At 68.2% G+C, this 45,964-nt stretch carries 47 protein-coding genes, 1 tRNA gene and 2 pseudogenes (1 of these 50 running past the window's edge); 11 read left to right on the top strand and 39 right to left on the bottom strand.

Features of this window, described 5'->3' with window-relative positions; genetic code table 11:
- Positions 1-473 precede the first annotated feature (473 nt).
- From ACT86A_RS23595 to ACT86A_RS23575, 5 genes are all read right to left on the bottom strand, one after another.
- Positions 474-549, bottom strand: a tRNA-Thr gene (locus ACT86A_RS23595).
- Between the two features lie 62 nt (positions 550-611).
- Positions 612-1,817, bottom strand: a complete 1,206-nt coding sequence (locus tag ACT86A_RS23590) for a DNA polymerase III subunit delta' (protein WP_445094378.1) — start codon at positions 1,815-1,817, stop codon at positions 612-614.
- A 64-nt stretch (positions 1,818-1,881) separates the two neighbouring features.
- The gene (locus ACT86A_RS23585) at positions 1,882-2,388 is read right to left on the bottom strand and encodes a DinB family protein (RefSeq protein ID WP_445094377.1); all 507 of its coding nucleotides are present in this window, start codon (positions 2,386-2,388) and stop codon (positions 1,882-1,884) included.
- 30 nt (positions 2,389-2,418) lie between these two features.
- Positions 2,419-5,334: a type I DNA topoisomerase gene (gene topA / locus ACT86A_RS23580; protein ID WP_445094376.1), complete on the bottom strand. Its 2,916-nt coding sequence runs from the start codon at positions 5,332-5,334 to the stop codon at positions 2,419-2,421.
- 322 nt (positions 5,335-5,656) lie between these two features.
- Complete coding sequence (locus tag ACT86A_RS23575) at positions 5,657-5,863, bottom strand: cold-shock protein (RefSeq protein WP_011206895.1); 207 nt, start codon at positions 5,861-5,863, stop codon at positions 5,657-5,659.
- 436 nt (positions 5,864-6,299) lie between these two features.
- Between ACT86A_RS23575 and sftH the strand changes: the two genes are divergently transcribed.
- Entirely contained in the window at positions 6,300-8,663 is a 2,364-nt protein-coding gene (sftH, locus tag ACT86A_RS23570) for a DEAD/DEAH box helicase (RefSeq protein WP_445094375.1), read from the top strand.
- A 307-nt stretch (positions 8,664-8,970) separates the two neighbouring features.
- Here sftH and ACT86A_RS23565 read toward each other — a convergent pair whose 3' ends face one another.
- The 6 genes and pseudogenes from ACT86A_RS23565 to ACT86A_RS23540 all read right to left on the bottom strand — a co-directional run.
- Positions 8,971-9,408, bottom strand: a complete 438-nt coding sequence (locus tag ACT86A_RS23565; RefSeq protein ID WP_445094374.1) for an Rv3654c family TadE-like protein — start codon at positions 9,406-9,408, stop codon at positions 8,971-8,973.
- Between the two features lie 347 nt (positions 9,409-9,755).
- On the bottom strand, positions 9,756-10,070 hold the full coding sequence (locus ACT86A_RS23560; protein ID WP_445094373.1) for a TadE family type IV pilus minor pilin: 315 nt from the start codon (positions 10,068-10,070) through the stop codon (positions 9,756-9,758).
- Positions 10,071-10,132: 62 nt separating this feature from the next.
- Complete coding sequence (locus tag ACT86A_RS23555) at positions 10,133-10,318, bottom strand: DUF4244 domain-containing protein (protein ID WP_445094372.1); 186 nt, start codon at positions 10,316-10,318, stop codon at positions 10,133-10,135.
- 237 nt (positions 10,319-10,555) lie between these two features.
- Entirely contained in the window at positions 10,556-11,179 is a 624-nt protein-coding gene (locus ACT86A_RS23550; RefSeq protein ID WP_445094371.1) for a type II secretion system F family protein, read from the bottom strand.
- 429 nt (positions 11,180-11,608) lie between these two features.
- Positions 11,609-12,403, bottom strand: coding sequence for a type II secretion system F family protein (locus tag ACT86A_RS23545; RefSeq protein ID WP_445094370.1), 795 nt, complete (start codon positions 12,401-12,403; stop codon positions 11,609-11,611).
- A pseudogene (locus ACT86A_RS23540) lies at positions 12,400-12,969 on the bottom strand (TadA family conjugal transfer-associated ATPase); the annotation flags it as partial. The gene ACT86A_RS23545 and the pseudogene ACT86A_RS23540, both read right to left, overlap by 4 nt.
- Before the next feature lie 37 nt (positions 12,970-13,006).
- Here ACT86A_RS23540 and ACT86A_RS23535 point away from each other — a divergent pair.
- Complete coding sequence (locus ACT86A_RS23535; RefSeq protein ID WP_445094369.1) at positions 13,007-14,470, top strand: recombinase family protein; 1,464 nt, start codon at positions 13,007-13,009, stop codon at positions 14,468-14,470.
- Between the two features lie 13 nt (positions 14,471-14,483).
- Here ACT86A_RS23535 and ACT86A_RS23530 read toward each other — a convergent pair whose 3' ends face one another.
- The 3 genes from ACT86A_RS23530 to ACT86A_RS23520 are packed head-to-tail and all read right to left on the bottom strand — an operon-like array spanning position 14,484 to position 16,167.
- Positions 14,484-15,323 (bottom strand): helix-turn-helix domain-containing protein, encoded by an 840-nt coding sequence (locus tag ACT86A_RS23530; protein WP_445094368.1) that lies wholly within the window; start codon positions 15,321-15,323, stop codon positions 14,484-14,486.
- Entirely contained in the window at positions 15,320-15,871 is a 552-nt protein-coding gene (locus ACT86A_RS23525) for a DUF6879 family protein (protein ID WP_445094367.1), read from the bottom strand. Before ACT86A_RS23525 ends, ACT86A_RS23530 begins: the two co-directional genes overlap by 4 nt.
- On the bottom strand, positions 15,871-16,167 hold the full coding sequence (locus ACT86A_RS23520) for a hypothetical protein (protein ID WP_445094366.1): 297 nt from the start codon (positions 16,165-16,167) through the stop codon (positions 15,871-15,873). The genes ACT86A_RS23525 and ACT86A_RS23520 overlap by 1 nt, the downstream gene beginning before the upstream one ends.
- Before the next feature lie 134 nt (positions 16,168-16,301).
- On the opposite strand from ACT86A_RS23520, the gene ACT86A_RS23515 reads away from it, so the two are divergent.
- Positions 16,302-16,586 carry a hypothetical protein gene (locus tag ACT86A_RS23515; protein WP_445094365.1) on the top strand — a complete coding sequence of 95 codons (285 nt, stop codon included), beginning with the start codon at positions 16,302-16,304 and terminating at the stop codon, positions 16,584-16,586.
- Positions 16,587-16,669: 83 nt separating this feature from the next.
- On the opposite strand, the gene ACT86A_RS23510 is transcribed toward ACT86A_RS23515, so the two are convergent.
- The 13 genes and pseudogenes from ACT86A_RS23510 to ssd all read right to left on the bottom strand — a co-directional run bounded on the left by ACT86A_RS23510 (position 16,670) and on the right by ssd (position 25,275).
- Positions 16,670-17,371, bottom strand: a complete 702-nt coding sequence (locus ACT86A_RS23510) for a recombinase family protein (RefSeq protein ID WP_445094364.1) — start codon at positions 17,369-17,371, stop codon at positions 16,670-16,672.
- Positions 17,372-17,402: 31 nt separating this feature from the next.
- Positions 17,403-17,609, bottom strand: a complete 207-nt coding sequence (locus tag ACT86A_RS23505; protein WP_445094363.1) for a hypothetical protein — start codon at positions 17,607-17,609, stop codon at positions 17,403-17,405.
- A gap of 132 nt (positions 17,610-17,741) precedes the next feature.
- The gene (locus ACT86A_RS23500) at positions 17,742-18,251 is read right to left on the bottom strand and encodes a M50 family metallopeptidase (RefSeq protein ID WP_445094362.1); all 510 of its coding nucleotides are present in this window, start codon (positions 18,249-18,251) and stop codon (positions 17,742-17,744) included.
- Positions 18,252-18,539: 288 nt separating this feature from the next.
- Entirely contained in the window at positions 18,540-19,067 is a 528-nt protein-coding gene (locus tag ACT86A_RS23495) for a hypothetical protein (protein ID WP_445094361.1), read from the bottom strand.
- Entirely contained in the window at positions 19,064-19,294 is a 231-nt protein-coding gene (locus tag ACT86A_RS23490; protein ID WP_445094360.1) for a hypothetical protein, read from the bottom strand. The genes ACT86A_RS23495 and ACT86A_RS23490 overlap by 4 nt, the downstream gene beginning before the upstream one ends.
- Before the next feature lie 83 nt (positions 19,295-19,377).
- Positions 19,378-19,848 (bottom strand): hypothetical protein, encoded by a 471-nt coding sequence (locus ACT86A_RS23485; RefSeq protein ID WP_445094359.1) that lies wholly within the window; start codon positions 19,846-19,848, stop codon positions 19,378-19,380.
- A 43-nt stretch (positions 19,849-19,891) separates the two neighbouring features.
- Complete coding sequence (locus ACT86A_RS23480; protein WP_445094358.1) at positions 19,892-20,122, bottom strand: hypothetical protein; 231 nt, start codon at positions 20,120-20,122, stop codon at positions 19,892-19,894.
- Between the two features lie 89 nt (positions 20,123-20,211).
- The gene (locus tag ACT86A_RS23475; protein ID WP_445094357.1) at positions 20,212-20,376 is read right to left on the bottom strand and encodes a hypothetical protein; all 165 of its coding nucleotides are present in this window, start codon (positions 20,374-20,376) and stop codon (positions 20,212-20,214) included.
- Entirely contained in the window at positions 20,373-20,759 is a 387-nt protein-coding gene (locus tag ACT86A_RS23470) for a hypothetical protein (RefSeq protein ID WP_445094356.1), read from the bottom strand. Before ACT86A_RS23470 ends, ACT86A_RS23475 begins: the two co-directional genes overlap by 4 nt.
- Before the next feature lie 330 nt (positions 20,760-21,089).
- A complete protein-coding gene (locus ACT86A_RS23465) occupies positions 21,090-22,883 on the bottom strand; it encodes an AAA family ATPase (protein WP_445094355.1) in 1,794 nt (597 codons plus the stop codon).
- 27 nt (positions 22,884-22,910) lie between these two features.
- Positions 22,911-23,273 carry an excisionase family DNA-binding protein gene (locus tag ACT86A_RS23460; protein ID WP_445094354.1) on the bottom strand — a complete coding sequence of 121 codons (363 nt, stop codon included), beginning with the start codon at positions 23,271-23,273 and terminating at the stop codon, positions 22,911-22,913.
- A 169-nt stretch (positions 23,274-23,442) separates the two neighbouring features.
- Positions 23,443-24,075, bottom strand: a pseudogene (locus ACT86A_RS23455) (ATPase, T2SS/T4P/T4SS family); the annotation flags it as partial.
- 90 nt (positions 24,076-24,165) lie between these two features.
- The gene (gene ssd, locus ACT86A_RS23450) at positions 24,166-25,275 is read right to left on the bottom strand and encodes a septum site-determining protein Ssd (protein WP_445094353.1); all 1,110 of its coding nucleotides are present in this window, start codon (positions 25,273-25,275) and stop codon (positions 24,166-24,168) included.
- A gap of 382 nt (positions 25,276-25,657) precedes the next feature.
- Between ssd and ACT86A_RS23445 the strand changes: the two genes are divergently transcribed.
- The gene (locus ACT86A_RS23445) at positions 25,658-26,518 is read left to right on the top strand and encodes an HAD-IB family hydrolase (protein ID WP_445094352.1); all 861 of its coding nucleotides are present in this window, start codon (positions 25,658-25,660) and stop codon (positions 26,516-26,518) included.
- A gap of 524 nt (positions 26,519-27,042) precedes the next feature.
- On the opposite strand, the gene ACT86A_RS23440 is transcribed toward ACT86A_RS23445, so the two are convergent.
- The 5 genes from ACT86A_RS23440 to ACT86A_RS23420 are packed head-to-tail and all read right to left on the bottom strand — an operon-like array spanning position 27,043 to position 33,012.
- On the bottom strand, positions 27,043-27,789 hold the full coding sequence (locus ACT86A_RS23440; protein ID WP_445094351.1) for an oxidoreductase: 747 nt from the start codon (positions 27,787-27,789) through the stop codon (positions 27,043-27,045).
- A 53-nt stretch (positions 27,790-27,842) separates the two neighbouring features.
- Positions 27,843-29,525, bottom strand: coding sequence for a dipeptide ABC transporter ATP-binding protein (locus ACT86A_RS23435; RefSeq protein ID WP_445094350.1), 1,683 nt, complete (start codon positions 29,523-29,525; stop codon positions 27,843-27,845).
- Positions 29,522-30,481 (bottom strand): ABC transporter permease, encoded by a 960-nt coding sequence (locus ACT86A_RS23430; RefSeq protein WP_445094349.1) that lies wholly within the window; start codon positions 30,479-30,481, stop codon positions 29,522-29,524. Before ACT86A_RS23430 ends, ACT86A_RS23435 begins: the two co-directional genes overlap by 4 nt.
- A complete protein-coding gene (locus ACT86A_RS23425) occupies positions 30,474-31,400 on the bottom strand; it encodes an ABC transporter permease (protein WP_445094348.1) in 927 nt (308 codons plus the stop codon). The genes ACT86A_RS23430 and ACT86A_RS23425 overlap by 8 nt, the downstream gene beginning before the upstream one ends.
- Before the next feature lie 22 nt (positions 31,401-31,422).
- Positions 31,423-33,012 (bottom strand): peptide ABC transporter substrate-binding protein, encoded by a 1,590-nt coding sequence (locus ACT86A_RS23420; RefSeq protein WP_445094382.1) that lies wholly within the window; start codon positions 33,010-33,012, stop codon positions 31,423-31,425.
- A 397-nt stretch (positions 33,013-33,409) separates the two neighbouring features.
- Here ACT86A_RS23420 and acs point away from each other — a divergent pair, with 397 nt between their 5' ends.
- The 4 genes from acs (at position 33,410) to ACT86A_RS23400 (ending at position 38,340) form a co-directional block, all read left to right on the top strand.
- A complete protein-coding gene (gene acs / locus ACT86A_RS23415; RefSeq protein WP_445094347.1) occupies positions 33,410-35,356 on the top strand; it encodes an acetate--CoA ligase in 1,947 nt (648 codons plus the stop codon).
- Positions 35,357-35,525: 169 nt separating this feature from the next.
- Positions 35,526-36,743, top strand: a complete 1,218-nt coding sequence (gene nhaA, locus ACT86A_RS23410; protein WP_445094381.1) for a Na+/H+ antiporter NhaA — start codon at positions 35,526-35,528, stop codon at positions 36,741-36,743.
- Positions 36,744-36,858: 115 nt separating this feature from the next.
- Complete coding sequence (locus ACT86A_RS23405) at positions 36,859-37,359, top strand: phage holin family protein (RefSeq protein ID WP_445094346.1); 501 nt, start codon at positions 36,859-36,861, stop codon at positions 37,357-37,359.
- Between the two features lie 45 nt (positions 37,360-37,404).
- Positions 37,405-38,340 carry an alpha/beta fold hydrolase gene (locus ACT86A_RS23400; RefSeq protein WP_445094345.1) on the top strand — a complete coding sequence of 312 codons (936 nt, stop codon included), beginning with the start codon at positions 37,405-37,407 and terminating at the stop codon, positions 38,338-38,340.
- Between the two features lie 129 nt (positions 38,341-38,469).
- Here the strand turns inward: ACT86A_RS23400 and ACT86A_RS23395 are convergent, their stop codons facing one another.
- Genes ACT86A_RS23395 through nth form a run of 4 tightly spaced genes read right to left on the bottom strand, consistent with a single transcriptional unit; the run spans position 38,470 to position 41,740 of the window.
- A complete protein-coding gene (locus ACT86A_RS23395; protein ID WP_445094344.1) occupies positions 38,470-39,663 on the bottom strand; it encodes a MarP family serine protease in 1,194 nt (397 codons plus the stop codon).
- Complete coding sequence (locus ACT86A_RS23390) at positions 39,660-40,376, bottom strand: NUDIX hydrolase (RefSeq protein WP_445094343.1); 717 nt, start codon at positions 40,374-40,376, stop codon at positions 39,660-39,662. Before ACT86A_RS23390 ends, ACT86A_RS23395 begins: the two co-directional genes overlap by 4 nt.
- Positions 40,377-40,418: 42 nt before the next feature.
- On the bottom strand, positions 40,419-41,033 hold the full coding sequence (locus tag ACT86A_RS23385) for a TlpA family protein disulfide reductase (RefSeq protein ID WP_445094380.1): 615 nt from the start codon (positions 41,031-41,033) through the stop codon (positions 40,419-40,421).
- A gap of 26 nt (positions 41,034-41,059) precedes the next feature.
- Positions 41,060-41,740 carry an endonuclease III gene (gene nth / locus ACT86A_RS23380; RefSeq protein WP_445094379.1) on the bottom strand — a complete coding sequence of 227 codons (681 nt, stop codon included), beginning with the start codon at positions 41,738-41,740 and terminating at the stop codon, positions 41,060-41,062.
- Between the two features lie 244 nt (positions 41,741-41,984).
- Between nth and ACT86A_RS23375 the strand changes: the two genes are divergently transcribed.
- Positions 41,985-42,227, top strand: a complete 243-nt coding sequence (locus ACT86A_RS23375; RefSeq protein ID WP_445094342.1) for a hypothetical protein — start codon at positions 41,985-41,987, stop codon at positions 42,225-42,227.
- 205 nt (positions 42,228-42,432) lie between these two features.
- Positions 42,433-43,107 carry a Crp/Fnr family transcriptional regulator gene (locus ACT86A_RS23370; protein WP_039794544.1) on the top strand — a complete coding sequence of 225 codons (675 nt, stop codon included), beginning with the start codon at positions 42,433-42,435 and terminating at the stop codon, positions 43,105-43,107.
- 121 nt (positions 43,108-43,228) lie between these two features.
- Here ACT86A_RS23370 and ACT86A_RS23365 read toward each other — a convergent pair whose 3' ends face one another.
- From ACT86A_RS23365 to sp36, 3 genes are all read right to left on the bottom strand, one after another.
- Positions 43,229-44,020, bottom strand: a complete 792-nt coding sequence (locus ACT86A_RS23365; RefSeq protein WP_445094341.1) for an MBL fold metallo-hydrolase — start codon at positions 44,018-44,020, stop codon at positions 43,229-43,231.
- A 69-nt stretch (positions 44,021-44,089) separates the two neighbouring features.
- Positions 44,090-44,548, bottom strand: coding sequence for a RidA family protein (locus ACT86A_RS23360; RefSeq protein ID WP_445094340.1), 459 nt, complete (start codon positions 44,546-44,548; stop codon positions 44,090-44,092).
- Positions 44,549-44,566: 18 nt separating this feature from the next.
- Complete coding sequence (sp36, locus tag ACT86A_RS23355; protein ID WP_085994820.1) at positions 44,567-44,728, bottom strand: Sp36 family protein; 162 nt, start codon at positions 44,726-44,728, stop codon at positions 44,567-44,569.
- A 209-nt stretch (positions 44,729-44,937) separates the two neighbouring features.
- Here sp36 and bagA point away from each other — a divergent pair, with 209 nt between their 5' ends.
- On the top strand, positions 44,938-45,964 hold the 5' portion of the coding sequence (gene bagA, locus ACT86A_RS23350) for an ATPase BagA (RefSeq protein WP_445094339.1). It continues 11 nt past the right edge of the window; only the first 1,027 of its 1,038 coding nucleotides appear in the window; the start codon lies at positions 44,938-44,940; the stop codon falls past the right edge of the window.

The raw sequence follows: 45,964 nt of genomic DNA, 5'->3' as shown, positions 1-45,964 counted from the left end.
CATCCCACTGGTCAGCTCGGTTTCGAACTTCGTATATCCGGACCACAGCCAAGCCCCACGTGCGTAGCCGGCGGATTGGGTGGGCAACTGCGGGAGAGCAAGTCGGGGACGGCTGACGTAGTGCCCGGCACTGCTCGGTGAACGAAAAAGCAGCCCGCGCCGAGGAGTCCGCGTGCTGCCGCGTCGCCGAAGCGGATGCCAGAACACGCGAACTGGATCAAAATGCGCTCCAGCGGTCAAGCGCTGCCGGTGCGCTCTTGAGGGGTGCCGATCGCGGTGATAGCCGAGTGGCTCGGGCACGCAGACAACGCGTTCACGATGCGCACCTACGTGCACTCGCAAAGCGATGCGCCGGCGTCAGCGGCGAGCACGTTGGAGGCTCTTGTGACAAACCGTGACAGAACGGGGTGATCCGGCATCTCGCCGGAACAACGGGGACGGCGGAGATCGGCTGGTTAGATCCGGTTTCCATGTGGAGCCGCCTGGGGGAATCGAACCCCCGACCTTTTCATTACGAGTGAAGCGCTCTACCGACTGAGCTAAGGCGGCGTGCCTTGCGGCCAAGCGAGTCTATCGTCTCTGGGCCGGATCGCGAAAACCGGTGGTCACGGTCACTGTGACTGGGCTGCGATCAGGGCTGCTGCCATGGCGGCGAGAGCGAAGCGGGGTTTGACGTTCAGGTCGAGGGCGCTGCGGCAGGCGAGGACGGCCTCGATGGACCGGAGCAGGCCCTCGGGGTGCACGCGGGCGGCCAGGTTGTGGATCTGGTCGGTCAGGTCGGGGTGGGTGAGCGCGACGCCGCGATCTCGCTGGGCGGCGCCGAAGCGGACGGCCAGCGCGTCGCGGTACACGCCTGCCACGTCGATCAAGGCGCGATCGAGGGCGTCGCGGCCGGTGCGGGTGGCGCGGGATTTCTGCCGTCGTTCCAGGTCCTTCAACACGCCCGCGGAGCCGCGGGTGGCACTCGCCGCGCCCTTTCCGGTGCCGCCCGCGCCCATCGCGGTGGCGAGCTCCGCACGTTCGCGCTCGTCGCGGGCCGCACTCATCTGTTTGGCCTCGTCGTCAGCGGCGCGCACCAGCTCGTCGGCCGCGGAGTAGGCCGTTTCGGGCTTACCGACCGCGGTGACCAACGCCAGCGCACGCTTACGGCGGGCCCGCGCCTGCTCGTCGGTGGCGAGCCTGCGGGCTCGCCCGACGTGCCCGCCACTGATGGCGGCCGCCCAGGCCGCGGTCTGCTCGTCGAGCTTGTCGCGTTCGATGAGCACCCGCGTGATAGCGGATACCGACGGTGTCACCAGGTGAACATGCCGGCACCGGGAGCGCAACGTGACCGAGATGTCCTCCGGATCCACCGACGGCGCGCACAGCAGGAACACCGTCCGGTCCGGCGGCTCCTCGACCACCTTGAGCAGCACGTTGCCCGCGGCTTCGGTCAATCGGTCGGCATCCTCGATGACCACCACCTGCCAGCGGCCCGTGCTCGGCCTGCGCGAGGCGATCTGCACGATCTCACGCATCTCCTTGGTGCTGATGCTCAATCCCTCGGGCACTACCCGGCGCACATCGCCGTGCGTGCCCGCCATGGTCGTGGTGCAGGCGTGGCACCGGCCGCACCCGGGAGCCTGCGGGTCGGTGCACTGCAATGCGGCGGCGAAGCACAGCGCCGCGATGGATCTGCCCGATCCCGGCGGGCCGGTGAACAACCACGAATGCGTCATCGCCCCCTCGACCACGCCCGCGCGCGCGGCTACGGCGGCAGCCGTCAACTCGGACTCGACCGCCTCCTGGCCGACCAATCGATCGAAGACACCCGCCACGCTGTCCACCCTAATGGCTCGCACCGACACCTCCGGCCGGGCGTCGACCGCCGATATCGCGCCGCTAGGAGGCGCGCTGCTGCGTAGTGTTCGCCCCGTCCAATGCCTCGCGGATGATATCCGCGTGCCCGGAATGGTGCGCGATCTCCCGCAGGATGTGCAGCACCGTGTAGCGCACCGACTGCCAGATCCGCTCCGGCGTCCACGGCGTCGTCGGAGTGGGGATCGAGGTGTCGAGGCTGTCCACCGAGCGGATCAAATCGGCCGTCGCCGCGGCGACGTCGTCCCAGCCGGCCAGCAGGCCGGCTACGGTCTCCTCGGCCGCCATGACGTATTCGCCACCGAACTTCGAGACGTCCAGTTCGGCGTTCTCGTCGCGCCGCACGATCACCGAAGTCCAGTGCCGTTCGCAGTTGATCACGTGGTGCAGCAAGCCGCCGAGGGTCAGCTCGCTCACGGTGGTCCGCCGCCGCGCCTGCTCCTCGTCGATACCGCGCAGGGCGATACGAAAAAGCGCGCGCTGATCGGCGAGCATCGCGATCAGATCCTCGCGTTCCTGTTCGGTAGTCATGACGCTCAGGCTACGGCCGAGGCCGTGAACTCACGACTTCCCGACGCCGGTCTTCTTGGCCGCCGTTTTCTGCGCGGCGGTCTTCTTGGCGACCGTCTTGGTGGTCGTCGCCTTCTTGGCGGGCACCTTCTTGGCAGCGGTCTTCGTGGCGGCAGCCTTCTTGGCGGGGGCCTTCTTGGCCGCCGTCTTCTTCGCCGCCTTCTTCACCGGGCCGCGCGCCCGCCGATCGGCGAGCAGCTCCATAGCCCGCTCCGGGGTGATCGACTCGATCTCATCGCCCTTACGGAGCGTTGCGTTGGTCTCGCCATCGGTGACGTACGGCCCGAAGCGACCGTCCTTGATCACCATCGGCTTGCCGGTGGCCGAGTCGGCGCCGAGCTCACGCAGCGGTGCCGTACTCGAGGCTTGCCGTCCCCGCCGCTTCGGCTCCGAGTAGATCTTCAGCGCCTCTTCCAGCGTCACGGTGAAGATCTGGTCCTCGGTATTCAGCGACCGCGAATCGGTGCCCTTCTTCAGATACGGCCCGTACCGGCCGTTCTGTGCCGTGATCTCCTCGCCGGTGGCCGGGTCGGCACCGACCACCCGCGGCAGCGACAGCAGCTTCAGCGCGTCATCGAGGGTGATGGTGGCCAGATCCATGGACTTGAACAGCGAACCGGTGCGCGGCTTCGGCGCGGCAGCCTTCTTCGCGGTCTTCTTGACCGGCTCCTGCGCCACCTCGGCCTGCGGCGCGGGCAAGATCTCGGTGACGTACGGACCGAAACGCCCTTCCTTGGCGACGATCTCGTGCCCGGTCTCGGGGTCGACGCCGAGCGCACGCCCTTCCTGCGGAGTCGCGAACAACTTCTCGGCGACCTCGGGGGTCAGCTCGTCCGGCGGAAGGTCATCCGGCAGGTTGGCCCGCTGCGAAACCGAATTCCCTTCGGGATCATCGGGATTCGTGACCATCCGCTCCAGGTACGGCCCGTATCTCCCGACCCGGACGACGACGTCACGTCCATCGGCGTCACCGAACAGCTTGATGGAGTTGATCTCTCGGGCGTCGATGTCGTCGAGCCGGTCGCCGACCATCTTCTTCAACCCGCCCGAGCGCGCGACCGAGCCCTCGACACCGTGATCGCCGCCGAAGTAGAAACTGGACAACCAGTTTCCGCGTTGCTCGCGGCCGCCCGCGATGGCGTCGAGATCATCCTCCATTGCGGCGGTGAAGTCGAAGTCGACAAGTCTGCCGAAATGCTCTTCCAGCAGGCCGATGACGGCGAACGCCACCCAGGACGGCACCAGCGCGCTGCCGCGCTTGTACACGTACCCGCGGTCCAGAATCGTCTTGATGATCGACGCATACGTCGACGGACGACCGATGCCGAGTTCTTCCAGCGTCTTGATCAGCGACGCCTCGGTGTAGCGGGCGGGCGGATTCGTACTGTGGCCATCGGGATTCAGCTCGACGGCGGTGACCGCCTGTCCTTGTTCCAGGGCGGGCAGCCGGGATTCGGCGTCGTCGGACTGACCGCCCGCCTCCTCGTCCACGCTCTCCACGTAAGCCTTCAGGAAGCCCGGAAAGGTGATGGTGCGACCGGAGGCGGAGAACACGCACTCCTCGCCGCTTCCCGCGACGCCGGTGATGCGCAGGGTGAGCGTGGTGCCCTTCGCGTCGGCCATCTGCGAGGCGACGGTGCGCTGCCAGATGAGTTCGTAGAGGCGGAACTCGTCGTTGTCCAACCGCGAGTGCAGCTGGCCGGGCGTGGCGAACGTATCGCCCGCGGGGCGAATCGCCTCGTGTGCCTCCTGCGCGTTCTTCACCTTGCGGGTGTATTGCCGCGCGGTCGGGTGCACGTACTCGGCGCCGTAGAGCTGCGTTGCCTGGGCACGGGCGGCAGCGATGGCCGACTCCGACAGCGTGGTCGAGTCGGTACGCATGTAGGTGATGTAGCCGTTCTCGTACAGCCGCTGCGCGACCCGCATGGTCCGCTCAGAGCCGAAACGTAGTTTGCGGCCCGCCTCCTGCTGCAGTGTCGAGGTCATGAACGGCGGGTACGGCTTGCGGCTGTACGGCTTGGCCTCCGCCGAAGAAACCACCAGGTCGGCACCGTCCAACGCCTCGGCCAGCCGCCGCGCATAGCCTTCGTCCAGGACCATGACGCCGTTGGTGGCCTTGAGCCGGCCGTCCGAACCGAAATCCCGCCCGGTCGCCACCCTGGCGCCGTCGACGGCGACCAACCGCGCCCCGAAGGTCCTCGGGTTCGTCGCGTCGCCGTCCGCTCCGGTGCCGGCGTCCAGTTTGGCGGCGATGTCCCAGTACTCGGCCGACCGGAACGCCATCCGGTCGCGCTCGCGCTGCACTATCACCCGGGTGGCCACCGACTGCACGCGGCCCGCCGACAGCCGCGGCATGACCTTCTTCCACAGCACCGGGCTGACCTCGTAGCCGTACAGCCGGTCCAGGATGCGGCGGGTTTCCTGCGCGTCGACGAGGTCGCTGTCGAGTTCGCGGGTGTCCGCGGCGGCGGCCCTGATGGCGGGCTCGGTGATCTCATGGAACACCATCCGCCGGACCGGCACCTTCGGCTTGAGCGTCTCCAACAGGTGCCAGGCGATGGCCTCGCCCTCCCGGTCGGGGTCGGTCGCCAGGTAGAGCTCGTCGGCGTCCTTCAGCAGGCTCTTGAGCTCGGTGACCTTGGCCTTCTTGTCCGGGCTCACGACGTAGACGGGCTCGAAATCGTTGTCCACGTCCACGCCGAGACGCGCCCAGGACTGGCCTTTGTACTTGGCCGGGACGTCCGCCGCGCCACGCGGCAGATCCCGGATATGGCCGACCGACGCCTCGACCGTGTAGTTACGCCCGAGGTACGGCGCGATCTTGCGGGCCTTGGTCGGGGACTCGACGATCACGAGACGACGCAGGGGACGGCCCTGGTCGGCTGTACCGAGGTCTCGTGTTGCCACCGGCGAATACACCTTTCCTGATCGACCCGCGCTGCGTTGTTCCCGCTGTGCGCGGCTTGGGGTAAGCGGCTGCGACGGCTGTACGTCGCCACCAGACACGTTTATACCGTGACGCCGCGAGTGGTCGAGTGCTTGCGACTCGAACCACTGAGCGTACGCGCGTCAGTTCGAATCAGTATGCCCTGTCTTTTCGACACGTCCGCGCCGCGGCGTGCTCGACGGACGTACCGTCGGCTCACGCGGGTCTGTGCCTACCCCAGATATAGCTCGTCCCCCACCCCGTATACGGCGGTGGGGGACGAGCAGTGGATAGCTGCGCCGCTCAGCTGAGCGCACGCACTCCGGTGGCCTGTGGGCCCTTCGTGCCCTGGCCAACCTCGAATTCGACCTTCTGGTTCTCCTCGAGGGTGCGGAAGCCCGAACCCTGGATCTCGGAGTAGTGGACGAAGACGTCAGCGGAGCCGTCCTCGGGCGCGATGAAGCCGAACCCCTTCTCCGCGTTGAACCACTTCACAGTTCCCTGTGCCATTCTGTTCCTTCTCTTTTCTTACCGGAACGGCGGACAACTGGGTTCGTCCACCGGGTCCGTTCCGACCGCTGTACTGTTGGTTCCCCCTGCAGGAAAGCACCAAGCACACCGTTCGCAACATCGATCCTGCTGACGGTTTGGACTTTGGATCCGTCCCTCGAACACAGAAGCTTGCGACCAGGAACCAGTGAACCATGTCTTCGAGCAATTCAACAGTCGAGTTACCGACAATTTGCAAAAAAGTTGATCTTGCGAATGCGCAGGTGAGGAACACAATGGCGGAATCCGGACTCGAGGTTCGTTTGCCCTTCGATAACCGAGTCGAGGTTCAGCAATCGAGCTGTGACCCAGGTCGCTATTTGGTATCGAAATGGCAGGTGACCCTTCCCGGACGCACACGTTTCACACTTCCCGAGCGTGCCGGGCGGCGGGCCGCATGAATCCGGTGAACTCGGCGGGCCGAGCACAGCCGCAATCCAGCCTCAGCTACGGCACATCGTTGCTGAATCGTGTCCTGGCCGGGGTTCCGGACGACGACACCCGGCTGACTCATGTCGTCGAGTTGCCCGCACGTGCGGCGGAGAGCGCCGCTTGGCCGACCTGGGCTTCGCCGGAAGTGGTTGCGGCGTTGCAGGACACGGGCGTCAGCGCGCCCTGGCGTCATCAGACCGAGACCGCGGACCTAGCTTTCGCGGGTCAGCACGTGGTCGTGAGCACCGGGACCGCGTCGGGCAAGTCACTCGGATATCAGCTTCCGGTGCTCACGACGCTGCGAACAGACCCGAAATCCACCGCGCTGTACCTGGCGCCGACGAAAGCGCTCGGTGCTGATCAGCTGCGCGCGGTAGGGGAACTGACCCACGAAGGTCCGCTGCGGGACGTTCATCCGGCTACCTACGACGGCGATACTCCGGCCGAGATACGGCAGTGGGTACGCGCCAACGCGCGCTGGATCTTCACCAACCCCGACATGCTCCACTTGGGGATACTGCGCTCGCACCAGCGCTGGGCGCGGCTGTTGCGCAGACTGCGCTATGTGGTCGTCGATGAATGTCACGCCTATCGCGGGATATTCGGCTCGCATGTCGCACTGGTGCTGCGCAGATTGCGCCGGATCGCGGCCCGGTACGGCGCCGCTCCGGTGTTCGTCCTGTGCTCGGCGACCACAGCCGAACCAGCGGCGGCCGCGGCCCGGCTGATCGGCGCGCCGTGCGCGGCGGTCACCCGGGACGGCTCACCGCAGGGGCCGCGCACGGTCGCGCTCTGGGAACCGCCGCTGCTCACCGCGGTGACCGGCGAGAACGACGCTCCGGTACGCAGGGCGGCCACCGCGGAGGCGGCACGGATCATGGCGAATCTGGTCGCGGAAGGAGCGCGGACGTTGACATTCGTCCGCTCGCGCCGCGCGGCCGAGCAGACCGCGATGGATGCCAGAAGGTTGTTGACCGAAGTCGATCCGGACCTCGCCACACGGGTAGCGGCATACCGAGCGGGCTACCTCGCGGAAGATCGGCGCGACCTCGAAGCGGCATTGTCGAACGGGTCACTGCTGGGTGCGGCAACGACGAACGCCTTGGAACTCGGCGTCGATATCGCGGGGCTGGATGCCGTGATCGTCTCGGGCTTTCCAGGTACGGTCGCGTCGTTCTGGCAGCAAGCCGGGCGTGCGGGCCGGCGCACCCAGGGATCGCTGGTCCTGCTGGTGGCGCGGGACGATCCACTCGACACCTACCTGGTACATCACCCGGACGCGCTACTGGACAAGCCGGTCGAGGCCACCATCACCGATCCGCGTAATCCCTACGTGCTCGGTCCGCAACTGCTGTGCGCCGCACTGGAACTGCCGCTCACCGATACCGAGGTGGACGAACTCGGCGCCCGCGAGGTGCTGCGCGATCTGACCGCGCAGGGACTGATCAGACGGCGCGGGACGCGGGATCGTGCGCGCTGGTATGTGACCGCGGAGACGCAACCGCACGACGCCGTGGACGTCCGAGGTGGAATCGGTACGCCGGTGGCCATCGTGGACGGTGAGACCGGCAGGTTGCTCGGCACCGCCGACGCGGGGCGGGCGCAGGCAACGCTGCACGAGGGCGCCGTCCACTTGCATCAGGGTGAGACCTACGTGGTCGACGAGCTGGATCTCGAGGGCGGCGTGGCCTTCGTGCACGCAGCGGAGCCGGGATGGACCACCAGCGCACGGCAGACGACCTCGATCACCATCGACGCGATGACCGAGCACCAGCGCCACGGTCACGTGACGACAGCTCTGGCGCAGGTGCGGGTCACCAGCCAGGTGATCGGGTACCTGCGCACGCTGGCCACCGGCGAAGTGCTCGATCTCGTGGAACTCGATCTGCCACCGCGAACACTCCCCACTCGGGCCGTGATGTATACGGCGACCCCGGAGTTGTTGGCGCTGGCCGGAATCGAACCCCAGGATGTTCCGGGGGCGCTACACGCGGCCGAGCACGCGGCGATCGGCCTGTTGCCGCTGGTAGCTACCTGCGACCGTTGGGACATCGGCGGCGTTTCCACTGCCGAGCATCCGGACACCGGGCTACCCACTGTCTTCGTCTACGACGGTCAGGCCGGCGGAGCAGGCTTCGCTGAGCGCGGGTACACCCAACTGCGGCAGTGGCTCTCGGCCACGCTGGGGGCAATCGAGTCGTGCGGATGCGCGGCCGGATGTCCGTCCTGTGTCCAATCGCCCAAGTGCGGCAACGGCAACCACCCGCTGGACAAGGCGGGCGCGGCACGCCTGCTCACCGCTGTATTGGCCGCCTTGTCGGCCGGATGACGCCCTGCCGCTCGATTCGTGACGGCGCGGAGGCCGGCCCGTAACCGGGTATCCAGGTTGCCGGCGTACTCGCGGGCGACACTCAGCGACCGCCGGCCGGCCCGGCACCGCTTCGCCCCCCAGAATAAAAAGGAATAAATTCATATTAACCAGACTATTGCCACATCGTTGATTGCGAAAATATGCATTCATGTCTTTCGATATCCGCAGCAGTACGGAGAATTCCGGGGGGCCTTTTGGGCGGGCCTGAGGAATTCCCGATTTCCGCCACCTGAGCGACGCTTGGGCGGCTATGTATCGAACTCTCTCACGCTTCAGCCGGTCCTGCTCTAGCGATCGCTCGAACGCTCCGATCGCGATACAGACCAATTGGTACATTCGCTTCGACAGTTACGGACACGTCCCACTCCGCGGCAGTGCAGTCCCGGATTCGCGTCCCCATTCTCCGCGCCACTTCGCCCGCCTCGGCGCAGGCGACATTCACTCCCTGCACCAACGCACTCGCCGCCGCCAGCGCCGCCATATCCGCCGCCGCCTGCGCCCGATGTCGCGCCACCACTACCGCACCTACCTGCGCGATCAATAGCGTCACGCTGATCAGCGCCACCAGCCCCGAGCACGCGAACACCGTGGCTACCCCGTGTTCGCCTGACGTCCGAAGATCTGCCGCCACAAACCCGCGCCATGTCCTGCGTCCCGTCACGTCGACGCCGTCGTAGCCCGATCTGCTGTCGGTTCGGCTCATGATCGGTATCGCCGGCTCCCGCTGACAGTGGCATACGCCCACTCGGCGTGTGCGACGAAGGACGGCCCTCGACCGCGTGCATCCCGCTCCTGACGGGACGTGCCGGTGGCCTGGCTCCGGCGAACACTGGCGAGGCGCGTCAGGTTCAGCCGGGCAGCGCCGACCACACGGCCGAAGTGGTCGGCCATCCACTTCAGTACGTTTCGGCGTGCGCTCTGCCCGCGATTCCGTCTTGCCGGCGGGTCGCGCGACCTGATGACTCAGCTGAGCACAACTGCCACTTCTCCCCGGCGGAACACACGACACACGCTCGGCGCGCCCACCCGCCGAATCGGTGGATGCCGCAGTCACGATGCAACCCCCGGCTCGAGCGTGGCGACCGCTTCCGCGCGGAGCCTGAGCATCGGCAGCAGAGGGGTTCGCGCGGAGACGACGGCGACAGCGCGGGTGCCTTCGGTGCGCAGAGCGATGTCGGCTGACTGCGGGGCGATCCGTCGCGCCGCCGGTACCGCATTCGCGTGATCACCCCGTGCCGCCAAACGCGCCGCCTCACGGGCGGCATCGACGCAGCGGACCTGCGTCGACGCCGCCAGCAAGGCACCCAGGCACAGCACGACGGTCGCGACGAGCGCGGTCAGCGCAAGCGCGGCCTCCACTGTCACCGCCCCTCGTTCGTCACTCAGCCTCGGCCCGCCGTGGCCCGCACGGCTACCCGCGACGCCGCCTACACCGCAGTGTTGAGCGCCCGGTCGATGATCTTCGTCAACGCGTTCACGATGCTGTCGCCCGTTACCACGCCGTAGAGCACTGCGCCGAAGGCCGCTGCCGCAATCGTGCCGATTGCGTACTCCGCCGTGCTCATGCCGTCCTCTGCGACCAACGCCTGCACCGCCCGCACGCGCAGGGCCATATATACCGCCTTCGGCTTCCGGCCGATGGGCCACGTAACCCGCTCGATACGCAACAGATTCCCCTCTCACTTCGGCTCGTGCGGCCCGTCCGCACAAGCACGCTTTTCGCGACGAGCACGCTTCCCCCGGTGACATGCGCCATCCCGCGATCCCACACCACCACCACGCACCCGACTGGCCGATCCGCGCGGGGGCGCGGTACGAACACGTCGCAATCGGACCGGGAACGGGTGGCATCACAGCAGACCGCCGCCGAGCACCCTTCCGGCCAAGCCGATCACCACAGGGACGATGCCGAGGCAGACGAACGCGGGAAGGAAGCACAAGCCCAGGGGCCCGCCGATCAGCACGCCTGCACGCTCCGCTTTCGCGGCGGCGGCGTCTTCGACCGTGGCCCTGCGCTGTTCGGCCAGCTCCCCCACCGCTACCGCCAGTGCGGCACCGGACCGCGCCGAACGGCGCGCCATCCTGGCCAGTGAGTCGATCTCGTCCGCCCCCGGACGCCCGGCCGCATCTCGGGCGACCTGTTCCCAGGCGGTGGTCGCGTCCGCGCCCAGCGCGAGCAGATCCGCTGCCCGCCGCAGTGCTCCACCCAGCGGTTCCGGTGCTTCGGCCGCCACGGCCCGCGCCGCACCCGCCATCGGGAGGCCCGCCCGCAAACACGCCGCCAGAAGGTCGAAGACCGATGCTGCGGCCAAAGGATCGGCTTTCCGCTTCGCTGCGCGCGACGTCTCGATGTGCCCGCCGAACGGTTGACGCAGGGTACGCAATCGTCGGCTCACCGCAACCCGCGCCGGCAGTAACGTCACCGCGACCGCCAGCAACAGCAACGGCGCCGCCATCCCCGTGGTCAATGCCATCCCCGCCCTCCATCACCAGCGCAAACGCCGGAGAATCGTTCGCACACCGCACGACCGGCCCTCGGCCCGTGTGCGGCACCAACACCGACGACCTCGACTGGGATTGGACACCGCACCCAGCTCCCGCAAAGCCGCGTTCGGCAACAAAGCCGCGTTCGGCAACCCCGGCACCAACCGCCCCGGTCTCGAAACACGGCCGAAAGTCGCACGCCGCCAAGAACTTCCCGAGCAATAGCCACGCGCCGCACGCCACGCGCCGCAACAGCCCTGGCTTCGGCCGCCGACTGTCCTCGGAGCACTTCGCGGCGTCGATCCCCTCGATGCCGACACCCCGTCGAGAATTCGACAAATGACGGCGACAGTATGTGTCTGGTGGATGCTGATCGCCCAGCACGGCCGCCAGACGGCCGCCGATCGATGAAAGTGTGTTCATGTCAGCACCTTTCGCGTAATGACATCCGTCCACAGCAACCCCGCGCAGACCAGCCCGGCACCGAGAGGTAGCAGCACCTGTCCCGCCGATGAGGCGAACAGGACATGCAGCGGAGCAGCGCCCATCATCTGGCCGAGCGCGATGCCAAGACACGGCAGGCAGGCCAGAACCGCGGCCGTGGCGCGGGCGCCGGCCAGCGCCGCGGTGGCGCGCCCGTGAAACCGGATGCGCCCCGCGAGATCCGTGCGAGCTGCCGACAGCAACTCCGCGAGAGCCAGGCCGTGTTGCTCGGCGACCTGCCATGCGTCTGCGATTCGGGACAATTCCGCCGCGACAAGGGACTCCGGTTGTCGCAGCCCCTCTGCCGCGGAGCCGCCGAGCCGGCTGCGTGCGGCGCCGATGGCGAAGATTCGTGCCGAATCGCCGTGCACCTCGCGCGCCGCGACCTCGGCGGCACTGCTCGGATGGGCGCCGACTCGCAACTCGCCGATAACGGCCTCCAATGCCTCCAGCAGGTAGGCGCACTCGGCATTCCTTCTCCGATCGCGCGCGGACCGGCGGACCCGCAGCCCTACGGTCCCGGCGATCATGCTCGCCGCGAGGAAAGCACCCGGCCCGAGAAGGACGAACACGGCGACGACGCCCGCGCCGATTCCGGCGCGCGACACGGTATTCCACACGGGTTTTCGATGGTCGCCGCGAGCGATGAACATCCGAGTGAACCGGCGTCGTGATCCCGGCGCCGGAACTACCGCCAGCGCCAAGGCGAGGCACACAATCGCCGCACTCACCGGTCGAGCCGCTCGGCGAGCAGGCGGGACAGTTCCCCGGCGGCGGGAGCCGCGCCCGTCGCATGCCACGCGGCCGTGATCTGCACCTGACCACGGTCGGTGCGGTGCACCAGACCGATCTCGCGCAACTCGCGCGAGCCGTCGGGGCGGCGGTGCACATGGAGGACGACTCGGACCGCGGCGGCGAGTTGACTGTGCAGGGCCGCGCGATCCATCCCGCCCAGCGCCGCAAGAGCCTCCAGACGCGCGGGGACCTCCGGTGGCGAGTTGGCGTGCACGGTGCCCGCGCCCCCGTCATGACCGGTGTTCAAGGCGGTGAGCAGGTCGACCACCTCGGCCCCTCGGACCTCGCCGACCACGATTCGGTCCGGTCGCATACGCAGTGCTTGGCGGACCAGGTCGCGCACGGTCACCGCACCGACGCCCTCGACATTCGCGGTCCTGGCGACCAAGCGGACCACATGGGGATGCGGCGGTGCGAGCTCGGCGGCGTCTTCGACGCAGATTATCCGCTCGGTGGGATGCACCGTGGCCAGCAAAGCGGACAACAGCGTTGTCTTAACGGCACTTCAATTGAGACGTGGTTAGGGCATACTTCGATCCATGACCAGCAAGACGGCCTCCACCAGCACAAACGCCATCCTCCGCATCGCCATCTACGTGCGCATCTCCCAGGACCGCAGCGGCGACGGGAAGGGGGTGGACCGCCAGGAAGGCGACTGCCGGGCACTCGCCGAACGGCTCGGCGCGACGGCGGTCCGGGTGTACAGCGACAACGACATCAGCGCCTACAGCGGCAAGAAGCGGCCCGGCTACCTCTCCCTGTGCGAGGACATCGAGCGCGGCGCGGTCGATGTCGTGATCGCCTGGCACCCCGACCGCCTCCACCGCAGCCCCATCGAGCTGGAGCACTTCATCACGCTCATCGAGGGCCGCAAGACCGGCGTCCACACGGTTCAGGCCGGGCTCTGGGACTTGTCGTCGCCGTCCGGCCGGATGGTCGCCCGCCAGCTCGGCGCGGTGGCCCGCTACGAGTCCGAGCACAAGGGCGAGCGCATCAAGGCGGCCCGCGTACAGCAGGCGCTCGCCGGGGAGTTCCACGGCGGAATGCGGCCCTACGGCTTCGAGCGCGACGGCGTGACGGTCCGGGAGGCCGAAGCGGTGGAGATCGTCCGCATGTACGAACAGACCGTGGCCGGGGTGTCGCTGCGCCAGATCGTCGCCGACCTCAACCGGCGCGGCATCCCCACGGCCACGGGGCGCGGCCAGTGGACCTCGGTGGCCGTCCGCGACATCATCAAGCGGCCCCGCAACGCCGGGTGGTCGGTCCACAAGGGCGAGATCGTCGGCAAGGCCGTGTGGCCCGCGCTGGTCAGCGAGGAGACCTGGAAGGCGGCCGTCGCCATCGTGACCAACCCCGCCCGCAGGACGACGCCGGGCAACACCCCTCGCTGGCTCGGCTCGGGGGTCTACCTGTGCGATGTGTGCGGCAAGGCGCAACTGCGCTGTTCGACCGCGAGCGGAAAGCCTCGCCGGGTCTACCGCTGTGCCGCCCGCGACAAGCAGGGCGTCGAGCACGTCCATCGCGACGCCCTGCACCTGGACGCCTTCGTGGAGGAGACCGTGGTGGCCCGGCTGGAGCGGCCCGACACCCTCAACCAGCTCATCACCCGCAACGACGGCGGCGGCGAGGCCCTGTCCCTGCGGGTGGAACAGACCGCGCTCCGGCAGCGGCTCGACTCGCTGGCCGACCTGTTCGCCGCCGGAGACATCGACGCGCGCCAACTCGCTTCGGCCAGTGCGCAGTTGAAGGCGAAGCTGACCGAGATCGACACGGCGCTGATCTCGCTCGGGATGCGGTCACCGCTGGAGGAACTGGCCGGGCGCGACGTGCGCACCGCCTGGTTCGGGACCAAGGAGGACCGCAGCGACGGCCTGAGCCTGGGCCACCGCCGGGCCATCGTGGACGCGCTGATGACCGTGAGGGTGCTGGTCGCGCCCCACGGGCGGCGGGCAGACGGCCGCTACTTCGACCCGAACTACGTCAAGATCGACTGGAAGCAGTAGCCCGGCCGGACCTTCACGTAGCCCCCGTACGCCGCTCCAGCGCTCGCACGATGAGCGCTCGGGCGGCGTCGTTGTAGGCGGCCTGGTCGGCGAGCAGGGCGAAGGTCTTGTCATGCAAGGCGATCTCCGACGGCCGGGTGATGGTCAGCTCGGCGCTGACGGTCTCGGTGATCACCTGGGCACGGTCGTACATGACGAAGTTCGTCGCCGGGGCGCGGTACTCGGCATCCAGCGGGATCACGCCGAGCCGGAGGTTGGGCCGCTCCAGTTCACCGAGGAGGTGTTCGAGCTGCGCCGCCATCACCGCGCTGTCGCCGACGGTGCGGTGTAGCCCGGCCTCCGCGATGAGGATGTGGAAGCGGTGCCCGCCACGCTGGAGAACGCGCTGTCGGACCATCCGCATCGCTACGGCTTCGTCCAGGTCGTCACGGCCTCCGGTGATGGCGATGCAGGCGCGCAGGACGGCCCGCGCGTAGCCCTCGGTCTGCAACAGGCCGGGCAGGGTGTCGGGGGCGAACCAGCGGATGAGCCGAGTCTGGCTTTCGAGCTTGATGGACTGGCGCTGACGGTGCGCGTGCCCGGCGGCCACGGTGCGCTGCCACTCCAGGTACATCGCGCGCAGGTTGCGCAGGCTCGCCACCAGGTCATCCAGGACGCTGAGAGCGTCGCACGCCTCGCACCAGACGGCGAGGTCGGCTTCGGACGGCGCTTGCTTCCCGCGCTCGATGCGGCTGATCTTGCTGGAATGCCAGCCGCACCGAGCGGCGAGATCGACGCCGGACAGGTGGGCGGCTCGGCGCAGCTCCCGAAGGCGTGCGCCGAGCGCGGCCCGTGCGTCATCGACAGCTCTCACGGCGCGTGCGCGTGCTCACTGTCGGCGTACCGGGTGTGGTCAATCCCCTTCGGCCACAACGTCGCCCGTGCGTTCACGCAGCGGGAGACGATTCCCGGATCGGTGGTGATGGACAGCCCCATGAACTCCCCGCTCTCGGCGAAGGTCGTGAAGGCCACCGTGTCGTCATCGAACAGCCAGAAGTCATCGCCCGGTACGTCGGCCGGGTCGGCGAGGTGGCGTGGAAGCCACCGCACCGCCTCCCCGACCTCCAGGCGGATTTCTGTCCGGCTCAGCAGCCACCGGGTGTAGTCCGAGTGCGGGACGGTGACCACGCGCAGCCGTTCGAGCGCGACGCCGCGCCCGGCCGTCTCGACCATCAGGTCATCCCACGCCTTCCACGAGGCGGGCTGTTCGGCCGGTTCGTAGCTCTCCCCGGCCTCCCAGCGCCGCAGCGCTTCGACTTCATCGGCCACACCGTAGGTGTCCTGCACCTCCAGGTGGAACGCGCGACGGCGGGCCGCGCGGAACAGCGGCTCGAAGATTCCGTCACCGGTCACATGGAGCATCAGCGCACCACCACGGCCGTCTCATGGTCGGCGAGCCGGAGCTGTGCGAGGACTTCGGGCGCGGTGACCTGCTCGCCGCTGACCAGGAACGCGCCGGGGGCGTCGGTGGCTTCCACGGGCAGCGTCATGCCCGGCTCCAGCCAATCGAGCAGGACGTGAGGCACCAGGACGGTCCCGGTCCGGTCGGTGATGTCGCCCTGTACGACCAGCTCGCCGGTCTCGGCGGCGTACACCGCCGGGCAGGTGCCGTGATCTGAGCCGGAGCCGAGCAGGCGCAGTGTGAGGTGAGAGTGCATTGTGAGGCCGTCCTTTGCAATTGAGGCGAACGTACCCCGCAATGGTCGCCGCGACGGCCCACGGGTCACAAGGTTGCGCGCAAAAATGCACAAAGTCGTATCGGGTGCGCGCGGTGCCCGCCCAGGATTCGTTTATGCCCGGCCGTCGGGTGTTGTGCTCCCCGGCGGCCGGTGCAAGCCACCAGCGAACGACAGGGGACGACATGGACGGCGCGCGCTACCTCCAGCACAGCGATGGAACTTGGGAGGTGGTCGGCGCGGACGGCTGGCCGGTTCCGATGGCCGAATACGTGGAACTTCACGCTGATGTGGTGGCCGCCCTGGCAGCCGTGGAACAGACGCCGGTGGATGAGCGTCTGTTGGTCGCGGTGCGGCGCGGCCTGCTGTGCCTGCGGGGGCCGCGCCGGGCGGCGCGATGATCGCGGTGCTGTGGGTGATCGTGGTCGCCCTACCTCTGGCGGTGTGGCTCTGGGCGATGCTGTGGCCGGAGCGGTGGTAACCGTCAGGGCGATTGGAGCCCGGCGGCGTCCTGCCCCAGCGCCACCTTGCGCACCGTGGCCGGATACCACTTCGAGCCGCCCTGTGCGGTCGGCACGCCGTCGGCGTTGAGCCCGTCGGCTATCCGCTGCCAGGCCGCCCCGTCGGCGCGCTCGGCGACGATGCGGGCGACGACTTCGGCGGGCAGCGCCGACGGCCGACCGAGCCGGACGCCCTGTGCCTTCTTCACTGCCAGTGCGGCTTTGGTGCGGTCGCTGATGAGAGCGCGCTCCAGCTCGGCGACGCCGCCCATGATCTGGGTCTGGAACCGGCCCGCCGCTGTGCTGGTGTCTATAGACCCGTCGGCGGCGGCGAGGCTGCCCCCGGCGCGTTCGGCCCGGTCGATCACGTCGAGCAGGGCGCGCAGGTTGCGGGCGAGCCGGTCGGACTTGGCGACCATGAGGACAGCGGCCCGGCCGGTCTGCACCGCTTCCAGCGCGGCGGCGAGGCCGGGACGGTCGGCGGCGTCGAGCGACCCGCTCAGGCCCTCGTCGGCGTACGACTCGGTGATGGTCCAGCCCCGGCGCTGGGCTTCGGCCTCGATGGCGGCTCGCTGTGCGTCGAGCCCCGCACCGGAGGCGGCCTGCTCGTCGGTGGACACGCGGACGTAGGCGACGACGGTTCCGGCGGGAGCGGTGCGGCGGCGGCGAGTGCGGGGCGCGGTCATGCTCGAAACATATACCAATTGACCCTTTGGTTTAAACGGTCTCGTCTGCCTGCCCGGTGAGCAGGTCGAGCGTGAGGTGTGCGCCCTCCAGCCGGGCGCGCTCGGTCGGGGTCAGCTCCAGGTCTGCGGCGGCCAGCATCGCGGCCAGAGACCGGGCCGTCTCGCGTGCGGCGTCGAGCCGCTGTTCCGGCGCGAGACCGGCCAGCCCGGCCAGGGTCGCCCGTACTACGTCGCTCATCCGGTGCTCCTTCGGTCCGCGGATTTCCCCATCTAACACGCAGTGCCGGAAGAAATTTCAGTGCCTGGACACCACGCCCGGCGGGCATTGTGCGGGACGTTCGCGCCGGTCACAGGGTTGTACGCGGCGGGGTTACGAGGCAGCAATTTTCACGGGCGGCGACCATGCGCCGGACTTGATGCTGGCGGCGACGGCCGAGGTCTCGACGCCCCACAGCGGCACCCCGAGAGCTTCGCAGACCTGCCGGTGCCCAAGGTGGCCGTCGCGGTAGAGGGTCGCCGACAGTTCACGGACCGCAGGCCAGACCGTTTCGAGCCACCGGCCGACCCGGTACGGGTCATCGCCCGGTGACGCAGCCGCGACTACCGCGAAGTCTTCGGGCTGCGTGGCCAGCTCCTCGCGGACATCGCGGAAGCTCGGCACTGCTCCGGTCGTCCAGCGGGCAGCCGCCCACGGTCCCGCGACCGCAACGAGGGCTTCGGCGTGTGCGGGCAGGTCAACGGCCTGGCAATGCCCGCCAGCGCCGCTGTCGTGCAGGTTCACCGAGGTGATCCGGCCGCCGCACAGCACCGCCGCAACCGCATGTCCGCACTCGTGCGCAGCCATCTCGATGCGGGCGCGCTCGGCGTCGGTGAGCTTCATCGGTTCAGTGCCTCTCGGATTCGTCGGGTGAGGAGGTCGGGGGACGCCGGGGAAACGAGGCCCGAAGCCATGCCGTCGCCCCGGCGTCCGACCGGCGGCGGAAAGGAGGACGCCGACTTCGGATCAGGTTCGTTGTTGCGCTGCACGTCGCGGTGTGCCCGGCATAGCTGCCCGCCGTTGGTGGTCGGCGCGCCGCAGTACCAGCACCGCCGACAGCCATTGCACAGCCAGCCCGGCGCGGCGCGGCGGTTGTTCGTCGCGGTCCCGCACCGCGCGCAGGCGGGCACGTCAGCGCCTCACAGCCTTGTAGCGGGTCAGCTTCACGCCGCGCTCGGCGAGGCGTTCCCGAGCGGCGGCGTTGGCCGCGATGTTGTCTAATCTCTTGCTGGCCGAACGGATCGCGGTCCGGCACAGGCCGATATGCCGCCCGGCATCGAACCGGCGCGCCTCGAACTCGAACGTCGGCATCCGCGCCGGGGCGCGACCGAGCGCCTTGCTCGCTGCCGAGACGGCGGCGGTCAAGGGTTCGGTCCAGGTGCGCGCCGCAACGTCCGAGGCGTCGAACACAGCGGGCTGAGGGCGGGCCACCCCGGCGAGGTCGGCGATATCGCGCAGGGGAACGCGGAGGTCTTCGGCAAGGTCTGCCGCGACGGCTGCCGCCGCGACGGGTGCCGGTGACGCCGCAGCCTTGGCCGCGAAGGCGAGCAGATCGGCGTCCAGCTCGACGGCACCGGCCAGCGGCTTCGGCGCACGGGCGGCGGGTGGGCTTTGCCGGCCGATTGGGGCCGGGCGGCGACGGGCGTAGAGCTTCATCACGCACCCCGGATCATGTCGAGCATCTGCTCGGCGGTTTCGATGCTCATCGCGCCCCGGTCGATCTCGCGGCTGAACAGCTCGTGAGCGTTCCACCAGGCCAGCGCCCGGCGGCAATCTTCGACGCGCGGGCCGTCGCTCTCGCCCCGGCTCGCGAGCGCCGCCAGCCTGCCGCGCCAGCTCTCCGGCGGGCGGCTGCGCGGGTCGGTCTCGGCGTATGTCTTGCTCATGGTGGCGAAGCTACGCCCCAGGGGTGCAGCGGACCCCGGTTGCTGCATTCGGGGTCCGCTGAGTCCCAGTGCCGCAACGGGATTCAGTCGCCGGGCGTCCCGGCCCAGTCGTCGGCGTCGGCCGGTGCGATGGCCGGGCACGGCTCCGTCCCGCCGATCTCGGCCATGAGCGCAGCCGCCTGCGCGGCCCACTCTTCGTGGGACACCGGGGTCGAGACTTCGACCTTGGTGGGCAGTGCCAGACCGAACAGCCGCACGCGGGATTCGATGAGCTTGCGCGCGGATTCCACGGCTGCGAGGTCGCCGCGCACTGCGGCGGGCCACACCGCGACGAGCAAGCGCGACAGGCGCTCGCCTTCGGTGTCCCTGTACTCGGTCGCCAGCGCGAAGTCCGTGCGGTCGAGCAGCCGCATCGCGGCGTGCCTAGCGCCGCTCTCGTCGGCGTACAGCAGACGTTCAGCGATGCGCGCCCAGGTCACCCCGGCCATGCGCATATCGAGCGCCTGCTGTGCCCGCTCGCGCTCGTCGGGGCTGGGGACGTTGTTTCCGGTCATGGGGTGGGATTCCTTTCCTGCGGACAGCGATTGATCGGACAGATCAGGCGGCCGGGGTGGCGACGCCACGCAGGACGCCGGGGGCGTCCGGGTCGGCGATGAGGTCGATGGTCCAGCGGGCACCGCAGCTCACACACCGGTAGATCGGGCCGACATCGAGGTAGCGCGGCCTGGTTGCGCCAGGGTGCACACACTTGGCGCACACGGTCGGCCAGTCACCACCGAAGGCGTCGAGCTTGGTGGGCAGGGCGGCGAACGGGTTGGTCGTGTTCATAGGTCGGGCCTCTCTGGGGGTTCGATTGGTTCGGTTCGGTGTCGCCGCTCCGGTGAGGCCGTCGGAGCCGGGGCGGCGGGGTTGGCTGGTCAGGTCATGGTTCGGCCCTCCTCGGAATCGCTCGGGGTCTGCATCCGCTGGATGTGGTCGATCAGGGCGGCGTCGTACGGGACCACCGCGCTCCTGCGGGAGCGGCGCTCGGCAACGAGGTCGGCGACGGCCTCGGCGGCGAGCTTGACGCGGGTCTGGGTCACAGCTCCCCCTCGGCGGCGGGGTGCCGGACGGTAAACGACAGCTCCTCGAAGTCGTCGGCGCTCACAGCACGGTCACCGCTCGCGACGTAGGCGCGCATCGCGCCATCCAGGCCGACGCCCCACGCGACAACCGGCGCGGTGGAGCCGTCGCGGTGCTCAGCCACCCATCCGCCGCCAGGGATCAACGCAACGGGATCGGTGGCGGCGGCCTCCGCATCGAGCCACTGGAAGCCGGGTTCCAGCCGGGCGATGGTGAGACGGCCGTCGATCGCATCCGGCACCAGGGCGTTGCCGTCGCCGTCCCAGGCGACGACCCGACGCCGCTCGCACGGCCCTTCGCCGATCTTGAAGGCGGCGGTGATGTAGCCGGTCTCAGGGATCATTTCGTGGTCCTTTCGGTTGTGTTTTGAAAGTTGTTGTGGCGCAGCTTGTTTGTTCTATCGCCGCAGGTCAGAACCAGTGGTTGAAACCAGTGGTTGAAGGGGGTCGCTTCAACCACTGCTTCAACCACGGTGGACAGGGGCAGTGGTTGAACCAGTGGTTGAGCCCAACAACCACGGCTTGAGCTGCGGTTTTGTTGTTCTTCACCGCTCCTCTCAACCACGCGCCCAACCACCGTGGAGAGGCGGTGGTTGGTGGAGAGCCACACCCTTTAGGGTGGCGAGCCACCGCCACCAACCACTGCTCTCCGGTGAACCGGGGACGGGAACCGATCACGACAGACCCCCATCACCGAGAGCAGCGCCGTGGAGCTGTGACAGCGCCGCCCACTGTTCGAGAGTGAATGCGGCGGCGGCCGGGTCGGCGGCGGCGAACATCTCCGGCCGGTTCAGCACCACGGCCTTGCCGCTGCCCCCTACGCGGCCCGCTCGCTGATCGGCAGGCAGATCAGCGGCCCTGACCTCCCGAACCATCCCATAGGCCGCGAGGCGGTCGAGGACAGCCTGAGCGACCTTCTCCGTGGTGTCGGGCGGCAGCGGCGCGGCCCGGCGTGCTTTCCGGGTGAGAATCGACGGGCTCGGCGGTGCGTGCCCGGCGGCCCGCTCCGCACCGAGGAACCGCAACAGCGCCTCGGCGTAGGCGTACTCGTCCGCGTTCGCCTTGTCTGCCTTCTCGGCCCCGGCAGCGTCGCGGCGGGCGTCCTTCGACGGCAACAGGATCGGGTCCACCGGCAACACCTGGCACGCCTCGCGGGTGTCGGGGGCGTCGTAGCGGTGATCCTCGGCCGGGAAGTGCTCGCGCGGCACTACGAACCGATCCAGGGTGAACGCGAACTCCTGGTCGCTGTCGGTCATGCGGGTCTTGGCCCCGAGGCTGACGAAGTGCACGTTCCGGTTCAACTCCTCCCGGATGTACTCACGCCGGACCATCACCTCGCCGTCGATGGCACCCTGTGCGGCGTTGCTGCCGCGCGAGCTACCCCCGACCTTGGCCGTGTGGTGGATGACCAGCACCGCCGCCCGAGTGCGCCGGGCGATGGCGGCCAGGTGCTCGTACACCGGGGCCATCTGTGTGGCTGAGTTCTCCTCGATGCCAAGGGTGTTGCGTGACCGGGTGTCGATGACCAGCACCGCCGCCCCGGTGCGCTCCAGTTCGCCGATGATCCGCTCGATATGCGCCGGGTCGGCCAGGTTCATGGCATGCCGGGTCATCGAGACCTTGCCCGCCAGCCCGTCGGCCGGGTGATCGACGCCGTACTTGATGGCCGCCGCCGCCAGCCGCACGCCGAGGATGTCCGCGCCTTCGGCCTCGATGATCACCGACCGGCCCGGCGTAAGCGGCGCACCGAGGAACTTCGTCTGATCGGTCGCCATCGCGGCGCACAGGTCGGCGACGAAGAACGTCTTGCCGCTGCCGGGCGCGCCGAGCACCTCGTAGACGCTGCCCCGGCGGATCACCGACCCCCACACCGACTCACGCGGCGGGAGCGCCAGCGCGGCCCGCAGGTCGATGAACGGGTCATCATCGGCCGACCCCATCAGCTCACGCCATTGCTCCTGCTGGAACCGGCGCTGGCTCTCGGCGTCGTGCCGCTTCGCATCGGTCTTACGCCGGGTCTCGGCCTCAGCCCGCAGCGCCGTGAGCTGGGCATCGGTCAGCGCGGGCAACACCTTGAGTTCGTCATCGGTCGCGCCGAACTTCACCACCTCGTCGCCCGTAACCACCAGCTTGGGCGGGAAGCGGCCGGGGTCGCGGTCGGCGTTGCGGCGGCTGATCGCGCCCTTCAGCCGCCACGCCCATGTAGCGGTCGGTGCGAGGACATCCAGGATCGCGGCGTCGTACCGGAAGCTGCCCCAGCGTTCCAAGCGCTGCTGTTGGGCTTCCTGGGCGGCACGGCCCGCCTCGGCATTTGCGCGGGCCACCGGGTTGTCGAACGGGTTCGCGTCTGCATCGCCGCCGGTAGACTGGGAGTGTTCGTCGGCCCGCAGAGTCGCCTCGAACGGTTCGGTAGGTTCCACACCCCCGGTTTCGTGAAGGTGACCGGGGGTTTCCTGCGTCTCGGGCATGTCCGCCCTCCTCAAAGTTGTTCGGGATCAGGCGGACTGAGTTGCGAGCGCGGGCGGCTCGGCGGCGCTGTTGAGCAGCGTCGAGATGCGGGCCACCTGGTCGGCGGTGAGCGGCGGCGCGTCGGCCACCAACTTGGCGATGAAGTCGGCGTACAGCTCGCGCGGATCGGGCACCGGGGCGGCCAGGCGCGACCCCTCGGCTACCGGTGCCGGGCCGGACTGCGCGGCGGCCTCCATCGCTTCGAGGGCGTCGAGATCGACGCGGATCAACCGGCCGACGCGGACGGTCGGAATGCTGCCGTCGGCGGTGCGGCGCTGAATGGTGGTGTAGTGGCAACCAAGGTGCTCCGCAGCAGCTTTCATGCTGACGAGACGGCGCGGCTGGGTCATTGAACACGCTCCGGGGTGAATACCGAAGTCCCGTTTCAACGTGTGCGGGAGGCGGGAGCGTGTGCGTGAGCGGGTCCGGGACACTTTGGACCGAGACCCAAGATAGCGCGCTGCACTCGCTGACAGCAAGCAACACCCGGTTATCGCACAGCTAACAGCGTCTCAGAGAAATTGCCGGGTTGCCCGCCCCCGTCCCGCCGACCACCAGGAACGCCAGCCGGGCCCGGACGATGCGCTCCAGCAAAAGCTTTGCCTCCGGTGCTACTGCACCCGCCGCGGCCAGCGCGTCCAGCCCCTGACTGGCCGGGCGAAGAACGCGCAGCGATAGACAGGTGCCGGCGTGCGCGACCGGTGCGAGAATCGCGTGCAACCGGACACCGAACGAATCCCCCAGCACCGCACCGGTTCCGGACAGTCGGCCGTCCACCCACGGTTGTGCGTCGTCGAGCCGCCGCCCCGCCGACAGCGCCAGGCGCTGCGCAAGTCGCCGGACCGCGGCCTCGTCGGGGAACGTGATGGAGGTCTTCTCCAGTCCCCGCCCGCGATCGATCCACACCGCGTCCGGACCGGTCACCAGCACATCTGCGACGCGCGGATCATGCAGCAATGGTTCGAGCACGCCCGCGCCGGTCATCTCGGTCTGCAACATTCGCAGCGCCCGCAGAAGCTCGGTGTCGCCGAGCACACCACCTGCCTCGGCCCGGATCGCGGCGGCGACCTGCGCCGGATTCGGGTCGCCCGTCTCCACGGCCAATCGCTCGCGCACACGATCCAGCAGCTCACGCGTCAGTAGCGCACTCATGCCCGCACCTCGCCGACGCTCGGCTCCGGCACGACCGCGGACGCAGCTGTACCCAACACCCACCCGCTTCGCTCACTCGTAGCCATATCGTCACCGCCGCGGACCGGCCGGGGCGCTGAGTACTCCGAGCACCGCATCGGCGGCATCGCGCAGTGGTCCCCGGCGGCGCACCGTGACCGCACCGCGCTCCAGGCGCTGCGCCAGTCCAGTTTGGGCTCGGACGGCCGCGAGCAGAGGGAGGTCGAGTACTTCGGCAACCTCGTCGCCACGTAACCCACCGGGCGCCGGTCCACGAACGACCAAGCCCTGGTTCGGGTTTCGCCGGGCGATATGAGCGGATACCGCCTCGGCGGCGGCGACTGCCCGCAGCCGGGCCGGAACGACCAACACCACGAGGTCTGCCGAATCGAGCATCTGGTCGGCATGCGGCCCGCGCTCACCCGAAATGTCGCACACTACGAAATCGCCTGCGGTGCGGCCTGCTTCGAGCACCGCGCGCACTCCGGCCGCGCCGAGTTCACGCGGCAGACGTCCCGCACCACATCGTGCGCAGGACAGCACGGCAAGCCCGGGCGCGGCAGCCGGCAGTGCGCCGTGCAGAGCGGTTGCCGACACCCGCCCATCCTCGACGACCAGATCGGGCCACCGCAGGCCCGCTGTCGTCTCGATGCCGAGGAGCAAATCTAGCCCGCCTGCGAACGGCGCGCCGTCGACCAGCAAGGTCTGCCGCCGGAACCTCTCGGCGGCGGCGCGCAGCGCGACCGCGACGGCCAGCGTGGACGCACCCGCCCCGCCGCCTGCCCCGGCGATCGCGACGACCACCCCGTTGCCCGCACGCTGCTCGCCGTACTCGGCAAACATCTCGATCAGCCCCACCGCGGAGCCCGGTAGCGCGATAACCCGCTCCGCGCCGACCGATGCTGCGGCCTGCCAATCGAGCAAACCCGGCTCACCGTCGGTTACCAGCACCACCCCGGTTCGGCGCAGGTACCCGCCCGAAGCCGCATCCCGCGCGGCGGCCGCGTCGAGGATCACCAGCGCTGCCCCGGTCCAGGCGTGCCTGCCGACGGGTTGCGATGGCTCGTCGAGGACCCGTTCGGCGGCGGCCGCGATGCGCTGGACTTCGTCACGCAGGCGGTCGTCATGGATGAGCACGAGGGCGGGAGGCACGCCGCCGGATGCCGAGGGGTCGAGATTCATGCAGGTCAGCGTGGCCGAATCCGGCCGAGGCGAGAAGAGGCAACGTGGCGAATGTGGATAACTCACCGGCTGTGGACAACTTCCCGAGCCATGCGGCCGACGGAATCGTCCCGGAAATAGAGGACGGCCCCAGCCGGGGGGGGAGGAGGCTGGGGCCGTCGGGGTTCAGCCCCGGGGGGTCGGGCTGAACGCGCCTGGACCATGTCCAGGTGCCAGCAATACTACACCCGATCCCCGGCCGGGACGCAAGTCCGCCATCGGAGAACTTTGCGGCCCGGCCCCGGCGTCCGCGGAGCAAACGCCTTGGGCGCCGTCGCCCGCCTCGACCCACGCCCCTACCGCGGCGCCGACACCTGACGGGCGCGGCGGGATGAGGCCCCGCATGCCACCTGCCAGGGCGGACGCCGGCGAGGTCGGCGCCTATCCTGGTCGGGTGGATAACCCAGCCACCGCAGGCGGTCGCGTCGCCGCCTTCTTCGATCTGGACAAGACCGTGATCGCGAAATCGAGCACGTTCGTGTTCAGCAAGCCCTTCTACGCGCAGGGGCTCTTGAACCGCCGCTCCGTCCTGGAGAGCAGTTATGCCCACTTCCTGTTCCTGCTGTCCGGGGCCGACCACGACCAGATGGAGCGCATGCGCGCTCACCTGACCAGCATGTGCACCGGCTGGGATGTCGAACAGGTGAAATCCATTGTGTCCGAGACACTGCACGATCTGGTGGATCCGGTGATCTACGCGGAGGCGGCCGACCTGATCGCCGATCACAAGATCCGCGGGCACGACGTGGTGATCGTGTCTGCCTCCGGCGAGGAGATCGTCGCCCCGATCGCGCAAGCCCTCGGCGCCTCGCACACCGCCGCCACCCGGATGGTGGTGGCAGACGGCAAGTACACCGGCGAGGTCGAGTTCTACTGCTACGCCGAGGGAAAGGTCGCGGCGATCGAAAAACTCGCCGCCACTGAGGGTTACGACCTGTCGCGTTGCTACGCGTACTCCGACTCGATCACCGATCTGCCGCTGCTCGGCGCGGTGGGGCATCCGACCGCCGTCAATCCGGACCGCAATCTGCGCCGCGAGGCCACCGCGCGCGGCTGGCCGATTCTGGCCTTCTCCAACCCCGTGTCACTGTGGTCGCGCTTTCAAACACCGTCGTCCACCACGCTCGCCGCGACGGCCGCCGTAGGTTTGAGTGCTGTACTGGCCGGCGCGATCAGCTACCGAATCCTGCGTCGGCGACGCTGATGTCCGGGCGTTCGGACACCAGGTCGCCGGACGCTTGCCGACGGGTTGCCAACTTGCCACAGGGGCCCGGGACCAGGCATTTAACCACGAAACGCCGAGAAAAACACCAATTGTTCAATGCCATCCGACCCATGCCATTCGACCTCTTGATGTGAATGCAGTCACAGTGTAGAAAGGTAATTACGGAAGGGCGGAAGGCCAAGACAGTACCGGAAGAGAAGGAACTGTCTCCCGACCCTCTTTCCCAGCACGGACACCAGGCACCCACGCGGAGCACGCCGCGACAAGGGCAGAAGCGTTGTGGGCCTGCGAGATCCGGGTATTCGGCGGCGAGGGCCTCGCACAGGTTGCGGGGATGAACCGGCGATGTCCGGGTAGTCGCCGAGGCCGCAGAACACAACCCACCTAGCACGCTTGGTAACCGGGTAGTCCGTGCTAGCGGGCGGTGAGGTCGACAGACAACGCCGCCCGCTTTGACGTGTCAGGAGACTGTTGACCCACCGGACTGCAATCCCACCGGACTGCTATCGCACCGCCGAGTCGGCGATCGACGTAGCCTCACGCGCCCCGTCCTCGAAGGCGCCGCAGCAGAAGATCACCCAGCCGCCCACGGCTTGCGGATCTCCGCTCCCGAACCCGGCGGCCGCGTCCAGGTACGCCTGCCGCCTGCGCAACCAGAACACCTCCGGCACGCCGAGGCTATGCGGGTCCAGCCCGCTGGACACGGCGACGAGGCGTGCGGCCGCCCGCGCGACCACCCCGTCCGCCGTCCCGAAAGGTCGCAGCGTCAGTAACTCACCGTGCACTACGGCGGCGATCACCGGTGCCGGCGCCCGTGAACCGAGTACCGTTTGCGCCAGCAGATCCAATCGCGGCGCCACACCCGCCTCGCCGCGCGGCCTGCCGAGCGACTGCTCCGCCGACACCAAATCCGCGGCGGCGAGCAGATGCAGCCGCGCCAGAGCCTGCAGCGGCGCCCGCTCCCAGGTGGCCACGAGGTTGCGCAGCGCAGCACCGTCCAACGCCTGCCCGACCCGCAACGACCCGGCCAGGATCGGATCGGCCACGCGGCCGTCGGCGGGGAGTTCGGTGCTGCCGCCGTCGATGGCGGCGGAGGACCGGGCGGCGCGCACCGCTGCCTCGGCCGCCGTGGTCGGCCAGCCGCGGCGGTTCGCCTTGTGCCGATGCACCTCGGCGAGCGCGTCGCGGGCACGGTCGGCCGCGTCCCGGACACCCGGTAGATCAGCGAGAGGCTGGAGCGGATCGGTCACGGCTTATGAGGCTACTTGCGCGCTCCTCGACCGATCCGCCCGCCCAGCTGCCGCTACCCGGCCAGCAGGGCGCGTCCCGGGATCGCGTCGAGAAGCTTGCGCGTGTAGTCCTGGCGCGGGTTGTCGAACACCTCGTCGGTGGAAGCCGCCTCGATCACCTTCCCGCTCCGCATGACCAGCACGTCGTCGGCGATCTGCCGGACGACGGCCAGGTCGTGGGTGATGAACAGATACGTCAGCCCCAACTGGGCCTGCAACTCGTTGAGCAGCCGCAGGATCTGCGCTTGCACCAGCACGTCGAGTGCGGACACCGCCTCATCGCAGACCACCACCTCCGGCTGGAGCGCGAGCGCACGAGCGACGGCCACACGCTGACGCTGTCCGCCGGACAGCTCGTTCGGGTAGCGCCGCAGGACGCTGGATGGCAGGGCAACCTGCTCGAGCAGTTCCCGGACGGTCGCCTCCCGCTCATCGGGCGTGCCGATCCGGTGGGTGCGCAGGGGCTCCTCGATGGTGCGGTAGACCGTGTACATCGGGTCGAGCGAGCCGTAAGGGTCCTGGAAGACCGGTTGCACCCGGCGCCGGAAGGCGAAAGCACCCTTGCGATCCAGCGTGGCGACCTCGTCGCCGTCGAAGGTGACCGAGCCGGAGGTCGGTGCGAGCAGACCGAGGACCATGCGCGCCACCGTCGTTTTTCCCGAGCCGGATTCGCCGACGATCGCCATGGTCGAACCACGCCGCAGCCGGAACGACACATCGTCTACCGCGACGAACTCCGTCGATTTCCACGGCACGCGCTCGCGCATACGGAACGTCTTGGTCAGGTGCTCGGCCACGACTACCTCGTCCGGGACCGCATCGAGTTCGGCGGCGGCGGCCGCCACCCGCACGGCCTCGGCGCGAATCTCGGCCCGCTGCCTCCCTGACGACTGCCGCTGGGCGGCCAGCGACGGCGCGGAGCTCACCAGCCGCTTGGTGTACTGGTGCTGGGGGTCGCGCAAGATCCGCATGGCCGGGCCGGATTCCACCACCCGCCCGCGATACATCACCACCAGGTGTTCGGCGCGCTCCGCGGCCAGTCCGAGATCATGGGTGATCAGCAGAACCGCCGTGCCGAGTTCAGCGGTGAGCCGATCGAGATGGTCGAGGATCTGCCGTTGCACGGTCACATCCAGCGCCGAGGTCGGCTCGTCGGCGATGAGCAGTTTGGGACGGCAGGCCAACCCGATCGCGATCAGCGCACGCTGCCGCATACCCCCGGAGAACTCATGCGGATACTGGTTCGCCCGGCGTTCGGCATCGGGCATACCCGCTTCCTCGAGCAGTTCCACGGCCCGCTCAGCCGCCTTCTTGCCCTTCGCGATGCCATTGGCCGCCAACGTCTCGCGAATCTGGAATCCGATCTTCCACACGGGATTCAGATTCGACATCGGGTCCTGCGGGACGAAACCGATGCCGCTGCCGCGGACGGCGACGATGTCTCGTGTGGCTGCCGCGGTGAGGTTCTCGCCATCGAACAGGATCGAGCCGGCGGTGACCCGTCCGGTTCCGGGCAGCAGATCGATGATCGCGTGCGCCGTGGTCGATTTGCCCGAGCCCGATTCGCCGACGATGGCCACGGTCTGGCCCGCGTACACCGACAGGTTCACATCGCGGACCGCGGGCACCTGCTCGCCGTCGGCGGTGAAACTCACGTTCAGGCCGGTGATCTCGAGCAGCGGTTCCCCCTCGCTCATCGCTTCCTCGCCTTCGGGTCCAGGGCGTCGCGCACCGCGTCGCCCAGCATGATGAAACTCAGCACGGTCAGTGCCAGCGCCGTCGCGGGGTAGAACAGGATCGCCGAGGTGCGGATCTCCTTTTGCCCGGTGGCGATATCCGCGCCCCAGGACACCACCGTGCGTGGCAGCCCGACGCCGAGGTAGGACAGTGTCGCCTCGGTGACGATGAAAACGCCCAGCCACAGCGTGGTCACCACGATCAGCGGTCCCGCCGCATTCGGCAGCACGTGCCGCAGCAGCGTCTGTAATCGCGATACCCCCAATGCCTGTGCCGCCGTGACGAAATCGCTGTTCTTCGCCTGAAGCACCGCGCTGCGGGCGATCCGTGCCGCCTGTGGCCAGGTGAACGAGGCCAGGATGACGATCACGGTCCACATCGTGCGGGCGTCCAGCAACTGCATGATCACGATGGCGGCCAGCATCAGCGGGATCGCATAGAAGACTTCGGCTACCCGGGATACGACCGAGTCCAGCGGACCGCCGTAAAAGCCCGACAGCGCGCCGAGCGTGCCGCCGATCAGTACGAAAAGCACCGTCGCGCCGACTCCGGTCAGCACGGAAGCCCTTGCGCCGTAGACGGTTCGGGCGTAGATATCGCACCCTTGCTTGTCGAATCCGAAGGGGTGGCCGGCGCTGCGCGGGTCCATGCTGAAGTCGCCGTTGCAGTACCGCGGGTCCTGGCTGGTGAACCAGCCCGGCCAGATCACCACGATCAACACGAACACGATCAGCACCGCCGCGGCGATGAAGATCGGGTTGCGCCGCAGCTGCCGCCACGCGTCGCGCCAAATGCTGGTCGGCGCACCGGAATCCAGCACGACGTCGGTGGCGAGCACGTCGACCTCGTCGGCCGGTGCGACGAAGTGCTCCTGGCCGCGGCGCTCCTGGCCGCCGCCTGCCGTCGGGTCAGGCATAGCGAATCCTCGGGTCGAGTGCGGCATAGAGCAGGTCGACGACCAGGTTGGTGATCAGAAAGATGACGATCAGCACCGTGACGAAGGAAACCACCGTCGGCGGTTCGCCCCGAGTGATCGCCTGGTAGAGCGTGCCGCCCACGCCGGGAATATTGAAGATCCCCTCGGTGACGATCGCGCCGCCCATCAGGGCGCCGAGGTCGGCGCCGAGAAAGGTGATCACCGGAATCATCGAATTGCGCAGGATGTGCACGGTCACCACGCGGCGCCGGCCGAGCCCCTTGGCTGTCGCGGTGCGCACGTAGTCGGCGGACATGTTCTCCGCCACCGAATTTCGCGTCAACCGCAGCACATAGGCGAACGAGAGCGATCCGAGCACGAACGCCGGAACCAGTAGTTCACCGATCGTTGCCCGCCCCGAGACGGTCACGGGCGCGATTCCCCATTTCACCCCGAGCAGGAACTGCGCGAGGAAGCCGACCACGAAGACCGGAACCGCGATGACGATCAGGCTGATCACCAGCATGGTCGAATCGAACAGCTTGCCCTTGCGCAGACCGGCGATCAGCCCGAACGCGATGCCGAACAGGGACTCGACGAGCACTGCCAGCAGCGCGAGTTTGATGGTGATCGGGAACGCGCGCGCCAGTTCGTCTCGCACCGGGCGGCCGGAGAAGGCCGTTCCGAAGTCCAACGTGACGATGCCCTTCAAATACAGCAGATACTGCACGAGGAAGGGCTCGTCGAGGTGGTAGCGCGCCCGCAGCTGCGCCTCCACCGCAGGCGTCATCGGCTTGTCGCCGGCCAACGCGTGGATCGGATCGCCGGGAACGAGGAACACCAGGGCATAGATCAGCAGCGTCGCCCCGAGGAAGACGGGGATCATCTGAAGCAGACGCCGCAGGACATACCAGGCCATTTCGCCTCCTGGGTCCGCGCGGCTACTTCTCGATGCTCTCGAAGTCGAACAGGCCGTTCCACGCCAGTTCGGCCTTGTGCACTCGGTCCGAGCGGCCCGCGGCGGCCACATAATCGAACACCGGGACATCGGCCAGATCCCGGATCAGCAGCGCCTGTGCCTGCGCGATGATCTGGTAGGACTCCTCCTGGGTCGGCGCGGCCTGGGCGGCGTCGAGCAGCCGGTCGAATTCGGGGTTTTTGTAGTCGACGTTGTTGGTGTCGGAGTAGCTGTAGTACTGCGAGGTCAGGAACTGCAGCATGGTCGGATAGTCACCCTGCCAGCCGTAGCGGAACGCCTTGTTGATGGTGTGCGCGTTGACTTCGTCGCGGATGTTCTTGAATGTCGGGTACGGCGTGCCGATGGCATCGATGCCGAGGGTGTTCTTCACGCTGTTGGCCACGGCCTCGACCCAGGCCTGGTGGCCGCCGTCGGAGTTGTAGGCGATCTCGTAGCGGCCCGACCACGGCGCGATCGCGTCGGCCTGCGCCCACAGCTTTCTGGCCTCGTCGGGGTTGTACTTCAGCACCTGTGCGCCGGGCAGGTTCGGGTCGAATCCGGGCAACGTGCTCGCGGTGAAGTCGCGCGCCGGAATCCGGGTGCCGTGGAAGATGTTCTCGGCGATCTGCTCTCGGTTGATCGCCATCGAGATCGCCCGGCGGCGCAGCAGCCCTTCCTGACCGGAGAAGTGCGGCACGTTGGACTGGATGCCGATGTGCTGGTTCTGCGCGGTGGGTTTGGTGATCGCGCGGTCGCCGAGGTCCTGCGTGTAGGAAGTGAGTGCGCTGTCCGGCACGGTGTCGAGGGCGTCGAGGTTGCCCGCTTGCAAGTCCGCGTAAGCGGTGTCGAAGGACTGGTACATCACGAAGCGCAGACCCTTGTTCTTGGCCGGGCGGCCGCCCGGATAGTCCGGGTTGGGCACCAAGTCGATCTTGACGTTGTGCTCCCAGGCGCCGGTGCGCGCGAACTTGTAGGGTCCGTTGCCGATCGGGTTCTCACCGAACGCTTTCATGTCCTTGAACGCGGCCTTCGGCAATGGGTAGAACGGCGCGTATCCGAGGCCGGTCTCGAAGTCGATCGACGGTGCCTTCAGCTCTATGGTGAAGGTGCGGTCATCGACCACCTTCAGCCCCGACATCGTCTGTGCGGTCGGCTTTTCCGCGGACACCTCGTCGAAGCCGACGATGGGGCTGAACACATAGCTCTGCAACTGCGCGTTGGCGCCGAGCGCACCGTAGTTCCACGCGTCGACGAATGACTCGGCCGTCACGGGCGTGCTGTCGCTGAACTTCCAGTTCGGCTTGATGGTGACCCGGTAGTTCTTGCGATCGGTGGTCTGGATGGACTCCGCCATCTCGTCGTGTGCTTTGCCGTTCGCGTCGTAGTACTTCAAACCCGCGAACAAGCGGTCGACCACACGCCCGCCCATGTTCTCGTTGGTGTTGGTGGGTACCAACGGATTCTGCGGCTCGGCGCCATTGACGGTGACGATATCGGCATCCGCGCCGTCGCCCGAGGAGCAGCCGGCCACCCCGAGGCTCGTGGCCAGTAGTACCGCCGCCGTCAGCGCCATCGCTCTGTGGAATTTCAACGCGTTCTCCCGTTGCGAGAAGGGGGGAGCCGGACGACACCCGCGCGACATCCACCAGCGCATGCCGACACGATCCGCCTGTGTGTTGGCAGAGTAACCACCGGCGCAGGCACTGTCACCGGATTGATCCGAGTTCGTTGCACTTGTTACCGATCCGGCAACATCGCCGAAATATCCCGAGTTCGCCGCATAAACACCCACGCGGCCGAAACCATTGCCTTCGTCGGGGTCGCCGCGCGGGGCCTTCCCACGGACGCGCGACGGCGTGACAGCGGTCAAACCTGACCGGCACCGCGCGCGGCGTAGGTCACAGTTGATTACTGTCGAACTCGGCTGCGTCGAATCGTGCGCTCAGGCTACGTGGAAAGAAGAGACGAAGATGACTGAAACCACCGCCGACCACAGGGACTCGTACCCGCCGATCGCGGAGTTCGCCGCCCAGGCGAACGCCGACGCGACGCTGTATCAGCGTGCCGCGACCGACCGCGATGCGTTCTGGGCAGAGCAGGCGGGTCGGTTGCATTGGCATCGGCCGTTCGATCAGGTGTTGGATTGGACTGCCGCGCCGGTAGCGCGATGGTTCGTCGGCGGTCGGCTCAACGTGGCCTACAACTGCCTGGACCGGCACGTACTGGCCGGGTACGGCGAACAGGTCGCCATCCATTGGGAAGGCGAGCCGGGCGATTCCCGCACCATCACCTACACCGAACTGCTGGCCGAGGTGTCCCGGGCGGCGAACTACTTCACCCGACTGGGACTGACCGCGGGGGACCGAGTCGCGATCTACCTGCCCATGATCCCCGAGGCGATCGTGGCCATGCTCGCCTGCGCCCGACTCGGGCTGACCCACTCGGTGGTGTTCGCCGGATTCTCCCCCATCGCCCTGCGCCAGCGCGTCGACGACGCCCAGGCTCGGCTGGTCATCACCGCTGACGGCCAATGGCGCCGCGGCAAACCCGCCCCGCTCAAGACAGCCGTCGACGAAGCCCTCAGCGACGGCGAAACGACCGTCGAGCACGTGCTGGTGGTCCAGCGCACCGGCATCGACGCGCCCATGACCGCGGGACGCGACCTGTGGTGGCACGAGACCGTCGCGAACGCCGCCCCGGAGCATGAAGCCCAGCCGTTCGACGCCGAGCACCCGCTGTTCATCCTCTACACCTCCGGCACCACCGGAAAGCCCAAAGGCATCCTGCACACATCGGGCGGGTATCTGACCCAGACCTCCTACACCCACCACTACGTGTTCGACCACAAGCCGGGTCAGGACGTCTTCTGGTGCACCGCCGACATCGGCTGGGTCACCGGCCACTCCTACATCGTCTACGGTCCCCTGGCCAACCGCGCCACCCAGATCGTCTACGAAGGCACGCCCAACTACCCCGACGAACACCGCCACTTCCAGATCATCGAGAAGTACGGCGTCACCATCTACTACACCGCCCCCACCCTCATCCGCACCTTCATGAAATGGGGCAGCGATATACCCGCCGCCCACAACCTCACCTCGCTGCGGCTGCTCGGCTCGGTCGGTGAACCGATCAACCCCGAGGCCTGGCGCTGGTACCGGCAGGTCATCGGCGCGAACAAGACCCCGATCGTGGACACCTGGTGGCAAACCGAAACCGGCGCCATCATGATCTCTCCCCTGCCCGGGGTCACCGCCGCCAAACCCGGCGCCGCCATGACCCCGCTGCCCGGCATCTCCGCCGCAGTCGTCGACGAAGAGGGCAAGCCGGTTTCGCTCGGCGAAACCGAAGCGAACGGCTACCTCGTCCTCGACCAACCCTGGCCCTCCATGCTGCGCGGCATCTGGGGCGACATGGACCGCTACCGCAGCACCTACTGGGAACGCTATGCCGCCCAGGGTTGGTATTTCGCCGGCGACGGCGCCAAGCTCGATAAGGACGGGGATCTGTGGGTGCTCGGCCGCGTCGACGACGTCATGAACGTCTCCGGTCACCGCATCTCCACCGCCGAAGTCGAATCCGCGTTGGTCGGGCACCACTACGTCGCCGAGGCCGCCGTGGTCGGCGCGAGTGACGACACGACCGGCCAAGGCATCGTCGCCTTCGTCATCCTCACCGCGGAGGCCGAAGACACCGGCAAGGACCTGATCGCCGAACTCCAGTCCGAAGTTTCCCGCGAAATCAGCCCCATCGCCAAACCCCGCGAAATCCACATCGTCCCCGAACTCCCCAAAACCCGCAGCGGCAAAATCATGCGCCGCCTGCTCCGCGATATCGCCGAAGGACGCGAACTCGGCGATACCTCCACCCTCGTCGACCCGGGCGTCTTCGAGGCGATCCGAGCGCGAAAGGGCTGACCCGGACCGCTTGGGCGCGGCCGGTGGCGGACTGCGTCACCGGCCGCGGCCGTTAGAATCGCGTAAGGAGTGCCGGGAAGTCTGGTCGGCAAAGGGACGCGCACCGAACGCCGATGTCGGTGGTCACCGCGTCCGCTCAGCCCGCCCACTGCCCGAAAGGTTTCTCGTGATCACGCAGGTGCGCCCGGAACTATCCCGCTACCTCCGTACCGAAACCGTCGGTGGCGCACTGCTTCTGATCGCGGCGGCGACAGCGTTGCTGTGGGTGAACTCGCCGTGGGCCGCGAGCTATCTGACGATGACCGAGACAGTCGTCGCGATCCCGCGGTTGCATCTGGAACTGACCCTCGCCGACTGGACCAAAGACGGCCTGCTCGCGGTGTTCTTCTTCGTCGCCGGGCTGGAACTCAAACGCGAACTCGTGGTCGGCGAACTCGCCGATCGCAAACGCGCCACACTGCCGGTGATCGCCGCGATCGGCGGTGTGGTGACACCCGCGCTGATCGCGGCGGTGATCGGGTTCGGCGTCCCCGGCATGGACCGGGGCTGGGCCATCCCGGTCGCCACCGATATCGCGTTCGCGCTGGCCGCGCTCGCGTTGACCGGCTCGCGCATACCGGCCGGCGCACGGGTGTTCCTGCTCAGTCTCGCGGTGGTCGACGACCTGATCGCGATCGTCCTGATCGCGGTGCTGTTCACCACGACGATGTCGCTGCTGTGGCTGCTCGCCGCGGCCGGGTGCTTCGCGGCATGGGCACTGGCACAGCGCAAACGGGTAAGCACGCCGTTGCTCTATGTCCCGCTGGCCTTGGTGTCCTGGTACGCATTGCACGAGGGTGGCATCCACCCCACCTTGGCCGGTGTCGCGCTCGGCCTGCTCACCAGGGTGCGCCCGGATCCCGGCGAGCGGCAGGCGCCCGCCACGCGGCTCGAGCACCTGTTCCAGCCGATCTCAGCTGGTCTGTGCGTTCCGTTGTTCGCGCTCTTCGCCGCTGGAGTTCCCTTGAACACCACGGTCTTCGGCGAACTGTTCAGCGACCGGCTCGCCCTGGCCGTGATGTTCGGCCTGCTGCTGGGCAAACCGCTGGGAATCTTCGGGATGAGCTGGGCGGCAATTCGGCTGGGCATCGCGACCCGCCCGAACGAACTCGGCTGGCGGGATATGTTCGCCTTGGCGGTGCTCGGCGGAATCGGCTTCACCGTTAGCCTTCTCGTGGCAGAACTCGCGCTCGCCGATATCGCGGACGGTTCCTCCGTCGAGTTGGCGAAAACCGCTGTGCTGGTCGCATCACTGGCGGCCTCGCTCGCCGGTTCGGCGCTACTGTTGCGGCGCGGGCGTGTCCACCAAGCGCGGCGGGACGCCCGTGCGCTAGAACGTGAAGAGTAAGGCGGCGAACGATGTGCCCGGAAGCAGTAGCCTGCCCGACCGAGGGAGGGCACCGGTCACGCCGCGGATCGAACGGGGCCGAAGCAGTGCCCGGACAGGGAGAAGGGTCGACCAAGTGAGTTTCAACCACGGCGGTAACGGGAACGACGCGCAGCGCGGTCGTACGGTGACCTCCATCCCCCTCACGGACGCCGATCCACTCGGCTCCGCAAGCTTCGGAAGCTTGGTTCGTGACGCCACCGAGCAGATGTCGACCCTGGTCCGCGCCGAAGTGGAACTGGCCAAGGCCGAGGTCACCGGCGAGATCAAGAAGGGCCTGCAGGGCAGCGTCTACTTCATCCTGGCGCTGACCGTGCTGCTGTTCAGCACCTTCTTCTTTTTCTTCTTCCTCGGCGAACTGCTGAGCGTGTGGCTGGCGCGCTGGGCGGCCTTCTTGATCGTCTTCGCGCTGATGATCGTCGCGACCGCGGTGCTCGCGTTCCTCGGGTACCGGCGGGTGAAGAAGCTGCGCGCACCGGAGAAGACGATCGATTCGCTCAAGCAGGCACGCACCGTGCTGCCGCAGGCGCTGGGCGGGCACGAGGACCATCTCGCGCTGGAGAAACGGACTTCCTAGGCGCGCGTGCGCGCGCCGGTCGGGCTGCTATTAGGCTCGATCGGCGTGTCGGCGAACTTGCTTCCGGATCCGTCCAGTGTCCGTTACGACGGACCATGGACGCATCGGGACGTTCATGCCAATGGCATTCGGTTCCACGTCGTGGAGGCGGTGCCCGAGCGATCCGATGCCCCGCTGGTCATGCTGCTGCACGGATTCGCGGACTTCTGGTGGTCCTGGCGGCACCAGTTGACCGAACTGGCCGAGCTCGGCTATCGCACCGTGGCCGTCGACCTGCGCGGCTACGGCGACAGCGACAAGCCGCCGCGCGGCTACGACGGCTGGACACTGGCCGGTGACGTCGCCGGTCTCATCCGCGCCCTCGGCTACACCGAGGCCACACTGGTCGGGCACGCGGACGGCGGACTGGTGTGCTGGACCACCGCGGTGCTGCACCCGCGGCTGGTTCGTTCGATCGCGCTGGTCAGCTCACCGCACCCGGCGGCGTTGAAGAGCGCTGTGTTGCGTGACCGCCGCCAGCGCGCGACGTGGCTGCCCAACTTCCTTTGCTACCAGCTGCCCCGGTACGGCGAACATCTCCTGACCACCACCGACGGCTTCGAGGTGGAGCGGTTGCTCCGGCAGCGGGTGAGCCCGGGATGGGCGGGCACCGCTGAATTCGTCGACACCGCGCGGCGGATGCGCTCGGCTATTCAGATCCCCGGCGCCGCGCACTGCGCGCTGGAATACCAGCGTTGGGCCTTCCGCAGCCAGTGGCGTCCGGACGGTCGCCGGTTCATGGCGACGATGCGCGAACCCATCCGCATCCCGGTGCTGACCATCCGCGGCGACCTGGATCCCTACGTGCTCCCGGGAACCATCCGGCGCGGCCGGTACCTTTCGCCGGAACGGCGTCTGGTCGGCATCCCAGCGGCCGGGCACTTCGCGCATCAGGAAAACCCCGACGCTGTCACGACGGAGCTGGCCAAACTCCTCGCCTGAGCCCTCGGAAGCCTGATCGGCATGCCGGACGAAGACCGGCCCCGCCTCTGTCCTTGGCTCGCTGAACAGGATCGGGTACCCGATCAGGGCGCACCACACGGTCGAATACCGCAGGCACGACGGAGCCGATCAGCTGAGCACACACGCTCCGGTGGCCACCGACCCAACCGAGCCGGAAGCGGCGTTCAGCTCGGAACGGACCTCGTTGAGCGTGAGGACATAACCGGTGTCGTTGTCGGTGACGGCCGCACCGAAGACGACTCCGAGCACTTCACCCTGCGTATTCACCAGCGGCCCACCAGAATTCCCTGCTTGAACCAGCCCGCGCACGGTGTACACCTCCCGCTCCACCGTGCCGTCACGGTAGATGTTCGGTCCGGACAGGTCCAGAGTCTCGCGTATTCGCGCCGCGCTCGCGGTGTATCGACCGCCTCCCGGATAGCCGAGCACAATGGCGCTTTCGCCCGTCCGGGCCGCGGCCGACGCCTGCGGGACGACCGGAGCGGAGAGTCCCGGCACCGCGAGTACCGCGACGTCCGTAGACGGATCGAACAGCACCACCGTGGCGGTCCGCGGGCCGGCCGCGGTGTCCACCTCGAGACTTGTCGTGCCCGCCACAACGTGGGCGTTGGTCATCACGCGCTCCGGCGCGATCACGAAGCCCGAGCCTTCCAGCGCCCGCTGGCAACTCGGCGCAACGCCGCGAATGCGCAGCACACTCTGCTGCAGCGACGCCGCGACCGGGCTGGCGAGCACGCTGGGATCGGGCGGCTCGACGGCCGCGATCGGTGCCCGTCCGAACGGACCGATCACGTCCGGCAGGCCCGAGGTGTTGAGCAGCTTGGAGAACTCGTTGGGCAGTCGGCGCAGCCAGCTCGGCGCGACGTCGTTGACGTCGGCGAGCACTCGCGAGCCGTTGATCGCGGTAGCGATGGCCGGCTGCGACGAAGTGGCCAGCGGCAACGCCAGCAGCCACGCGGTGACCAGCACCGCGACCGCCTGCAGCGCCGCACCGACCACGCTGTCCACGCTGCGGGTGAACGGATGGCGCATGCCGCTGCGCGCGGCGCGGCCGAGCACCATGCCGGCGACCTCGCCGACTATCACCAGCACGACGATGAGCAGCACTCCGGTGAGCACTCTGGCTCGCCCCTCGTCCACGTGCACGAGGATGTGCGGTGCGATCAGGATGCCCGCCACGGCGCCGAGTACCACGCCGAGGAAGGCCAGCGCGGAAGCGACCGCGCCCTGCCGCCACCCCGACGAGGCGGCGAGCAACGCGAGCAGCACCACGGCGATGTCGAGCCAGGCCGACGAACTCATAAGGTCATCCCCACGGCGGCGAGTGCGGTCTCCAGGTCCCGAACGTCCTCGTGGTTCCACGCACGATCCCAGCCAGAGGCTTTGCTGATCCCCGCGAGGATGCCGCCGGTCAGCCCCCAGACCAGCAGCCCGTCCACCTGGAACGCCGGACTCTGGTAACCGAGGCTACTGCGGACCACGAAGCGGTTCGCCGGATCGAGCAGCTCGGCGAGCCGAACCCGAACGACCCGCTCGGTCTCGCTTTCGTTCACCACCCCGACCTCGCCCGGCGTGTGCCAGTACCCGAGGACCGGTGTCACATCGAATCGCGACGGCGGCACGAAGAGTTTCGGCAGCACGGCGAACGGCTCCACGCCCGACCGGTCGAGACCGGTCTCCTCGCACGCCTCGCGCAGCGCCGTGTCGATCGGCCCGGAATCGCCCGGGTCCACCGCACCGCCCGGAAACGCGACCTGACCGCGATGCTGGCGCATGGTGGCGGCGCGCTGGGTGAGCAGTACTTCCGCGTCGTCGGGCAGTCCGCCCTGCGCGTCCGGATCCGCCTGCGCCGATCCGGCGAACAGTACGAGCACCGCGGCTTGGCGCGGCGTCGAGGTCACCGTCAACGCCCGGCGCAGGGCACGGGCCCTGGTCAACGTGTCAGCGGAATCGGCGGCCGGTTCGGCCGATCGGGTCAGCCACGTCGGAATGCCCTGCGGTATCTCGATGGTCATCTCAGCCCTCCCGGCACGCGCCGACCCGATCGCCGCGCGTGTTCATGCGGCCACGCCGAGCTCACCCGCGACGGTGCCGGCGATGTCATCGACCCCGGTGAAACTTCGCACGACGACTTCGGCGACCGAGCCGTCGGCCCGCACCAGCACCGAGACCGGCAACACCGCCGGGGCACCGACGGCCGTGCGTACCCGCGCATCGGCGTCGAGCACACCGGGCAGCGGCACGTTCAGGTCGGTCAATCGGGCCAATGCCTTCGTTTCATCAGGGTCGCTGTGCACGGTCAGCACCGTAATCGCGTCCCCCACTCGGTGGGCGTATTGCTGCAAATAAGGCAACTCCTGGGCGCATGGCGCGCACCAGTAGGCCCAAAGGTTGAGCAGGGCGGGCTTGCCCGCCAGCACGGCGGCCAAGTCGACCTTTCTGCCGTCTGCCAGGCAGGTCAACGTTATCCCTGCCAGCGGGCCGTTCCCCGTGCCGGCAGCAGACGGGCAATCGGCCAGACCGGCAGCGGCGCGCAGTTCTCCGGGAACGGCGGTAACCCGGGTTTGCGGTGACGTGGGCGTCTCGGTGTCGTCTCCGCGCGGCCACACCGCGACGGCCAGCGCGACCACCACGATCAGACCGGCAAGTGCCCAACGCCACGCATGCCCCACACCTTTTCCGCCCGCGGGCTCCGAACTCACCGGCCCACCAGCTCGAGCAGATGCTCCCGCTCGGGTCCCTTCACCAGCTTGGCGGCTGCCTCCGGATCTGTCGGCCCCGCCCCGAAGGACGGACAGTCCTTGGCCAGGATGCACGCGCCACACGCGGGTTTGCGGGCGTGGCAGACGCGGCGGCCGTGAAAGATCACCCGGTGCGAGAGCATCGTCCATTCCTTGCGCTCGATCAGCGCGCCGACGATGTGTTCCACCTTCACCGGATCTTCCTCGGCGGTCCATTCCCAGCGGCGTACCAAACGGCCGAAATGCGTGTCCACGGTGATGCCGGGGACGTCGAACGCGTTACCGAGGATGACGTTGGCGGTCTTGCGCCCGATCCCGGGCAAACGGACGAGTTCGGTCAGCGTGTGAGGCAATTCACCCTCGTAATGCTCGAGCAACGACTGCCCGAGCCCGATCAGCGCGGCGGCCTTGTTCCGGAAGAACCCGGTCGGCCGGAGGTATTCCTCCAGCTCCGCGCGGTTCGCCTCGGCGTAGGCGCGAGCGTTCGGGTAGCGAGCGAACACCGCGGGCGTGGTGCGATTCACGCGCTCGTCGGTGCACTGTGCGGAAAGTATTGTCGCGACCGCCAATTCGAGCGGCGTGGTGAAATCGAGCTCACAGTGGGCGTCGGGAAAAGCGACCGCGAGTTCCCGGTTCATCCGGCGCGCTCGCCGGACCAGGCCGAGCCGGGTTTCCGCCTGTCGCGTCCTATTTCTCCGTTTCGGAGCCGCGGCGGCGACCGGCTGCGTTTCGGCGGGCTCGGCGGCGGGCGAAAGCCCGTTCCCGACGGCGGTGGAGGGGGAGACGCGCACGCGTCCACCATACGGAACGGCCAACCAACGTTGCCCTTCCAGTTCAGTTGCCGTGTTCCATCTGAGACCTGGACCGTGTTTACTGCTCGTCATGCAAGGACTCGCTGTGGTGCTCTTCCCAGTGGTGTTGATGCTGTTCGCACTGGGTATGGAGCGGGTCGAGAATCGGCTCCGCAAGCTTCTCGAACCCGACGAAGAGGTTCAGCAGTACCTGGACAAAGCAAGCAACGCCGAAGTGAAGGAGCTGACGAAGCTCGGTTTGCCCGCCGCCGTGGCCCGGATGCGCAGGCGCCGCTCCCGCGGCGAGGACATGGACGTGGCCCGCGCGAGCTGACCCGGCAGTACTCGAGGGCGTGGCGGGTAGAACACGAAGCCGCCCGGCGGCGGCGCCGATCACACTGGTACGGTTCTCCGCGGCACCCCGCAATTCACTCGTTACGTGGTGTCCGTCACTACGCTGTCACCACGCCGCGTAGACTGCGCTGTTGGCCGAGTCGCTTCGGTCCAGTACAGAGCCATTTCCGATAAGGAGCACATTCGTGGACGAGGCCCTCGCCAGAGCAGGCATCTTCCAGGGCGTCGAGCCCACTGCGGTGGCCGCCCTCGCCAAGCAACTTCAGCCCGTCGATTTTCCCCGCGGCCACGTCATCTTCAATGAGGGCGAACCGGGTGACCGGCTGTACATCATCACGTCCGGCAAGGTGAAGATCGGCCGTCGCTCGCCCGATGGCCGCGAAAATCTGCTGACCATCATGGGCCCGTCCGACATGTTCGGCGAGCTGTCGATCTTCGACCCGGGCCCACGTACCTCCACCGCGACCACGGTGACCGAGGTGCGTGCGGTGACGATGGATCGCGACGCCCTCAAGACCTGGATCGACCAACGGCCCGAGATCGCCGAGCAACTGCTGCGCGTGCTCGCTCGCCGCCTGCGCCGAACCAACAACAACCTGGCCGACCTGATCTTCACCGACGTTCCCGGTCGGGTGGCCAAGGCCCTGTTGCAGCTCGCGCAGCGGTTCGGCACGCAGGAGGCGGGTGCCCTGCGGGTCACCCACGACCTGACCCAGGAGGAGATCGCCCAGCTGGTCGGTGCCTCCCGTGAAACCGTCAACAAGGCCCTCGCCGACTTCGCGCATCGTGGCTGGTTGCGGCTGGAGGGCAAGAGCGTGCTCATCTCCGACTCCGAACGGCTCGCCCGCCGCGCCCGGTAACACGCACCAACCGTCGTACAGACGCACGCCGGGTTCAGCGCTCCACTGAACCCGGCGTTTGTCGTTGCCGAGCTTTGTCGTTGCCGGGCTTTGTCGTTGCCGGGCTTTGTCGTTGCCGAGTTCAGCCGTGCACGCGCAGGTAGTCCAGCTGCGCCTGCACCGAGCTGCGCGCGGCCACCCACAACTTCTTGTCCACGTCGGCGTACACCCGCCGCACCACCGCCATCGCGTCGGCGTCCGCGCCGAGCACCCGCAACGCCTCGCGCACCTGGTCGAGGCGCTCGCGCCGATGCGCGATGTAGGAGCGCGCGATCGGCTCCAGATCCGGATGTTCCGGACCGTGCGCGGGCAGCAGAGCCTTGCCCCGGCCCGCCGTTACCAGGCGGTCCAGCGACGACAGGTAGTCGGTCAGCGCGCCGTCGCTGGAATCCAGCACGGTGGTGCCCGCGCCGAGGATGGTGTCTCCGGTCAGCACCGCGTCATCGAGGACGAAACTCACCGAGTCGGCGGTGTGGCCGGGTGTGTCGAGTACGGCGATCCGCAGGCCGGCGGCCTCGATCACCTCACCGTCGGCCAGCGGCGCGTCCGAACCGCGCAGAAATCCGGAATCCTTGGCCCGCACCGGGGTTCCGGTCAGCTCCGTCAGCCGATCGATGCCGCCGGTGTGGTCGTGATGGCGATGCGTGACCAGCGTGAGAGCGATCTCGCCGCCAGTGGCCTCGACGATCGCGGCGGCGTGCGAGCTGTCCTGTGGCCCCGGGTCGATCACCACGTGGTCCGACCGCCCCGGTGCCCGCAGAATCCAGGTATTGGTTCCGTCCAGGGTCATCTGCCCCGGATTGTCGGCGAGCAGCACCGCCGCCGTCTCGGTGACCTGCCGCAGTTGCCCGTAGGCAGGGTGTGTCAATGTCATCGCGCCCTCGTCATCGCTAGCCCTCGTGATCGCCGACCTTGCCGATCATCCGCAGAGACCGAGGTGCGCTCAGCGCACCTCGACGATCAGTTCGACCTCGACCGGGGTGTTCCTGGGAAGCTCGGCGACGCCGACGGCCGAGCGCGCGTGCTTGCCCGCGTCACCGAATACCTGGCCGAGGAACTCCGACGCGCCGTTGATCACCACCGGCTGTTCGTTGAATCCCGGTGCGGAGGCGACGAATCCGACGACCTTCACGATCCGCACGACCGCGTCCAGCCCCACCAGGTCGTGCACCGCGGCCAGCGCGTTGAGCGCGCACAGCCGCGCCGCCTGTGCGGCCTCCTCGCTCGAGACCTCCGCACCCACCTTGCCGACCGAGGTCAATCGACCCTCCACGAACGGCAACTGGCCGGAGGTGTAGACGAGCGACCCGGTGCGGACCGCGGGGACGTAGGCCGCAAGCGGAACCACGACCGGCGGCAGGGTGAGCCCGAGCTCGGCGAGGTTTTTCTCCCATTGGCTCATTGCGTAACCGCTCCTTTGCTACTTGGGTCGTTTGAGATAGGCGACGTGCTGTTCACCGGTCGGTCCCGGCAGGACGGTGACCAGCTCCCAGCCGTCGGCTCCCCACTGGTCGAGAATCTGCTTCGTCGCGTGCGTCAGCAAGGGCACGGTCGCGTACTCCCATAAGGTCGTATCACTCATGTGCGAAGCGTAGCTGTGTTCATTGTGCGGCGCCCACGGCGCTGCGTGTTCATTGTGCAGCGCCTACGCGCATCGGTGACTCGCCCGACAGGCACAGAACTCTCGAGCGGCATCCGGCGCAGGCCCTGAACCCCGATCCCGCGCCACCGACCGGCACGGCCTGAAGACCCGCAGAGGCACAACGGCGGATCAGTTATAGGCTCGCGATCGTGGGAGTACCAACAGCAGCGTCGCTTTCGGCGGACACGGGCCTGGACACACGGTGGCCGAAGCGCGCTGAACAGGCCCGCTTGCACTACGTCTCCGGCAAGGGCGGCACAGGAAAGTCGACGGTCGCCGCGGCTCTGGCGTTGGCGCTGGCCGCGGGCGGGCGCCGTGTGCTGTTGGTGGAGGTGGAAAGCAGGCAGTCGATCGCGCAGCTGTTCGATCTGCCGCCGCTGCCACCGACCGAGACCCGGATCGCCACCGCCGACGGGGGCGGCGAAGTGGTCGCACTGGCGCTCGACATCGAACACGCCTTTCTCGAATACCTCGACATGTTCTACAACCTCGGCTTCGCCGGGCGGGCGATGCGCAGGATGGGCGCCATCGAGTTCGTCACCACGATCGCGCCCGGTCTACGCGACGTCATCCTGACCGGCAAGATCAAGGAATGCGCGGTCCGCGTGGACAAGTCCGGTCGGCGGGTCTACGACGAGGTCGTGGTCGACGCGCCGCCCACCGGTCGGATCGCCAGCTTCCTCGACGTCACCAAGGCCATGGTGGAGGTGGCCAAGGGCGGACCGATCGCCGCGCAGGCCGAGGGCGTTTCGCGGCTGCTGCACTCCGACGAGACCATGATTCACCTGGTCACCCTGCTCGAAGCGCTGCCGGTGCAGGAAACCGCTGACGCCGTGGCCGAACTCACCGCCGCCGACCTGCGCATCGGCACCGTGATCGTGAATCGCGCGACCGAAACACAGCTGCCACCCGGACTGCGTGCCCGCGCCGCCCACGGGGATCTCGACGCCGACGACATTCGCGCCGGACTCGCGTCGGCGGGGATCACCTTGTCCGACAGCGACTTCCAAGGCCTGCTCACCGAAACAGTCGAACACTCCGCCACTCTGCAAGCGCAGGACGACAGCGCAGCGGAACTGGCCCGCGTCGACATCTCCCGGCTCTATCTGCCTGCTCTGCCCGACGGGATGGACCTGGGTGGACTGTACGAACTAGCCGACCACCTCAGCGCGCAGG

The organism is Nocardia glycosmidis, from assembly GCF_052545115.1.
This window is presented reverse-complemented; position numbering and strand designations above follow the sequence as displayed.

Coding starts and splice junctions, on each gene's coding strand:
- ACT86A_RS23550 (WP_445094371.1), bottom strand. CDS start 11,179: ATGGCATTGACCACGGGGATGGCGGCGCCGTTGCTGTTGCTGGCGGTC.
- ACT86A_RS23360 (WP_445094340.1), bottom strand. CDS start 44,548: ATGAGCCAATGGGAGAAAAACCTCGCCGAGCTCGGGCTCACCCTGCCG.
- sp36 (WP_085994820.1), bottom strand. CDS start 44,728: ATGAGTGATACGACCTTATGGGAGTACGCGACCGTGCCCTTGCTGACG.
- ACT86A_RS23585 (WP_445094377.1), bottom strand. CDS start 2,388: ATGACTACCGAACAGGAACGCGAGGATCTGATCGCGATGCTCGCCGAT.
- ACT86A_RS23505 (WP_445094363.1), bottom strand. CDS start 17,609: ATGAGCGACGTAGTACGGGCGACCCTGGCCGGGCTGGCCGGTCTCGCG.
- ACT86A_RS23420 (WP_445094382.1), bottom strand. CDS start 33,012: ATGGCGCTGACGGCGGCGGTACTACTGGCCACGAGCCTCGGGGTGGCC.
- ACT86A_RS23460 (WP_445094354.1), bottom strand. CDS start 23,273: ATGACCCAGCCGCGCCGTCTCGTCAGCATGAAAGCTGCTGCGGAGCAC.
- ACT86A_RS23525 (WP_445094367.1), bottom strand. CDS start 15,871: ATGCTCCATGTGACCGGTGACGGAATCTTCGAGCCGCTGTTCCGCGCG.
- nth (WP_445094379.1), bottom strand. CDS start 41,740: ATGAACCGGGAACTCGCGGTCGCTTTTCCCGACGCCCACTGTGAGCTC.
- ACT86A_RS23555 (WP_445094372.1), bottom strand. CDS start 10,318: ATGGCCCTGCGCGTGCGGGCGGTGCAGGCGTTGGTCGCAGAGGACGGC.
- ACT86A_RS23510 (WP_445094364.1), bottom strand. CDS start 17,371: ATGACCGCGCCCCGCACTCGCCGCCGCCGCACCGCTCCCGCCGGAACC.
- ACT86A_RS23465 (WP_445094355.1), bottom strand. CDS start 22,883: ATGCCCGAGACGCAGGAAACCCCCGGTCACCTTCACGAAACCGGGGGT.
- ACT86A_RS23365 (WP_445094341.1), bottom strand. CDS start 44,020: ATGACATTGACACACCCTGCCTACGGGCAACTGCGGCAGGTCACCGAG.
- ACT86A_RS23535 (WP_445094369.1), top strand. CDS start 13,007: ATGACCAGCAAGACGGCCTCCACCAGCACAAACGCCATCCTCCGCATC.
- ACT86A_RS23425 (WP_445094348.1), bottom strand. CDS start 31,400: ATGGCCTGGTATGTCCTGCGGCGTCTGCTTCAGATGATCCCCGTCTTC.
- ACT86A_RS23520 (WP_445094366.1), bottom strand. CDS start 16,167: ATGCACTCTCACCTCACACTGCGCCTGCTCGGCTCCGGCTCAGATCAC.
- ACT86A_RS23485 (WP_445094359.1), bottom strand. CDS start 19,848: ATGACCGGAAACAACGTCCCCAGCCCCGACGAGCGCGAGCGGGCACAG.
- ACT86A_RS23500 (WP_445094362.1), bottom strand. CDS start 18,251: ATGAAGCTCACCGACGCCGAGCGCGCCCGCATCGAGATGGCTGCGCAC.
- ACT86A_RS23395 (WP_445094344.1), bottom strand. CDS start 39,663: ATGAGTTCGTCGGCCTGGCTCGACATCGCCGTGGTGCTGCTCGCGTTG.
- ACT86A_RS23390 (WP_445094343.1), bottom strand. CDS start 40,376: ATGACCATCGAGATACCGCAGGGCATTCCGACGTGGCTGACCCGATCG.
- ACT86A_RS23445 (WP_445094352.1), top strand. CDS start 25,658: ATGCCACCTGCCAGGGCGGACGCCGGCGAGGTCGGCGCCTATCCTGGT.
- ACT86A_RS23565 (WP_445094374.1), bottom strand. CDS start 9,408: ATGAGCCGAACCGACAGCAGATCGGGCTACGACGGCGTCGACGTGACG.
- ACT86A_RS23430 (WP_445094349.1), bottom strand. CDS start 30,481: ATGCCTGACCCGACGGCAGGCGGCGGCCAGGAGCGCCGCGGCCAGGAG.
- ACT86A_RS23515 (WP_445094365.1), top strand. CDS start 16,302: ATGCCCGGCCGTCGGGTGTTGTGCTCCCCGGCGGCCGGTGCAAGCCAC.
- ACT86A_RS23435 (WP_445094350.1), bottom strand. CDS start 29,525: ATGAGCGAGGGGGAACCGCTGCTCGAGATCACCGGCCTGAACGTGAGT.
- ACT86A_RS23470 (WP_445094356.1), bottom strand. CDS start 20,759: ATGATCCCTGAGACCGGCTACATCACCGCCGCCTTCAAGATCGGCGAA.
- ACT86A_RS23575 (WP_011206895.1), bottom strand. CDS start 5,863: ATGGCACAGGGAACTGTGAAGTGGTTCAACGCGGAGAAGGGGTTCGGC.
- ACT86A_RS23480 (WP_445094358.1), bottom strand. CDS start 20,122: ATGAACACGACCAACCCGTTCGCCGCCCTGCCCACCAAGCTCGACGCC.
- ACT86A_RS23490 (WP_445094360.1), bottom strand. CDS start 19,294: ATGAGCAAGACATACGCCGAGACCGACCCGCGCAGCCGCCCGCCGGAG.
- sftH (WP_445094375.1), top strand. CDS start 6,300: ATGAATCCGGTGAACTCGGCGGGCCGAGCACAGCCGCAATCCAGCCTC.
- acs (WP_445094347.1), top strand. CDS start 33,410: ATGACTGAAACCACCGCCGACCACAGGGACTCGTACCCGCCGATCGCG.
- ssd (WP_445094353.1), bottom strand. CDS start 25,275: ATGAATCTCGACCCCTCGGCATCCGGCGGCGTGCCTCCCGCCCTCGTG.
- ACT86A_RS23375 (WP_445094342.1), top strand. CDS start 41,985: ATGCAAGGACTCGCTGTGGTGCTCTTCCCAGTGGTGTTGATGCTGTTC.